At 61.7% G+C, this 55,721-nt stretch carries 59 protein-coding genes and 1 other RNA gene (1 of these 60 running past the window's edge); 35 read left to right on the forward strand and 25 right to left on the reverse strand.

The features are described 5' to 3' along the window. Nucleotides 1-15 precede the first annotated feature (15 nt). The 5 genes from GMO_RS09625 to GMO_RS09640 form a co-directional block, all read right to left on the reverse strand. Nucleotides 16-831 (reverse strand): TIGR00282 family metallophosphoesterase, encoded by an 816-nt coding sequence (locus tag GMO_RS09625; RefSeq protein WP_040509072.1) that lies wholly within the window; start codon nt 829-831, stop codon nt 16-18. Between the two features lie 3 nt (nt 832-834). Continuing rightward, entirely contained in the window at nt 835-1,416 is a 582-nt protein-coding gene (locus tag GMO_RS09630) for a 5-formyltetrahydrofolate cyclo-ligase (protein WP_008852197.1), read from the reverse strand. Then, nucleotides 1,403-1,559: non-coding RNA, 6S RNA (gene ssrS / locus GMO_RS13950), on the reverse strand. Before ssrS ends, GMO_RS09630 begins: the two co-directional genes overlap by 14 nt. A 50-nt stretch (nt 1,560-1,609) precedes the next feature. After that, nucleotides 1,610-1,954, reverse strand: a complete 345-nt coding sequence (locus GMO_RS09635; protein ID WP_008852198.1) for a cell division protein ZapA — start codon at nt 1,952-1,954, stop codon at nt 1,610-1,612. 2 nt (nt 1,955-1,956) lie between these two features. Next, entirely contained in the window at nt 1,957-2,223 is a 267-nt protein-coding gene (locus tag GMO_RS09640) for a hypothetical protein (RefSeq protein ID WP_008852200.1), read from the reverse strand. 106 nt (nt 2,224-2,329) lie between these two features. Here GMO_RS09640 and GMO_RS13585 point away from each other — a divergent pair, with 106 nt between their 5' ends. Further along, complete coding sequence (locus GMO_RS13585) at nt 2,330-2,659, forward strand: hypothetical protein (RefSeq protein WP_139064431.1); 330 nt, start codon at nt 2,330-2,332, stop codon at nt 2,657-2,659. Beyond that, on the forward strand, nt 2,656-3,240 hold the full coding sequence (locus GMO_RS09650) for a thiamine phosphate synthase (protein WP_008852201.1): 585 nt from the start codon (nt 2,656-2,658) through the stop codon (nt 3,238-3,240). Before GMO_RS13585 ends, GMO_RS09650 begins: the two co-directional genes overlap by 4 nt. On the opposite strand, the gene GMO_RS09655 is transcribed toward GMO_RS09650, so the two are convergent. From GMO_RS09655 to epmA, 3 genes are all read right to left on the reverse strand, one after another. Beyond that, entirely contained in the window at nt 3,229-4,017 is a 789-nt protein-coding gene (locus GMO_RS09655; RefSeq protein WP_008852202.1) for a fasciclin domain-containing protein, read from the reverse strand. The genes GMO_RS09650 and GMO_RS09655 overlap by 12 nt on opposite strands. 56 nt (nt 4,018-4,073) lie before the next feature. Next, complete coding sequence (locus tag GMO_RS14430) at nt 4,074-4,499, reverse strand: hypothetical protein (RefSeq protein WP_245528472.1); 426 nt, start codon at nt 4,497-4,499, stop codon at nt 4,074-4,076. 101 nt (nt 4,500-4,600) lie between these two features. Next, nucleotides 4,601-5,587 carry an EF-P lysine aminoacylase EpmA gene (gene epmA / locus GMO_RS09665; RefSeq protein WP_008852204.1) on the reverse strand — a complete coding sequence of 329 codons (987 nt, stop codon included), beginning with the start codon at nt 5,585-5,587 and terminating at the stop codon, nt 4,601-4,603. A gap of 52 nt (nt 5,588-5,639) precedes the next feature. On the opposite strand from epmA, the gene GMO_RS09670 reads away from it, so the two are divergent. Both GMO_RS09670 and GMO_RS09675 read left to right on the forward strand, forming a co-directional pair. Further along, nucleotides 5,640-6,686, forward strand: coding sequence for a lysine-2,3-aminomutase-like protein (locus GMO_RS09670; RefSeq protein ID WP_008852205.1), 1,047 nt, complete (start codon nt 5,640-5,642; stop codon nt 6,684-6,686). A 100-nt stretch (nt 6,687-6,786) separates the two neighbouring features. Continuing rightward, nucleotides 6,787-9,132 carry a putative bifunctional diguanylate cyclase/phosphodiesterase gene (locus GMO_RS09675; RefSeq protein WP_008852206.1) on the forward strand — a complete coding sequence of 782 codons (2,346 nt, stop codon included), beginning with the start codon at nt 6,787-6,789 and terminating at the stop codon, nt 9,130-9,132. A 21-nt stretch (nt 9,133-9,153) separates the two neighbouring features. On the opposite strand, the gene GMO_RS09680 is transcribed toward GMO_RS09675, so the two are convergent. Then, nucleotides 9,154-9,468: a carboxymuconolactone decarboxylase family protein gene (locus GMO_RS09680; RefSeq protein WP_008852207.1), complete on the reverse strand. Its 315-nt coding sequence runs from the start codon at nt 9,466-9,468 to the stop codon at nt 9,154-9,156. A gap of 214 nt (nt 9,469-9,682) precedes the next feature. On the opposite strand from GMO_RS09680, the gene efp reads away from it, so the two are divergent. The 7 genes from efp (at nt 9,683) to GMO_RS09715 (ending at nt 17,464) form a co-directional block, all read left to right on the forward strand. Continuing rightward, the gene (gene efp / locus GMO_RS09685; RefSeq protein WP_008852208.1) at nt 9,683-10,249 is read left to right on the forward strand and encodes an elongation factor P; all 567 of its coding nucleotides are present in this window, start codon (nt 9,683-9,685) and stop codon (nt 10,247-10,249) included. Between the two features lie 4 nt (nt 10,250-10,253). After that, a complete protein-coding gene (locus GMO_RS09690) occupies nt 10,254-11,081 on the forward strand; it encodes an inositol monophosphatase family protein (protein WP_008852209.1) in 828 nt (275 codons plus the stop codon). Nucleotides 11,082-11,151: 70 nt separating this feature from the next. After that, nucleotides 11,152-11,964 carry a hypothetical protein gene (locus GMO_RS09695; RefSeq protein WP_008852210.1) on the forward strand — a complete coding sequence of 271 codons (813 nt, stop codon included), beginning with the start codon at nt 11,152-11,154 and terminating at the stop codon, nt 11,962-11,964. Between the two features lie 24 nt (nt 11,965-11,988). Further along, the gene (locus GMO_RS09700) at nt 11,989-13,146 is read left to right on the forward strand and encodes a hypothetical protein (protein WP_040509075.1); all 1,158 of its coding nucleotides are present in this window, start codon (nt 11,989-11,991) and stop codon (nt 13,144-13,146) included. A gap of 5 nt (nt 13,147-13,151) precedes the next feature. Further along, nucleotides 13,152-14,156: a peptidoglycan -binding protein gene (locus GMO_RS09705; RefSeq protein ID WP_040509078.1), complete on the forward strand. Its 1,005-nt coding sequence runs from the start codon at nt 13,152-13,154 to the stop codon at nt 14,154-14,156. 85 nt (nt 14,157-14,241) lie between these two features. Continuing rightward, nucleotides 14,242-16,044 (forward strand): translation elongation factor 4, encoded by a 1,803-nt coding sequence (gene lepA, locus GMO_RS09710; RefSeq protein WP_008852213.1) that lies wholly within the window; start codon nt 14,242-14,244, stop codon nt 16,042-16,044. A 10-nt stretch (nt 16,045-16,054) separates the two neighbouring features. Further along, complete coding sequence (locus GMO_RS09715; protein WP_008852214.1) at nt 16,055-17,464, forward strand: glycosyltransferase family 2 protein; 1,410 nt, start codon at nt 16,055-16,057, stop codon at nt 17,462-17,464. Here GMO_RS09715 and GMO_RS09720 read toward each other — a convergent pair. Then, on the reverse strand, nt 17,455-18,012 hold the full coding sequence (locus tag GMO_RS09720; protein WP_008852215.1) for a biliverdin-producing heme oxygenase: 558 nt from the start codon (nt 18,010-18,012) through the stop codon (nt 17,455-17,457). The two genes, GMO_RS09715 and GMO_RS09720, sit on opposite strands and share 10 nt — an antisense overlap. A gap of 98 nt (nt 18,013-18,110) precedes the next feature. On the opposite strand from GMO_RS09720, the gene GMO_RS09725 reads away from it, so the two are divergent. The 3 genes from GMO_RS09725 to GMO_RS09735 all read left to right on the forward strand — a co-directional run bounded on the left by GMO_RS09725 (nt 18,111) and on the right by GMO_RS09735 (nt 22,465). Further along, on the forward strand, nt 18,111-20,258 hold the full coding sequence (locus GMO_RS09725) for an AsmA family protein (protein ID WP_008852216.1): 2,148 nt from the start codon (nt 18,111-18,113) through the stop codon (nt 20,256-20,258). 71 nt (nt 20,259-20,329) lie between these two features. Further along, nucleotides 20,330-21,661 carry an NCS2 family permease gene (locus GMO_RS09730; RefSeq protein ID WP_040509120.1) on the forward strand — a complete coding sequence of 444 codons (1,332 nt, stop codon included), beginning with the start codon at nt 20,330-20,332 and terminating at the stop codon, nt 21,659-21,661. A gap of 42 nt (nt 21,662-21,703) precedes the next feature. Then, nucleotides 21,704-22,465: a hypothetical protein gene (locus GMO_RS09735; protein WP_008852218.1), complete on the forward strand. Its 762-nt coding sequence runs from the start codon at nt 21,704-21,706 to the stop codon at nt 22,463-22,465. A 120-nt stretch (nt 22,466-22,585) separates the two neighbouring features. On the opposite strand, the gene GMO_RS09740 is transcribed toward GMO_RS09735, so the two are convergent. From GMO_RS09740 to GMO_RS14720, 3 genes are read right to left on the reverse strand one after another with little or no spacing between them, the layout of a single operon-like run. Further along, nucleotides 22,586-23,065 carry a hypothetical protein gene (locus GMO_RS09740; RefSeq protein ID WP_040509081.1) on the reverse strand — a complete coding sequence of 160 codons (480 nt, stop codon included), beginning with the start codon at nt 23,063-23,065 and terminating at the stop codon, nt 22,586-22,588. 14 nt (nt 23,066-23,079) lie between these two features. Then, a complete protein-coding gene (locus GMO_RS14715; RefSeq protein ID WP_008852220.1) occupies nt 23,080-23,244 on the reverse strand; it encodes a hypothetical protein in 165 nt (54 codons plus the stop codon). After that, nucleotides 23,231-23,440 (reverse strand): hypothetical protein, encoded by a 210-nt coding sequence (locus GMO_RS14720; protein WP_245528474.1) that lies wholly within the window; start codon nt 23,438-23,440, stop codon nt 23,231-23,233. The genes GMO_RS14715 and GMO_RS14720 overlap by 14 nt, the downstream gene beginning before the upstream one ends. 138 nt (nt 23,441-23,578) lie before the next feature. On the opposite strand from GMO_RS14720, the gene GMO_RS09750 reads away from it, so the two are divergent. The 8 genes from GMO_RS09750 (at nt 23,579) to GMO_RS09785 (ending at nt 30,947) form a co-directional block, all read left to right on the forward strand. Further along, nucleotides 23,579-23,833 carry a sulfurtransferase TusA family protein gene (locus GMO_RS09750; protein WP_008852222.1) on the forward strand — a complete coding sequence of 85 codons (255 nt, stop codon included), beginning with the start codon at nt 23,579-23,581 and terminating at the stop codon, nt 23,831-23,833. 99 nt (nt 23,834-23,932) lie between these two features. Continuing rightward, on the forward strand, nt 23,933-24,184 hold the full coding sequence (locus tag GMO_RS09755; protein ID WP_008852223.1) for an exodeoxyribonuclease VII small subunit: 252 nt from the start codon (nt 23,933-23,935) through the stop codon (nt 24,182-24,184). Continuing rightward, entirely contained in the window at nt 24,181-25,086 is a 906-nt protein-coding gene (locus GMO_RS09760) for a polyprenyl synthetase family protein (protein ID WP_008852224.1), read from the forward strand. The genes GMO_RS09755 and GMO_RS09760 overlap by 4 nt, the downstream gene beginning before the upstream one ends. Before the next feature lie 4 nt (nt 25,087-25,090). After that, entirely contained in the window at nt 25,091-27,073 is a 1,983-nt protein-coding gene (gene dxs / locus GMO_RS09765; protein ID WP_008852225.1) for a 1-deoxy-D-xylulose-5-phosphate synthase, read from the forward strand. Between the two features lie 3 nt (nt 27,074-27,076). Next, nucleotides 27,077-27,832 (forward strand): TlyA family RNA methyltransferase, encoded by a 756-nt coding sequence (locus GMO_RS09770; RefSeq protein WP_008852226.1) that lies wholly within the window; start codon nt 27,077-27,079, stop codon nt 27,830-27,832. Nucleotides 27,833-27,906: 74 nt separating this feature from the next. Beyond that, nucleotides 27,907-29,118, forward strand: coding sequence for a 23S rRNA (adenine(2503)-C(2))-methyltransferase RlmN (gene rlmN, locus GMO_RS09775; RefSeq protein ID WP_008852227.1), 1,212 nt, complete (start codon nt 27,907-27,909; stop codon nt 29,116-29,118). Between the two features lie 75 nt (nt 29,119-29,193). Beyond that, nucleotides 29,194-30,426, forward strand: a complete 1,233-nt coding sequence (locus GMO_RS09780; protein WP_008852228.1) for an argininosuccinate synthase — start codon at nt 29,194-29,196, stop codon at nt 30,424-30,426. A gap of 23 nt (nt 30,427-30,449) precedes the next feature. Next, nucleotides 30,450-30,947 carry an FKBP-type peptidyl-prolyl cis-trans isomerase gene (locus GMO_RS09785; RefSeq protein ID WP_008852229.1) on the forward strand — a complete coding sequence of 166 codons (498 nt, stop codon included), beginning with the start codon at nt 30,450-30,452 and terminating at the stop codon, nt 30,945-30,947. A 31-nt stretch (nt 30,948-30,978) separates the two neighbouring features. On the opposite strand, the gene GMO_RS09790 is transcribed toward GMO_RS09785, so the two are convergent. Next, entirely contained in the window at nt 30,979-31,521 is a 543-nt protein-coding gene (locus GMO_RS09790; RefSeq protein WP_008852230.1) for a thymidine kinase, read from the reverse strand. 96 nt (nt 31,522-31,617) lie between these two features. Between GMO_RS09790 and GMO_RS09795 the strand changes: the two genes are divergently transcribed. Genes GMO_RS09795 through trpS form a run of 3 tightly spaced genes read left to right on the forward strand, consistent with a single transcriptional unit; the run spans nt 31,618 to nt 33,582 of the window. Next, nucleotides 31,618-32,103: a c-type cytochrome gene (locus GMO_RS09795; protein WP_040509123.1), complete on the forward strand. Its 486-nt coding sequence runs from the start codon at nt 31,618-31,620 to the stop codon at nt 32,101-32,103. An 8-nt stretch (nt 32,104-32,111) separates the two neighbouring features. Further along, complete coding sequence (locus tag GMO_RS09800; RefSeq protein WP_245528475.1) at nt 32,112-32,549, forward strand: c-type cytochrome; 438 nt, start codon at nt 32,112-32,114, stop codon at nt 32,547-32,549. A gap of 43 nt (nt 32,550-32,592) precedes the next feature. Then, nucleotides 32,593-33,582 carry a tryptophan--tRNA ligase gene (gene trpS / locus GMO_RS09805; protein WP_040509126.1) on the forward strand — a complete coding sequence of 330 codons (990 nt, stop codon included), beginning with the start codon at nt 32,593-32,595 and terminating at the stop codon, nt 33,580-33,582. Between the two features lie 7 nt (nt 33,583-33,589). On the opposite strand, the gene lpxB is transcribed toward trpS, so the two are convergent. From lpxB to rpmI, 5 genes are all read right to left on the reverse strand, one after another. Continuing rightward, the gene (lpxB, locus tag GMO_RS09810; RefSeq protein WP_008852234.1) at nt 33,590-34,840 is read right to left on the reverse strand and encodes a lipid-A-disaccharide synthase; all 1,251 of its coding nucleotides are present in this window, start codon (nt 34,838-34,840) and stop codon (nt 33,590-33,592) included. Next, nucleotides 34,837-37,305 carry a phenylalanine--tRNA ligase subunit beta gene (pheT, locus tag GMO_RS09815; RefSeq protein WP_008852235.1) on the reverse strand — a complete coding sequence of 823 codons (2,469 nt, stop codon included), beginning with the start codon at nt 37,303-37,305 and terminating at the stop codon, nt 34,837-34,839. Before pheT ends, lpxB begins: the two co-directional genes overlap by 4 nt. A gap of 1 nt (nt 37,306) precedes the next feature. After that, nucleotides 37,307-38,380 (reverse strand): phenylalanine--tRNA ligase subunit alpha, encoded by a 1,074-nt coding sequence (pheS, locus tag GMO_RS09820; RefSeq protein ID WP_040509129.1) that lies wholly within the window; start codon nt 38,378-38,380, stop codon nt 37,307-37,309. Nucleotides 38,381-38,479: 99 nt separating this feature from the next. After that, nucleotides 38,480-38,836 (reverse strand): 50S ribosomal protein L20, encoded by a 357-nt coding sequence (rplT, locus tag GMO_RS09825; RefSeq protein ID WP_008852237.1) that lies wholly within the window; start codon nt 38,834-38,836, stop codon nt 38,480-38,482. 14 nt (nt 38,837-38,850) lie between these two features. Further along, entirely contained in the window at nt 38,851-39,054 is a 204-nt protein-coding gene (gene rpmI / locus GMO_RS09830) for a 50S ribosomal protein L35 (RefSeq protein ID WP_008852238.1), read from the reverse strand. Between the two features lie 309 nt (nt 39,055-39,363). Between rpmI and GMO_RS09835 the strand changes: the two genes are divergently transcribed. From GMO_RS09835 to GMO_RS09845, 3 genes are all read left to right on the forward strand, one after another. Next, complete coding sequence (locus GMO_RS09835; protein ID WP_008852239.1) at nt 39,364-41,790, forward strand: glucose/quinate/shikimate family membrane-bound PQQ-dependent dehydrogenase; 2,427 nt, start codon at nt 39,364-39,366, stop codon at nt 41,788-41,790. Between the two features lie 129 nt (nt 41,791-41,919). Then, nucleotides 41,920-42,564: an energy transducer TonB gene (locus GMO_RS09840; RefSeq protein WP_139064432.1), complete on the forward strand. Its 645-nt coding sequence runs from the start codon at nt 41,920-41,922 to the stop codon at nt 42,562-42,564. 74 nt (nt 42,565-42,638) lie between these two features. Next, the gene (locus GMO_RS09845; RefSeq protein ID WP_008852242.1) at nt 42,639-42,923 is read left to right on the forward strand and encodes a hypothetical protein; all 285 of its coding nucleotides are present in this window, start codon (nt 42,639-42,641) and stop codon (nt 42,921-42,923) included. Nucleotides 42,924-42,988: 65 nt separating this feature from the next. Here the strand turns inward: GMO_RS09845 and GMO_RS09850 are convergent, their stop codons facing one another. The 5 genes from GMO_RS09850 to GMO_RS09870 are packed head-to-tail and all read right to left on the reverse strand — an operon-like array spanning nt 42,989 to nt 49,153. Beyond that, nucleotides 42,989-43,423 carry a SufE family protein gene (locus GMO_RS09850; protein ID WP_008852243.1) on the reverse strand — a complete coding sequence of 145 codons (435 nt, stop codon included), beginning with the start codon at nt 43,421-43,423 and terminating at the stop codon, nt 42,989-42,991. 17 nt (nt 43,424-43,440) lie between these two features. Continuing rightward, complete coding sequence (hslU, locus tag GMO_RS09855; RefSeq protein WP_008852244.1) at nt 43,441-44,757, reverse strand: ATP-dependent protease ATPase subunit HslU; 1,317 nt, start codon at nt 44,755-44,757, stop codon at nt 43,441-43,443. After that, nucleotides 44,757-45,335 carry an ATP-dependent protease subunit HslV gene (hslV, locus tag GMO_RS09860; protein ID WP_008852245.1) on the reverse strand — a complete coding sequence of 193 codons (579 nt, stop codon included), beginning with the start codon at nt 45,333-45,335 and terminating at the stop codon, nt 44,757-44,759. The genes hslU and hslV overlap by 1 nt, the downstream gene beginning before the upstream one ends. Nucleotides 45,336-45,383: 48 nt before the next feature. Beyond that, nucleotides 45,384-47,336 carry an ATP-binding response regulator gene (locus GMO_RS09865; RefSeq protein WP_008852246.1) on the reverse strand — a complete coding sequence of 651 codons (1,953 nt, stop codon included), beginning with the start codon at nt 47,334-47,336 and terminating at the stop codon, nt 45,384-45,386. Then, nucleotides 47,333-49,153 carry an ATP-binding protein gene (locus tag GMO_RS09870; protein WP_008852247.1) on the reverse strand — a complete coding sequence of 607 codons (1,821 nt, stop codon included), beginning with the start codon at nt 49,151-49,153 and terminating at the stop codon, nt 47,333-47,335. Before GMO_RS09870 ends, GMO_RS09865 begins: the two co-directional genes overlap by 4 nt. Nucleotides 49,154-49,272: 119 nt before the next feature. Between GMO_RS09870 and GMO_RS09875 the strand changes: the two genes are divergently transcribed. Further along, nucleotides 49,273-49,683, forward strand: a complete 411-nt coding sequence (locus GMO_RS09875; RefSeq protein ID WP_008852248.1) for a hypothetical protein — start codon at nt 49,273-49,275, stop codon at nt 49,681-49,683. 6 nt (nt 49,684-49,689) lie between these two features. Here GMO_RS09875 and GMO_RS09880 read toward each other — a convergent pair whose 3' ends face one another. Further along, complete coding sequence (locus GMO_RS09880; protein WP_008852249.1) at nt 49,690-50,187, reverse strand: zinc-ribbon domain-containing protein; 498 nt, start codon at nt 50,185-50,187, stop codon at nt 49,690-49,692. Nucleotides 50,188-50,309: 122 nt separating this feature from the next. Here GMO_RS09880 and GMO_RS09885 point away from each other — a divergent pair, with 122 nt between their 5' ends. The 6 genes from GMO_RS09885 to GMO_RS09915 form a co-directional block, all read left to right on the forward strand. Continuing rightward, on the forward strand, nt 50,310-50,996 hold the full coding sequence (locus GMO_RS09885; protein ID WP_040509084.1) for a cell division ATP-binding protein FtsE: 687 nt from the start codon (nt 50,310-50,312) through the stop codon (nt 50,994-50,996). Beyond that, nucleotides 50,993-51,901: a cell division protein FtsX gene (locus GMO_RS09890; protein ID WP_008852251.1), complete on the forward strand. Its 909-nt coding sequence runs from the start codon at nt 50,993-50,995 to the stop codon at nt 51,899-51,901. The genes GMO_RS09885 and GMO_RS09890 overlap by 4 nt, the downstream gene beginning before the upstream one ends. Then, nucleotides 51,898-52,491, forward strand: a complete 594-nt coding sequence (locus tag GMO_RS09895; protein ID WP_008852252.1) for a YdcF family protein — start codon at nt 51,898-51,900, stop codon at nt 52,489-52,491. The genes GMO_RS09890 and GMO_RS09895 overlap by 4 nt, the downstream gene beginning before the upstream one ends. 56 nt (nt 52,492-52,547) lie before the next feature. Next, the gene (locus GMO_RS09900) at nt 52,548-53,297 is read left to right on the forward strand and encodes a lysophospholipid acyltransferase family protein (protein WP_040509087.1); all 750 of its coding nucleotides are present in this window, start codon (nt 52,548-52,550) and stop codon (nt 53,295-53,297) included. Between the two features lie 259 nt (nt 53,298-53,556). Next, nucleotides 53,557-54,639 carry a DUF2125 domain-containing protein gene (locus GMO_RS09910; protein ID WP_040509093.1) on the forward strand — a complete coding sequence of 361 codons (1,083 nt, stop codon included), beginning with the start codon at nt 53,557-53,559 and terminating at the stop codon, nt 54,637-54,639. Nucleotides 54,640-54,854: 215 nt separating this feature from the next. Further along, nucleotides 54,855-55,721: the 5' portion of a cytochrome ubiquinol oxidase subunit I gene (locus GMO_RS09915; protein ID WP_008852256.1), read on the forward strand. The gene runs 564 nt beyond the window's last position; only the first 867 of its 1,431 coding nucleotides appear in the window; its start codon is at nt 54,855-54,857; its stop codon lies off the right edge, out of view.

The following is a 55,721-nucleotide window of genomic DNA, read 5'->3' on the forward strand; positions in this document are numbered from 1 at the left end:
TTTTTTCTCCGCCCCTCAGAAATCCGGCCAGTTCGGCGCCAGATGTTCCCCCATTCTCAAAGGCGCCACCCGGACAGCCAGACCAGTGGAGTCATCCGTTTCAACCATCAATCCGCACACCGTTGCCTCACCTTCCGCAGGCTGGGGACGTTCCCCAGGTATTTTCCGAACCAGACGATGAAGCGAGGCCGCCTTCCCCATCCCGATAACGCTGTCATAATTTCCGCACATGCCGGCATCCGTCTGATAAGCCGTCCCTCCTGGCAAAATCCGGTGATCTGCTGTCGGTACATGCGTATGCGTTCCAACGACCAGTGAAACGCGACCGTCAAAAAATGCGCCCATCCCCATTTTCTCGCTCGTTGCTTCGGCGTGAACATCCAGAACGATGGCATGAACCGTCACACCCAGACGATGACGGGCGAGCAGTTCTCCAACTGTGCGGAAAGGATCATCCAGCGGGTCCATGAAAATCCGCCCCATCACGTTGATGACGAGCGCCCGGCGATCCCTCTCAAGCTCGACAATATAACTCCCCTGCCCCGGCGTTCCGGCAGGATAGTTGATAGGCCGCACGATACGGGGAGTCTGATTGATATGGCTGATCATATCCCGCCGGTCCCAGGCATGGTTTCCCAGCGTGATGACATCCACACCCGCATTGAGCAGATTTTTCGCTATGTCAGGTGAAAGCCCATAACCATGGGAAGCGTTTTCCCCGTTGACCACCACCAGATCCAAGGCAAGTTTCTGCCGCCAGCCTGGCAGATTCCGGATAATCGCCTCCCGACCACTTCGCCCTATAACATCCCCCAGAAACAGTAATCTCAACAGTCAGTCTTTCATTTTTTCGTGTTTTATACGTATGGTTTCCTGCTCGGTAACAATAACCGATAATGGAACATCATAAGAACCAACAGGAATTTCTTTCACTTCCTGACCTGAATATCCAAACCCGATTGCCGGAACATGCAGTTGCGCCAGTGTGCGGTCATAATAGCCACCGCCATATCCCAGCCGGAACCCCTGACGATCAAATGCCAGAAACGGAACCAGAACAAGATCCGGCTTTATCAGCCCACCATCCGGATACTGCGTTCCAAAGCGCCCCTCAAACAGGATGGTCTCCGGGGTCCATTGCCTGAAAATCAGCGGATTGCCACGCGGAGGCGTTTCCGGAAGCGCGACCTGCCGTCCCGAAGCATGAAGCCGATGGCAGAATGGCCGCAGATCCACCTCTCCGGGCAGAGGCCAGACCGCGGCAATAACCTGATATTTTGTCTGAAGAACAGCATCCAGAAGCCGACCGCTCAGCCGCTCCTGCTCGTCAGGCGTCAGCCTGTGACGCTCCTGTGCGAAACGTCGCCGGAGGTCTTTTTTCTGCTGATCGAGAGGGGAAATCTGTGGAGCCGCCAAAGCCGTTGGTCTTTTCAGCCCTCCTAGACCTGCAAGTGCAGGTGGGCACCGGTTAACGTGACCAGGGCCACGACAGAGCCAGTTCCCTTAGGAATGCTTATCGGCCCGGGGGGTGATTTGCCTGACGCACCAGGCAGCTCCGACCTTCAATATGAGCCTGGACACCGTAATCTTCAATAATTCCTTTGACGGATCACTCACTTCTTTCCAGATCGCCGGCCAGAGCCTCCACCCGTTCTGTCAGGGAGGCCAGACGCTTCTGGCGCAGGGCATCCGCCCGGATGAGCGCTTTGGCCTGTTCCACCGTCTGGGTCATATCGTCCGGAAGAGGCCGCTTCCGCAGTTCGTAAATCTCATCGGCCATCAGCAGGGCCGCCATCATCAGCGTTTTGGACTCACTGGCCGTCCCGCCCAGACTGCGTGCCCGGTGAATCCAGCCTTCAACCTGCCGCACCATGGCATGAAGATGGGCTTCTTCCCCATCCTGGCAGCCAACATTGTAGACATATCCGTTCAGGCGGATGGAAACCTGTGCCATGTCTAGCCCTCCCCCCGTTCCAGAATGCCCCTGATCCTGACACAGAGCGCATCGATATTGCCCGCGACCGCTTCAAGGTCAGGTCCGGACCGCAAAGCGTCTTCAAGCCGCTGCCGGGCACGCTCCTGCCGGTCCGCAGCAGCCGTAACACGTGTTATCGCTTCCTCAAGACGGTCAAGCGTCCTATCGTCCTGAAGAGATCCTGTCTGCCCTGTCAAAGCCGCGCTCTTCCCGTTCATGCATTTTTCAGGCCATTCAATGCCCGACATGTGTCTTCCGTTTCAGTCTTCTCAGGAAAGCCCTGTTCCTTCCACAACGTCAAGCATCTCTCCGTTTCAGGACTGGCCTGTCTATGACATTTCCTCATGTCAGGACATGCACCTTCTGACTGCCGCCGCTTCATGCGGAAACTGGCTTGCACTTTCTCCCGCCGGCGCAGGCAACAGTGTGGGAATTCCCTGGTGGATCGCCGTCACGGGCTCACGTTCCGGATTGTCCATTCTGGATTGCGGCGCCTCGCCCGCCATTGCACGCAACGCCCTTGAGGCCGGAATCGGATGGGTCGTCTGCCGGGGCGCCCAGGCACAGATCAGAGCCCTGCAAACCGTTCCCGCCTACAGGGAACGCATTCTTCCCTGCCCTCCGCCCTCACGTCCTGTTTCCTTCTGGCGCCTGAACGGCCAATCTGCGAAACTTGCGCCATGACATCGACATCCTGCGATCTTTATCCCGTTCTTCCCGCCAGTTTCGATAATGACGACATGCTGGCGACCCTGCCGATCATCCTGGCGCATCCCGAAGTCACGGCGCTTCGCATTCCCGGCGATCACCGGCTGAACGAAACCGAACTCAACACATTGCTGAAATTCCTGCACGAGAGCGAAGTCGCCCTGATCGTGGATGTGGGAACAGACCTGTCCACCGCCGTCCCAGAACTGCTGGGCGAATCCGACGGCCTGCATGCCCCGGACCCACTCCAGCTCACGGCATTACGCAAGCAGCTTGAAGGCGATATCCAGATCGGCTGCCGTTGCCAGACACGTGATGACGCCATGAAGGCCGGAGAAACGGGCGCCGATTACGTGGCTTTCACCCCAACGGAACTGGATATCCTGCGCTGGTGGGTTTCCGTCATGGAACTGCCCGCCGTGGCCGAAGAGATCACGACACCGGAAGCCGCTGTCAGCGCCCGCAAGGCAGGCGCCGATTTCCTCGCCATTCCGCTTCTGCTTGATGACAGCGATGAAGCCCGCTTCACCGCCATCCTCGGCGCCCTAGCCGCCTGAATGTTGGTAGCTGGGATGATATCCCGGCGCCTTCCCGACCGGCAGTAGTGCGCCCTGCGTGAAATACAGGACACCGTTGGACTGTGGAAAGGACTGTCCCCAGAGCCGGTTGGTCTGACCGACCTGATTGCTCAGGAGCAGTTCTCCCGTTCCAGACGCCGCACTGACCGTCAGAATATCACCATACAGCGTTATAAGCCTGACCGGCTGCCCATGCTGGCGGCTGATTTTCCGCCAGAGACGGGCTTCGTCCCATTTCCCGAAGGCAATGGTGTAGCCCAGAATATGGGTCAGCTGCTCACGATAGGCCGGCGCCATCAGACCGCCATGCCACTTGGCCGCCATCTGCTCCATCGCAGCATTGGGGATGGCAAAGACCGTATAAGGCCCCGGACCCGAGATCCACGGGATCAGACCGGTTGCACGGATCGCCACGAGATAGTCGGTCAGTTCCTGCGAAGCGGCAATATTCTCGTCCAGCGGACGATCATCATAGGATGGAGAAGGCGGCGCGTGATAGGCAAGAACACTGTTCGGAGCGCCATCCTTCGGCGGCACATACGATTTGGACAGCGTGGAAGGCATGAAAGCCATCTTCGTGCTGCTCGGCGTCTCGAAACTGTCCTGATAGTTGTGGGACCAGTGCGTATCATGCAGGTCATTCGGCTCATGACAGGCTGAAAGACTCAGTCCCAGCGCCAGTCCGCTTCCCAGTTTCAGGACGGTTTTCAGGTCAGGAGCCCTGAAGGAAAGGGGAAAGACGAATCGCTCATGCATGCCTGGTTTTACCATCCTGTGAAACGGAAGGCAGAGCATAGAGCAAGTCAGGTCTTTCAGCACCCGTCTCCGCGCATGGTCCAGCCCACGACATGTCCGCTGACAAGTTCAAACGTCGTCTGGCAGGTCGTGTTGTAATAGGAGGGCGGAAAGCCGCCCCAGTCGCCACCCCAGCCGCCCCAGCCGGGACCACCCCAGCCCCAGCCACCGCCCCAGCCTCCCCAGCCACCCCCCCAACCGCCTCCCCAGCCACCCATGGTGCCAGGAGAGTACTGGGTTTCATTGTCGATATAGGCGAGGAAAGAATGACCGGCCGCGTCATAGCTGCGGGTCGGCACACCGAACTGACGCACGACATCCACTTCACTTTTCCCAACCATCGAGTCGAGAACTTTCCGCTGCTGGAGGGTCGGGACATCACAGGCTGACAGTGTCAGGAGCGCCGCAACCGAAAGCAGTCTGAATGTGGTTTTCATGGTCATGGTCGGCTCCAGTACTGGAAAAGGCATGTTTCTTTTGCGTCACGTTCTAGCGTTTTAGAAGCAAAGGAAAGATTAAAAACTCTTCCAGGTTTCAGAAAAGGTCACAATGACCACAAAATGTCACGGATCGCCGGAGCCGCCGTTGCCAGCATGACCAGCCGGTCGAAACCCAGCGCAATTCCGGAACAGGGCGGCAGCTCCGCCAGTGCGGACAGGAACGCCTCATCCAGCGGCCAGTCCTGATCCGGCGCAATCTGAAGACGCCGGCTCCGATCAGCCTCGAACCGCTGACGCTGTTCAACAGGGTCCGTCAGTTCCTCGAAAGCATTCGCCAGTTCAATCCCGCCGAGATACAGCTCGAACCGCAGCGCCACCCGCCCGTCCCGCGGATCACGCCGCGCCAGAGCAGCCTGTTCCGCCGGCCAGTGCGTCAGGAAAGTCGGACGTTCCCGCCCGATAACAGGCTCCACCCGCTCAAGAAGAAGCCGGAAAAACAGGTCCTCCCAGTTCTCCCCCTCACGCAGTACGGCCCCGGCCTGCCGCGCCAGAGCCTCCGCGTCTCCCGCCGTTCCCAGAAGATCAGCCCCGACATACCGCATGAAAGCTTCGGCCATGGTGAGACGTTCGAACGGACCGGCAAGACTGATGACGTCTCCGTTCCGATGAATGTCCGTCGGCAGGAGAGCGCGAACAAAATCCTCCGTTTCATCCATGAGCGAGGACAGGTCAGCCCCCGGCCGGTACCATTCCAGCATCGTGAACTCCGGGGCATGCGTCCAGCTCGCCTCCCCGTTCCGCCAGACCCGCGCCAGCTGGAAAACAGGGAGCTTCGTGACAGCCACAATGCGTTTCATCGCGAATTCAGGGCTGGTATGCAGGAAACGCGCCTCCCGGCTGCCGTCCGGCCGCTCGAGCTCCGTCCGGAAGCAGCGCAGATGGACTTCCTCCCCGGGAACCGGCACCGCATAAGGCGTCTCCACTTCCAGATATCCGCGCTCTTCAAAGAAACGACGCGCCATCTGCGTCATTTTCACCCTCTGCCGCAGAAGGGGCAGACGATCGGCAATACGGTCAGGATCAGCAGGCATGAGCGATCGGTTCCTGTTGCAAGAGACGGAAAGACAGCGTTAGAGCCAACAGATGCACGATATGGTCAAGACATCCAGCAGACGCCGCGTCCTGCGCACGCCTTCAGACCTGATCCAGGCCGGACTGGCCACGGAAGCGGACCGCCCCGCGCTGGAAGACGTGGCAAAAACCTTTGCAACCGCCATCCCCCCGGCTCTGCTCTCCCTGATCGACACACCCGATGACCCCATCGGACGTCAGGTCATTCCGGACGCCCGAGAACTGGAGACCCGGCCTTACGAACTGCTCGACCCCATCGGCGACGATGCCCTCTCGCCCATTCCCGGCATCGTCCACCGCTATGAAGACCGTGCGCTCCTCAAGCCGCTGCTGGTCTGCCCCCTTTACTGCCGGTTCTGCTTCCGGCGCGAACATGTAGGCCCTTCCGGCGGCCTGCTCAGCGACGCCGAACTGGAACAGGCCCTGGGATGGATCAGGGAACGCCCGGCGATCCGGGAAATCATCCTGACGGGCGGAGACCCGCTGATGCTCGCCCCACGGCGGCTGCGGCACATCGTCCAGTCTCTCTCCGCCATGCCTCATATCGAAACCATCCGCATCCATTCCCGCATTCCCGTCGCCGATCCGGTACGCCTGACCCCGGAACTGCTGGATGCCCTAGAAACGGACCGCGCCATGTGGCTCGTCATCCATGCCAACCATGCCCGGGAAATCACCGAAGATGCCCGGAAAGCCATTCGCTCCGTTCTGGCGCGCGCCATTCCGGTCCTGTCGCAATCCGTCCTGCTCCGCGGCGTCAACGACACGGAAGCCGCGCTGGAAGCCCTGCTCCGGGCCCTCGTGACGGCCCGGGTCAAACCCTATTACCTGCATCATCTGGATGCCGCGGCAGGAACAGGCCATTTCCATGTCCCGGTGGAGGAAGGCCGGAAACTTCTGGCCTCTCTCCGCGGACGGGTGACCGGCCTGGCCTGGCCCACCTATGTCATCGACATCCCCGGCGGAAAGGGAAAGGTTCCGGTCGGACCGGATTACCTGCTCCCTGACGACAAGGGCGCCGTTCGCGCTCCGGACGGAACAGTCTGTACTTTCACCTGACGAAAAATCCTGCATATGACCCGGGACCCTGTCGCGCTCGTCGCTTCCTGACCTTTCTGCTACAGACTCCCCTGACCCGCCCCGGCGAGGAGACGCGAAGTTGAACGATGTCATCGGGCACCTGTTTCATGGCAATGAAGGACTTTACCTGTTCATCACAGGGATTTCCGCGACATCCGGCCTCGGGGTCGCACTTGCTTTCGCCAGCCGCCTGAGACAGCCTTCGCTCTGGATCGAATCCGGAACATTCTGGCAGACGGCCAGCGCCGTCGTATTCTCCGTCGCCTTCACGACGGCATGCGCGGACGTTGCTCCCTTCTGGCAGTCCGAGACACCTCCCGGAATGCTGCTCTGCCTTGCCCTCGCATCTGCCTTCCTGTGTGCCGGCTTTTTCGAAGCCCTCTCTGTCTGCCGGCGCCCGTCCCCCTATTTCAGAAACATCCTTTTCGGGAGCATCCTGCTCTGGGTGGTCCTTTTTCTGGGCCGCAGCCTCCTGTGGAACGGCCTCACCGAACCCAGCAGGTTCCTGGGGCCGTTTTCAATCGCCCTGCTCCCCGTCTGTTTTCTGGACTGCCTGCTGCTGGCCCGGTTTTTCCAGCGCCCCTCCCGTTCCACGACGCTTTTATGCCTCGCCGGACTGACCTGTCTGCTCTGGTGCGTCCTGCTTCAGGGCGCCGCATTTCCCCTGCCCCTGTTCGGCAGAACACGGCACATGATGTTCCCATGGGGCGCGCTCTGGCTCGTCGCTCCCCTGCTGCTCAATCTCGCCCTGCTGGTTTACGGCACATCCTTCCTGCTGATCGACCGTAACATCAGCCGGCTGGCCCAGGTGGAAACCCTGCGCCTGCAACACCTGACCTCCATGACGACGGAAGCGCTTCTGGTCATTCAGGACGGACGGATCGTGGAAACGAACGGCATGTTCTGCCGGGAACTGAACCTTCCCATAAGCCGCCTCATCGGACAGCCCCTCCAGACCACCTTCCCCGCCGTCTCCGTCAGCATGCTGACCTCACGGATGCAGGACACAAGGGCCATGACCGGCCCGTTCGAGGTGGACGCCGTCTCCGCGGCCGGAACGGTGCTGCCTTTCGAAGCCGTTCTGAGCAGAACCGATTACAAGGGACGGACCGCCCATCTCCTGGCCATGCGCAGTCTCGCACGTCTGCGGCAGCAGGAAGCCCATATCCGTCACATGGCGCATCACGACAGCCTCACCGGTCTGCCCAACCGCACCCTTCTGCACCAGCGCATGGAGAAAGCCCTTCTCCACGCCCGGCAGACCAGCACCCGCTTCGCCATCCTGTATCTGGATCTCGACCGGTTCAAACAGATCAACGATGCCCTGGGCCATGCCGCCGGTGATCTTCTCCTGCAACGGATTTCCGAACGCATACAGGCCTGCGCGGGTAGCCAGACCACACTCTCCAGGATCGGAGGCGACGAATTCGTCCTGCTCATGGACCCTCCCGTCGACCGGGAGACCGTCGCAAAGACGGCCCGCAAGATTCTTACCGCCCTGAGTACGCCCTACGACATCGAAGGACGACTGGCGGAAACCGGCGTCTCCATCGGGATCGCCCTTTTCCCGGAAGACGGACTGACGGAAAAAGCCCTTCTGGCAAACGCCGACGCCGCGCTGCTTCAGGCCAAGACCCACGGCCGGAACCGATGGCTGTTCTTCACATCCGCCATGCATGAGAAGCTGGAAGAAAACCAGCACACGGCAAAAAGCCTCACGGAAGCCATCGAAAACGGAACCCTGTCCCTCAGCTACGAGCCCGTTCTGGACTGTCTGACAGGGAAACTGTGGGGATATGATACTCTGGTGGAATGGGAACACACCCCGGGAAGCCTCCTGAAGCGGGACCGGTTGCAGGCCTTCGCCGAAACGGCCGGTCTGAGCCGCCTTCTGGGACTGTCCATTCTCGAAAACGCCTGCAGGATGGCCGTATCATGGCCCGCTCCCCTGAAAATCAACGTCAGCCTCAATGCCAGCCTGTTCCGGCAGGACAGTTTCCCGGAAGCCGTGGCCGCCATCCTGAAGAAAACTGGACTCCCGCCTTCCCGGCTGGAACTGGGCATGAGCGATCACATCTTTCAGGCGCCCCGAAAAAAAGTCATCCCTCTGCTCCATCGCCTGAAACTGCTGGGGCTTCACCTCGCCCTGAACGATTTCGGGGTGGGTCATCTCTGCCTCGACTGCGTGCAGGCCCATGATTTCGACCGCGCCAGGGTTCCAGTCTCCCTGCTGACCCGACTGGACGACCCGACATCCCGGCAGATCATGAAAGGCATCATCAATCTCGGACACGGCCTCCGGCTCTCCGTCACCGCAACAGGCGTACACAGCCGCGCCCGGCTCGATCTCCTTACCAGGCTAGGCTGCGATCAGGTTCAGGGTCTCCTGCCCGCGGAACAGACCCCGCTTCCAGAAAAGACCTGAAACCGGAGACCGGGGACCGGGTTATTTTTCCGAAGACGCAAACATGTGCGTTGCATGCGTGATGGCTCCGCCAGCACGGATAGCGGCCGCCACAAGAGCAATTTCCGAAAGCTGCGCATCTGTGGCCCCGGCGTCACGGGCGGCCTTGGTATGCAGTTCGATACAGTAGGGGCACTGGGTCGTCAGGGCGACGGCCACCGCGGCAAGTTGCTTGGTCAGGGCGCTGACCTCGCCCTCGGCGAAAGCGACATGATCGAACGCCCAGAAGGCTTTCATCCCCTCGGATGCATTCGCTTCAAGATGAGGCAGACGGGAGAGGTTTTTCATATCGTACATGAAGACGCTCCTGAAACCTGCCCCGGAACTGGGGCAGTACACATAACGACATGGACTGAACCGCAACGACACCCAAGCCATCCCCGCTTCACAGTTTGCTGAGCAGTTCCGGCCTCCAGAACGGTCTTGCGCCTTGCCTCTCTCCCCGCTGCGGCGCTAGAAGCCCACGAGACGTGACAGAAATCCCCTTCCACAGGGTCAGGACATCCAAAGCATGAAACAGCAAGCCAACCTTATCCGTGCCGGACAGGTCATCGAGCATGACGGTCGCCGGTGGACGGTCCTCAAGCAGCAGATCATCACCCCCGGCAAGGGCGGCGCCTTCATCCAGGTCGAAATGCGCGACCTCAACACGGGCAACAAGACCAACGAACGCTGGCGGACCGCTGATTCCGTGGAACGTCTGCTGACGGAAGACAAGGACTACATCTATTCCTACATGGACGGTGACAACGTCGTCCTGATGGACCCCGAGACCTTCGAGCAGCTTATCCTGCCCAAAGACATCTTCGGCGACCAGTTCGCATTCCTCCAGGACAACATGCCCCTGAACGTCAAGCTGGTCGAAGGCGACCCGGTAGGCGTCGAACTCCCGCCACACGTCACGCTCGAGATCACGGAAGCCGATCCGGTGGTCAAGGGCCAGACAGCCAGTTCCTCCTACAAGCCGGCCGTCCTGTCCAACGGCGTCAAGACGCTGGTTCCTCCCTTCATCGAATCTGGCGAGCGGGTTGTCGTCCGCACGGAAGACGGCTCCTACGTCGAACGCGCCAAGGACTGATTTCATGCGTCTTTCCCCGCACATGGCCGTCATGCAGAACGCGGCGCAGAAGGCCGCCCGCCGCCTGCTCCGTGACTTCACGGAGGTCGAGCAACTTCAGGTCAGCATCAAGGGCCCGGGAGATTTTGTCTCCCAGGCTGACATGCGCGCAGAAACCACCATCCGCGAGGAACTCGCCCGTGCACGCCCGGGCTACGCCTTCCTGATGGAAGAGACCGGCGCTTCGGGCGGGGACAACTGGACGTGGCGCTGGATCGTCGATCCGCTGGACGGAACGACCAACTTCCTGCACGGCATCCCGCACTGGGCCATTTCCATCGGCCTCCAGCGGCGCCTGCCGGACGGTTCGGTCGAACTGGCCGCCGGCATCGTTTACAATCCTGCCGCGAACGAGATGTTCTGGGCCGAAAAAGGCACCGGAGCGTTCCTGAACGAACGCCGCCTGCGTGTCTCCGGCCGCCGGAACATGCACGAAGCCCTCTTCGCCACAGGCATTCCGTTCGCCAAGGTCCCCAGCAGCCAGCGCCTGCCATTCGCACGGGTCCTCGGCGCGCTGATGCCACAGGTCGCGGGCATCCGCCGCTTCGGCGCCGCCGCGCTGGACCTCGCCTGGGTCGCAGCCGGCCGGTATGATGGATACTGGGAATTCGGCATCAAACCGTGGGACTGCGCAGCCGGCCTCCTGATCGTGCGTGAAGCTGGCGGTTACGCCACGGACCCGGACGGAAAAGAACTTCAGGATCTGGACGATAACGTCAACGTCGTGGCGGGAAACCCCCAGCTTCACGGTCCGCTTCGCGCCATTGTGCATGAAGCCCTGAACCGCCCCTGAGAAAACTGTACTCACGCTTCACTGGCCCCATTGCCGGGGGTGTGAAGCGTCGTCTAGGATCGGCCCCGTCATGTACAGGCCGATCCTTTCTTTCCTTCCGCTGGCGGCCGTTCTGGCCTGCTTCCCGCTCTCTGACTCATCCGCGCAGGTCACCAGCAATCTGGATGACCTTCCCCAGAGCAAACCGGCCTCCCCTGCTCCGGCGCACAAGACAGCGCAGCATGCCGCGCCTGCCAGACATGCCAGCAGCAAAACCAGACAACCGGCCCCGGCCCATCCCACCCACACGGCCAGTGGACAGAATACATCGGCCTCTCCAGCCGCGTCCCCATTCGGCACAACCACCGCGGCACGTCCCCAGCCGGCACGCACCACCGTCCCGGCCGTTCCGGCTGCACCGCCGCCGCCAGTCGTTCTCCCGCCCCCCTTCGTGCCGATCCAGACGCATGCACCCGTCCCTCCCATGGCAGTGCCAGCCGTCCCCGACGCCAAAAGCAGCACGGCCCCCCTGCCGGATGATGGACTGCGCGTCCTGTTCGCCCCCAATGACTCCTCCCTGAACGAAGCGAGCCTCAAGGCCATCAGCGCTTATGGCGTCCGGCTGGCCGCCCGGCCCGATACGCGTGTCATCCTACGCGCATACGCAACGCTGCCGGGTGATGACATTTCAATGCCACGGCGCATTTCCCTCGCCCGCGTACTGGCCATCCGGTCCGTTCTCATTCATGCTGACGTCGCAACGACACGCATCTATCCACGCGCGCTGGGCCGCCCCGACAAGGGCGACACCGCCCCGGGCGACCGCCTCGACATTACACTTGAAACCAACCCGGCTCCGACCGCCGCACCGGCTTCCGCCACCCCAGCAAACGGCATGCCATAACGCCAGGAAGAGGAAAGACACGCCGTGACACGCCCTACGACATACCTGCTGCGGATGGGGATTTTCCTCGCAGCCGTCGTTCTTCTCGCCGCCTCGATGACCACGACCCTGCTCCAGGCCTTCACGGCGAATCCCAAGCTGGACGCAGTCATCCTGGCCGTATTGCTGATGGGGATCGTCTGGAACGTGCAGGTTGTCCTTCGGCTCATGCCGGAAGTCCGCTGGGTCGAGGCGATCCGCCAGTCCCGCGCCAGCCTGTCGGCTCCCAATCCTCCCCGCCTGCTCGCCCCCATGGCCAGCATGCTGGCGCGCAGCCGGACCGATCGCCTCTCGCTCTCCACCCAGACCACACAGGCCATGCTCGACAGCCTGTCCTCTCGTCTGGATGAAAGCCGGGAAATCTCCCGGTACATGACCCAGCTTCTGATCTTCCTGGGCCTGCTGGGAACATTCTACGGCCTGCTGCTGACCGTCAGTTCCATTGCATCCGTCATCGGTGGCATGTCCACCGGCAACGGAGATCTGGACGTGATGTTCAACCAGCTCAAGACCGGGCTGGCCGGACCGCTGGCGGGCATGTCCACGGCGTTTTCCGGTTCCATGTTCGGTCTGGCCGGCGCCCTCGTCCTCGGCTTCCTCGACCTGACCGCCGGACAGGCCCAGACGCGCTTTTTCAACGATCTGGAAGAATGGCTTGCCGGCCAGACCCGCCTCGGTGGCAGCATGTCGCTCGATCATGATGGCGGCGCGCCCGTGCCGGCCTATGTGCAGGCTCTTCTGGAACAGACGGCCGAAAACCTCGAAACCCTCCAGAACGCCGTCTCCCGGACGGAAGAAGGGCGCGTCCGCGAGATCCAGCTTCTCGACACCCTTCAGGAACGCCTGCGCGGCATTACCGAACTGCTGAAAGTCAACCAGCAGGTCATGACCCGCACGGCGGAAACGCAGAGCGCCCTCCTTCCCGTCCTGCGTCATCTGAACGAGGATGGACAGCCAGGCTCCCAGGGAACGCCCCTGCTGCGGATCGAAAGCCATCTCAGCCGCCTGATCGAGGACCTGCACCAGAGCCGGGCCTATACGGTAGGTGAAATCCGCAATGACCTGCGCGTCCTGGCACGCACCATCGCCGCCGCCTCCGGACAGACGCATGGCGGATCGCCCTCCAGCGGCGCGCAGGGCTAACCCTCATGGCTCGGCGCAGACGCAGCTCCCAGAGCAGCCTCAACGCATGGCCCGGCTACGTGGACGCCCTGTCCACGCTGCTGATGGTCGTGACCTTCGTTCTGCTCGTCTTCGTGGTGGGACAGCAGTTCCTCTCCATTTCCCTGACACGTCGGGAACACACACTGGACGCCCTCCAGAAGCAGCTGGCCGAACTTTCGCACATGCTGTCCCTGACGCAGGATAAAAACCGCACCCTGACAGCGTCAGTGGCAACCCTGTCCGACGAAAAACAGAAAAATACTGCCCAGCTTCAGTCGCTCTCTACCCAGATCGCAACCCTGACAGGCCAGCTTCAGAGCCGGGATCAGGCTCTCGCTGCGGCCGATACCTCCGGCAAGGAACAGACCAGCCGGATTTCCGATCTTCAGACCCAGATCGAGGAACTGACGCGCCAGCTTCAGGCCATCAGCAACGCCCTCGACCTCGAGAAGCAAAACGAGCAGACCAAGGACGCCCAGATCAAGGATCTCGGCACCAAGCTGAATCTTGCCCTGGCCGACAAGGTCAACCAGCTCAGACAGTACCGCTCGGAATTCTTCGGACGGCTCAGAACGGTCCTGAAAGACCAGAAAGGCGTGGAAATCGTCGGAGACCGCTTCGTTTTCCAGTCCGAGGTCCTGTTCCCGCCCGGCAGTGCAGACCTGACACCGGAAGGCGTCCACGAGATCAGGACGCTGGCCCGCACGTTCCGTCAGGTTGCAGGCAATATTCCCGCCGACCTGCCGTGGATCCTGCGCGTGGATGGCCATGCGGACAAACAGCCCATCCATGACAGCGCCTTCCACAGCAACTGGGAACTCTCGTCCGAGCGCGCCATTACAGTGGTCAAGCTGCTGATCGCCGAAGGCATCAGCCCCCGTCACCTTGCGGCGACAGGCTTTGCGGATTACCAGCCGCTGGACATGGGCAACACGGCTTCGGCCTACGCCCGCAACCGGCGGATCGAGTTTCGTCTGACGGACCGCTGATCCCTCTCCCGCCTGTTTCCCGAAAGGGAGCGGGCAACCCCGCCGCTCTGCTGACAGGGCCGCGATAATCCCGTATGTAGCGACCATGACCGACACCCCGCTCTCCCTTATCCGCAATTTCTCGATCATCGCGCATATCGATCACGGCAAATCGACGCTGGCCGATCGCCTGATCCAGGCCTGTGGCGCCCTCACGGAACGTGAGATGAAGGCGCAGGTGCTCGATTCGATGGAACTCGAACAGGAGCGCGGCATCACCATCAAGGCGCAGACCGTCCGCCTGACCTATCCTGCCAAGGACGGGAAGATGTACGTCCTGAACCTGATGGACACGCCGGGCCACGTGGACTTCGCCTATGAAGTCAGCCGCTCGCTGGCAGCCTGTGAAGGTTCGCTTCTGGTCGTTGACGCCTCACAGGGCGTAGAAGCCCAGACGCTCGCGAACGTCTATCAGGCCATTGATGCGAATCACGAGATCGTCCCGGTCCTGAACAAGATCGATCTCCCCGCCGCCGAACCCGAGCGTGTCCGCGCCCAGATCGAGGACGTGGTGGGAATCCCCGCGGATGACGCCGTGGAAATCAGCGCCAAGACCGGCCTGAACATCGAAGGCGTTCTGGAAGCCCTTGTGCAGCGTCTTCCCGCACCAAAGGGCGACCGTGACGCCCCGCTTCAGGCCCTGCTGGTCGATAGCTGGTATGACCCGTATCTGGGTGTCATCATCCTGATCCGCGTCATGAACGGGACCGTCAAACGCGGCGACAAGATCCGCATGATGCAGGCCGGCTCCGTCTATCACGTCGATCAGGTCGGTGTTTTCCTGCCGAAAATGACGAATGTGGATGAACTTGGCCCGGGCGAGATGGGATACATCAACGCCGCCATCAAGACTGTCGCTGACGTCGCGGTCGGAGACACCGTCACGCTGGATCGCCGCCCGGCGGAGAAAGCGCTCGCAGGCTTCAAGCCGTCCATTCCGGTTGTCTGGTGCGGCCTGTTCCCGATCGACGCGGATGATTTCGAGAAACTGCGCGACAGTCTCGGCAAGCTGCGCCTGAACGATGCCTCCTTCCATTTCGAAGCCGAGAGTTCTGCGGCGCTGGGCTTCGGCTTCCGCTGCGGCTTCCTGGGGCTTCTGCATCTGGAAATCATTCAGGAACGTCTCTCGCGTGAGTTCAACCTGGACCTGATCGCCACTGCCCCGTCGGTCGTCTATCACATGACGCTGACCAACGGAGAGAAGCAGGAACTCCACAACCCGGCCGACATGCCGGATCCGGCCGAAATCGCCACGATCGAGGAACCCTGGATCAAGGCCACCATCATGGTGCAGGACGAATATCTCGGCGCCGTCCTGACGCTCTGCTCCGAACGGCGTGGCATTCAGGTGGACCTCACCTATGTCGGCAACCGCGCCATGGCCGTCTATCGCCTGCCGCTGAACGAAGTGGTGTTCGATTTCTACGACCGCCTGAAATCCCTCACCCGCGGCTATGCCTCCTTCGACTATCAAGTGGACGGCTACGAAGAGAGCGACCTTGTGCGCATCTCCATCCTCGTCAATCACGAACCCGTGGACGCCCTTGCTTTCGTGGCGCATCGCAGCGTCGCGGAGACACGCGGCCGCGCCATCTGCGCCAAGCTGAAGGACCTGATCCCCAAGCAGCTTTTCAAAATCGCAATCCAAGCTGCCATCGGTTCGAAGGTCATCGCCCGTGAGACAATCGGCGCCCTGTCCAAGGATGTGACGGCAAAATGCTATGGCGGTGACATTTCCCGTAAACGCAAGCTGCTGGACAAGCAGAAAGAAGGCAAAAAGCGCATGCGGCAGTTCGGCAAGGTCGAAATTCCGCAGAGCGCCTTCCTCGCCGCCCTGAAAATGGACTGACGGTCAGCTTATGCTCAAGACCGCCGCCGTCCTGTTCGTTCATGATGAGGCTGACACGATAGGCTGGTGGCTGGCCCACCACGCCGCTCTCGGCTTTTCCACCCTCGTCGTGTGCGATGACGGATCGACGGATGGCACCACGACCGTCCTGTCAAACGCCTCGTCTTTTTATGACGTCCGGATCAGGCGAGCGGATCCGTCCCTTGCGAACAGGCTGGACCGCCAGACCCGGTTTCAGGAAACCTTCCTGAAATCGGAAGCCGCGGAATTTGACTGGGTCATGTTTCTGGCGGCCGATGAGTACCTGCATCTGGAAAGCGCGCCATCCCTTCCGGATTTTCTGGAGACCGCCACCGCGGATGACATCCGGTTCAACTGGTGCCTGTTCGGTTCCAGCGGCCGTAAAACACCTTCTCCCTTCTCCCCGGTCGAGACCTATACCCGCCACGCCCTGATCAGCATGACGGATCATCGCGTCGTCCGTTCCATCATGCGGCCGCGACAGGCCGACACACCCCGCCCCCTGCCCGATCCGTTCTGCGCCATCGGCCAGAACGCAGACTGGCAATACGGGCGCATCCTGCATTTCGCGGCATCCGATCCGGAGACGTTCAACCGCCGTCAGTCCAGCGCAACCCCACAGGCCGCATGGCGACATTTTGACCGGAATGACGCCGTCTATACTGGAGCGGCGCGCTGGCTGACGGAAACAAAGAACATTGCCGCCTCCATCCAGCAGGCAGGACTGATCGACCTGTACTGGCAACTCAGAGGCGCCGTCGTCCATTCGGACAGGACCATCCTTGAACGGCTCGGTCTCTCCACGCAGGATCTGACCACACCCCCCGCAACCCGGAACCCGGCCCGCTTCCGGTTTTTCCGCCTGAACGGCGCACAGAAACCGGTTCTGGACACCAGCACGGGACAGATCCTGACCATTCCATCCGGCTCGCCCGAGCCTGAACGCTACGTCTCACTCGTCCTCGCCGTCGAAACGACGCAGCAGGGCACAGCTTTTGCCTGCCTGTTCCCGGAAGTGCCGGTTCAGGGGAAATTTTTCGCCCTGCCCGGATCACCCGTCCTGCTTGCCGCCACTCCACTGCGGCTCTCTCCCGGTCATGCCTCTGCGCTCTGCGCCGTGACGGGCTCACGGATAAACCTCGCCCTGTCAGCAGGATCCCTGGAAGAACTCGACGCCACATTCTCGCTCCGTGACCGCCTGACAGCGCTCATGGTGCTGACGGCAGAAGGTCACACCCTGCCAGCCCTGCTGCGTGGCATCGACCGCCTTCCCGCACCGGACGCCACGGCGCTTGGCTGCGCGATCGCGGCTCTGCCCCCTGCGGACGCTGACCGGGTGGCCCGGGCTTTTCCGGGTCTCGTTCCCCTCAGCATACGACCGGCCGCGTCTTACGTCTGATCCCCGGCGGCACTCTCGCGAAACAGTTCGAACGTCTTGACCACGCCTTCCATGGCGGACTGTCGCCCCTGCGGCGATTCCGCCTTCAGCCGCGCCTGAAGTTCCCCCAGAAACGCCGGCCAGCTTCCCTTCTCATGCCCGGCGGACAGATAGGCATGGGGAAGACCAGCCTCCACCTGCCTGCTGAGAACGCGCCCACCCAGCCGCGAACCCTCCAGAACATAAAGCGCACCAAGCGCCGCAGCATCACCCTGCGGGAGCTGAACCGGAAGACTGTCCGGGACAGACAGGCCAAGCTGTTCAAGATCTGCAAGCAGAAGCGGCCCGCGCGGAGACCAGGAAGGCAGCGTGTCATACCTCAGCAGCACATGCTCCACAGCGGGCAGAACCCGCGCATGAGCCTGAAGGAAGCGGCCATATGAGTTCCGCTCTCCAAGATCGAACCGCCCGAAAGCCTGATCAACGTCCTCATGGATGCGCCGGCTGACTGTCCGCAGCTCTGAAAGCGGATCATCCTGATGGGCCGAAATCCCAGCCGCCAAATTCATTTTCGTCTGTCCTCATGAAGCAAAGGCGAAACCGCCTCTTTTGCCATTCGTAAAGATATACACTTTTGCGGCCCGAACATGGTCCGTCATATTGTATCATGAAGGAACTGTCTGTGAGCGATACTCCGTCCCATCCTGCCGCAGCCCGGCCAGCGCGACCCTCACACCCGGTCCTGAAAACCATCGGGGGACTGGCTGGTGCACTGGTCGCCGCGATTATCGTGCTGATCTTGATCTGGCAATGGGACTGGTTCGTACCGTACATCAACCGTCACGCCTCGGCCGCCCTTCACCGGCCGGTCAGCATCACCCACCTTCATGTGCATCCCGGCTTCAAAACCACCGTCACGGTGGATGACCTGAAGGTTGGACAGCCGGATGACTTCAAGACCGAAAAAGCCGACTTCGCCTCCGCCCACGCCATCACCGTCACGGTCGATGTCTGGCGTTACATCATGGGGCGCGGCCTCGCCGTCCCGTTCATTCATCTCGATACGCCACAAGGCGACATCGTCTCGCTGCTCAACGGGCGCAACAACTATACCTTCACGTCCCAGGACACATCGAAAACGTCCTCTTCATCCTCGACGCCCATCCCCGAACTCGGACAGATCCACATCAATGACGGAGACATCCGCGTCGCCCTCGCGCGCCTGAAGACAGACATGCACGTCCTGATCCACACCACCCCCGGTGAAAACGGGAAGGAAGGAACGCTGGTGGTGGATCTCAGGGGACGGTACGCACAGGCCCCCATCAAGGGTCACATCGTAGGCGGCGCGCTCCTGACCCTGACGGACCGCACCCATTCCTACCCGATCGATGGCCGCCTCGAGAACGGCCCCACCTACGCCACCCTGCGCGGCACCGTCGACGATCCGCTGCATTTCCAGGGAACGAACCTGAGCCTGCACTTCGCCGGCCCGGACATGGCTCTGCTCTACGGGCTCACCGGCGTGCCAATCCCTCATACGCCCGCCTATAACATTACGGGAAACCTGGCTTATTCAGCCCGCGCCATCCGCTTCCAGAACTTTGAAGGCCGGATGGGAACGTCCGATATCGGCGGCGACATCAATGTCGATCCCCATCAGAAACCAATCTTCGTGGAAGCCACCCTGCACTCACGCTCCGTCAACCTAGAAGACCTCGGCGGCTTCATCGGCGCCCGTACGGGAGAAGCGAAAAAGACCGCCCCTCCCAGCCGCAGCGTCCTGCCAGACCAGAAAATCAACGTTCCCAAACTCAATGCCGTCAATGCGCATGTCACGTATCATGGCGACCATATCCGTAACAAAGACTGGCCCCTGGACAACATCGATACCGAATTCTTCGTTCAGGACGGCGCCATTGACCTGAAGCACCTCACCTTCGCAACAGGCACGGGCCACATTTCCGTCGCCGCGAAGCTGCAGCCCACGGAAAAAGACCTGTTCCGGACCAATTTCCGTCTGGACGTCTCGCGCCTCCCCCTGTCCCGCATCATGACATCGTCATCCACATTCAAGGGCGATGGCACCATCGGCGGTCACGCCACGCTGATCTCGACAGGAAATTCCGTGGCGTCCTTCGTCGCGAACGGCAATGGCGGGATCACGCTGGTGCTTGACCGTGGTGGAGACGTTTCCGCCCTGCTTCCGGATATTCTGGGGCTGAAGCTTGGATCGGCCATCCTCTCCGCACTGGGTATTCCCGACCGCTCGAAGCTGGAATGCCTCGTGACGGACATGCCCCTGCGCGATGGCATCCTGCACACCAACTCCCTCCTCCTCCAGACAGGAACAAGCCGCACAACCGGAACAGGAACCGTCAATTTCCACAAGGATACGCTGGACTACGCCATCACGACCCGTTCCGTCGGGCCGCAGATCCTGTCCCTGCCCGGCGCCGTCCATATTTTTGGTGACCTGAACGGTCCCACCATCCTGCCTGGTGCGGAAATCGCCGGCCGTCTGGCCGCTTCCATCGGACTGGGCGTGCTGTTCCCGCCCGCCGCCCTGATCCCGACCATCCAGCTGGGCGTCGGCGAAGGATCCGCCTGTGAGAAGGCCGTCCGGGAGGCCAATACGCAGCCCGCAGCGGGAATCGCTCCGGGCCGTACAACTGGCAGCGGTGCGAGCAGCGTTCCCCATCCGGAAACCGGCAAAAACCGGAAAGCAGCGACCCGCAATTCTCCGCAGAGCCGCAGGGACATTCACCGCGCCTGGGAGAAGAAACTGAACCCGAAACAAAAAGCAGCGCATTAAGCCCATGGCGGGAGAGGCATTTTTGACTATAGCTGCCTGAAGATGTCCTTTCCCGCCGGAGTAGCCGCTTGCTGCAGTCCAGACTTGACCGCTGGTTCCAGATCTCTGCCCGCGGTTCCACGATCCCCCGTGAAATCATTGCAGGCCTGACTGTTTTCGGGGCAATGGCCTACATCGTGGCGGTCAACCCAGCCATACTGTCCTCCGCCGGCCTCGACCGCCATGACATGGTGATGACCACCATCGCCGGCGCCGTGGCCGGAACGCTGCTGATGGCGCTCTGGGCCAAACTGCCGATCGCACTTGCCCCGGCCATGAGCAGCAACGTCCTGTTTGCGCAGGTTGTCGTCCAGCAGGCCCATGTCAGTCCCCGGACCGCATTCACCGTCGTCCTGTTCAGCGGCCTGTGCTTCACAGCCCTGTCCCTGAGCCAGATCCGCCAGCGCATCATCCGCGGCTTTCCCCCCTCCATCGTGCTCGGCATCCAGATCGCCCTTGGCGCCTTCATCGCACGCATCGGCCTGACGACCGGCGGCCTGGCCGTCCCATCAGCGGAAGGCCTCTCCTTCGGCGCGCTCAGCAGTCCATCCGTCCTCCTCAGCATGGCCGGCATCCTGCTCTGTGGCGTTCTGGTGGTCCTGCGCGTGCCGGCCGGCCTCCTGCTCGCCATTCTTATCATCTCGATCGCCGGCCTTTTCATCCCGGAAGATCACGGCCCCATCACGCATCTTCCCACCCACCTGATGGACTGGCCCCACTACCCGACGACCCTCTTCCTGCCTTTTGATTTCCATGAATATTTTTCCCATCTCGGCCTCCTCGTTCCCATCACGCTCTATTTCCTGCTGAGTGACTTCTTCGACGCCACCGCAACCATGATGAGTGTCGCCCATCGGGCCGGACTGGATGGAACAGCCGAAAAACCGGCCCTGGATCACCGCGCCTTCGGCTCTGATGGCGCCGCCAGCATCATCGGCGCCTCCCTGGGCACCTGTACCGTTTCCGCCTACGTGGAAAGTCTCGCCGGCGTCGAAGCGGGCGGACGCACAGGCCTGAGCGCACTGGTCGTCGCGGTCCTGTTCGCCGTATCTTCCGTTTTCTGGCCCCTGATCACCGCCATTCCCGCAATCGCCACCGCCCCTGTCCTGGTCCTGGTCGGACTGAACATGCTCGGAAGCCTGAGCCGGGTCGCCGAGACACCCGCCGACGCCATGCCTCCCCTGACCATGCTCCTGATCGCCGGCGTGACGGGCAATTTCATGCTGAGCCTGTCCTGCGGACTTCTGCTTTACACTGGACTGGCCATCGCCCTGCGGGATTTCCAGCGCCTGACCCCGATTGTCCTCGGACTGGACGCCGCCTTCGTATTCTACATGGTCCTTCAGGCCCATATGGGCGCCTGATATTAGGATTTTCTTCATTTTTATGGGGCACCTTCAGGCCCCATGACGTCCAGTCCGCATCTTTTCATCGCCACCCCCTGCTTCGGGGGAACCGTCACCGTGAACTACATGCAGTCCCTTCTGGCCTGCATGGGCGGAGCCCCTCTCCATGACCTGCACCTGACCCTATCCACCATCGGGAACGACGCCCTGGTCACCCGGGCCCGCAACACCCTGCTCCATCAGTTCATGAGCGCCACGGATGCCAGCCACCTCCTGTTCGTGGACAGTGACATCAGCTTCACTCTGCATGACATCCTTGCTCTCCTTGAGGCTGACAAACCCCTGATCGGCGGGGCCTACCCCCTCAAATCCCATTACTGGGACAGCGAGACCGACCATTTCCTGCGCAATGGCGAATCCCCGGCCACGGCCAGCCTTCGTTATGTCGGTGACTGCGCCGCTCTCCGGGAAAATCCGGCCCTCATGGCGCAGGTCAGTTATATCGGAACGGGCTTCATGCTGATGACCCGCGACATGGTTCGCCAGATGATCGCGGCCTACCCCGAAACCCGTTACAGCCGCATTGACGCCCTTCAGACAGGAACCATCCCCGACACGTCAGACGCCTACGCCCTGTTTGACAGCATGATCGACCCGCAGACCCGGACCTACCTCTCGGAAGATTTCGCCTTCTGCCGTCGCTGGACACAGATCGGCGGCGAGGTCTGGCTCCATCGCGGACTGAACCTCACCCATACCGGCGCCACGGATTTCAGGGGGAACATGCAGGCGCGTTTCCGGCCTGCAATGACATTTCCGTAAAAATCACGAAAACCCGCTTTTCTTTGAAACAGGCCACTATTCCGTCATAAAGACCTGTCTTAACCTGAAACTGCGGTATCGGGAGCGTGATGCATAACATTCCCCGGTACCGCTCCCCCTTCATGCAAGAACAGCCTGCTGGAAAAACGGAATATTACTTTCCGCATCAGCCGCACCGGCAGCCGTATTGTAATAAAGCTTGTGGTAATGGCTCAACGCCCCTGCATCCCGTATGGAGGGCAGCGGCGCTCCAACCCGATAGAACCGGATTCTCGCCATGCCACAGGCATAACGCAGGTTGGTCATCATCTGCACACTGTGCGGCAGGTCATGCGCCATCATGCCTTCCAGTATGCTGCCAAAGGGCCTGCCCACCGGATAGCGGAGAAAATTCTCCCAGCAGTCGTCATGGGTCGCCGGTTCCATCTGCCATAATCCAAGCGCCGGGCCACCCCCCAGCTGCTGCACATACCGCCCCCGGCTCTCAGCCAGCGCCGTCCCTGTCAGCAGATTGGCCGCCGCTTCTCCCCCAAGGCCCAGCGCCGCCAGCGCCGGCTCCACCACCAGATGCTTGAGCTGCCCGACATCCAGTCCCGTCATGACCGCCCCGCTCCTCATCGCGCACCAAGGGACAGCACGACATGCACCATGCCCGTTCCCAGAATGGAGGCCGCAAGCGTGATCAACCCGGTAATGACGGCCCGTCCCCCGATCAGCCTGTCCAGCTTGCCATTCACTATCCGGTTGCCGTCATCAACCTTGCTTTCAAGGTTCTTCATCTGATCCCGCAGGGAACAGGATCTCATGCCGCATCTCCGTCCGAAGCGTCTCGTAACGGTCCGACAACCCACCTGCGACCGTCTCGAGCCGCAGAACACGATCTTCCAGCATCCTGAGCGTATAGGCCCTGTTCTCATGCTGCTGCTTTTCATGCTGCCGCCCTGAAACGTCCATCCGGTCCTCAACTTCCCCCATGCCTTCCCCCAAACAGAAAAAGCGCCCTCGAAGGAGCGCTTTTCATGGCATTGAGCCACAAATATAAGAAAAACTCCCCTTTCTGGCAAGTCCGTTCCTCTCTTGGCGCGATGCGGGGAGAAGCGCATACTGCACCCCATGACTGAGACCCCATCGGAGACCCTGCTCGATCTGCGCGGACTGGCCTGCCCCCTGCCAGTCCTGAAGGCAAACCGCGCCCTGCGTGACCTTCCTGCAGGAGCGCGCCTGCGAATCCTCGCGACCGACCGTGCCTCCGTCGCGGATTTCCAGTCCTACTGCCGCGAAACCGGCCATGCGCTCATCGCCTTCACGGATGCCGCCGGCGTTCTGTCTTTCCTGATCCGCAGGCGTGCAGAAACGACACCGTCCTGAAGAAACTCAGTCGTTCCCGCGCTCAGGGCTGGCAAAACACGTCTTCAGCCTGTAATCCCCTCGCTACCTGAGTTCCAAAGCGTGTTTTGAGGCTTTATCATGCCTGATCCCATTGATGCCATGTCCTTCGAGGATGCCCTCTCCGAGCTGGAGCGGATCGTCCGTGGCCTTGAAGGCGGTCAGATGAAGCTGGAAGACGCGATTTCCGCCTATGAACGCGGTGCGGCCCTGCGCCGTCACTGCGATGCAAAGCTGGGAGAGGCAGAAATGCGTGTGCGGGCCATTGTCCAGAATGACGACGGCAGCACAGGCACCGAACCTCTCACCGATACCGGAGAGACCGGCCGATGAGCGCCACGACCACGTCCACCTCCCTCAAGGAGGCGCTTTCCCGCGCCTGCATCGACATCGAAAGCACCATCGACATCCTTCTGCCGATGGTGACGGGTGACGATGCGATCCTGCTGGAAGCCATGCGTTACGCCGCCCTCGGCGGCGGCAAGAGACTGCGCGGATTCCTGACAGTCGAGGTGGCCGCCCTGTTCGGCGCGAACCGCAGCGCCGCCCTGCGTGTCGCCGCTTCCGTCGAAATGCTGCACGCCTATTCGCTCGTTCATGACGACCTTCCGTCCATGGATGACGATGATCTCCGCCGCGGGCGGCCGTCCACGCACCGCCAGTTCGATGAAGCCATCGCCATCCTCGCGGGTGATGCGCTCCAGACACGCGCTTTCGAGATCCTCGTCGAACCGGCCACCAGCCACGACGCGGCCATCCGCGCGGATCTGGCCCTGGCCCTGGCCCGCGCCTCCGGTTCCGCCGGCATGGTCGGCGGTCAGGTCATCGACATCCGCGGCGAAGGCCGTGCCCTGCCGCTTGAGGAAGTGCGCCACCTGCACGCCATGAAGACAGGCGCCCTGATCCGCTATGCCGCGGAAGCGGGCGCCATCCTCGCAGGCGTGAACGATGACCGCCGCGCAGCCATCGTGGCCTATGGCCGCGATCTCGGAACGGCTTTCCAGGTTGCGGATGACGTTCTGGATTCCACCGCAACCGCCGAGGAACTCGGCAAGACCGCCGGCAAAGACGAAGCCAGCGGCAAATCGACCTATGTCTCCCTGCTTGGCATTGACGGTGCCCATGCTGAGGCTCGCCGCCTGAGCGATCAGGCCCGGGAGGCTCTTTCATCCTTCGGTGCACAGGCCGACGCCCTCCGGGCACTTGCGGACTATGTCGTCGAGCGCAGGAACTGATCCCATGAGCAAACCGACTTCCACGATTCCCACCTATGGCCGCTATCCGGAACTGGACCGCGTCCGTCTTCCGTCCGACATGCGGAACCTGTCCGTTGACCAGCTCAAGCAGCTGGCCGAGGAGCTGCGCTCCGAAACGGTGGACGCCGTCTCCACGACAGGCGGCCATCTCGGCGCGTCCCTCGGCGTGGTCGAACTGACCGTCGCCCTTCATGCCGTCTTCAACACTCCCGATGACCGGATCATCTGGGATGTCGGGCATCAGGCCTATCCGCACAAGATCCTGACCGGCCGCCGCGACCGCATCCGCACCCTGCGTCAGCCAAACGGCCTGTCCGGCTTCACCCGCCGCGTGGAGAGCGAATACGATCCGTTCGGCGCAGCCCACTCCTCCACCTCCATTTCCGCCGGCCTCGGCATGGCGGTGGCGCATCACCTGCGCGCCGAGGAAGACCCGAGCTATCACGAGCGCAACGTAATCGCCGTCATCGGCGATGGTTCCATTTCCGCAGGCATGGCCTATGAGGCCATGAACAACGCGGCCGTTGCCGGTCCGGGCGCGAACCGCCTGATCGTGGTCCTCAATGACAACGAAATGTCGATCGCACCTCCGGTCGGCTCGATGTCGGACTACCTGTCCCGCCTGATGTCCTCGCGTCAGTTCTTCAGCCTTCGTGATCTGGCCGGAAAGGTCGCCAAGCGTCTACCAGGCAAGATCGAGCGCACCGCCAAGCGCGCCGAGGAATACGCCCGCGGCATGATCACGGGCGGCACGCTGTTCGAGGAACTCGGCTTCTATTATGTCGGTCCGGTCAACGGCCACGACATGAGCCAGCTCGTCCCCATCCTGCGCAACCTGCGCGATGCCGACGATCAGGGACCGATCCTGCTGCACGTCATCACCGAGAAAGGCCGCGGCTACAAACCGGCCGAAGCAGCGGGCGACAAATACCACGCCGTCAGCAAGTTCAATGTCGTGACCGGCGAGCAGAAAAAGGCCCCTGCCGGCCCGCCGAGCTATACATCCGTTTTCAGCCGTGAACTCATGCGCCGCGCCGAAACCGATGACAAGCTGATCACCATCACCGCCGCCATGCCCTCCGGCACCGGCCTCGGCGCTTTCGCCAAGGCCCATCCGGACCGTTTCTTCGATGTCGGCATTGCGGAACAGCACGCCGTCACATTCGCGGCGGGTATCGCCTCCGAAGGGCTGCGTCCGTTCTGCGCGATCTATTCCACCTTCCTCCAGCGCGCATATGACCAGGTCGTTCATGACGTCGCGCTCCAGAACCTTCCGGTCCGCTTCGCCATCGACCGCGCCGGGCTCGTCGGTGCCGATGGTGCAACCCATGCAGGATCGTTCGACCTGAACTACCTGTGCTGCCTGCCGAACATGGTGGTCATGGCGCCGTCCGATGAAGTCGAGCTTCTGCACGCCACCGCCACGGCCTGTGAACATGACTCCGGCCCGATCGCCTTCCGTTATCCGCGCGGCAGCGGCATCGGTCTCGACCTGCCGGAAAAGGGTGAAGTCCTCGAAATCGGCAAGGGCCGGATCGTGCGTGAAGCCCGCCAGGCGCCTGGCGAACGTGGCGGCGTCGCCATCCTTTCGCTTGGCCCGCGTCTGCACGAATCCCTGAAGGCTGCGGACCAGCTTGCTGCGCAGGGCATCCCCGTCACCGTAGCGGACGCGCGTTTCGCCAAGCCGATCGATCACAAGCTGGTCGATGACCTCGCCAGAAAGCATGAAGTTTTCATCACGCTGGAAGAAGGCGCCGCTGGCGGTTTCAGCAGCCAGGTCGTCAGTCACCTTGCCAAGAACGGTCTGCTCGATACGGTCAAGTTCCGCCCCATGGCCTTCCCTGACCGGTACATCGACCACAACACGCAGGACGCCCAGTATGACGAGGCCGGACTGACCGCTCCGCACATCGTTCATACGGCCGCCAGCGCACTGGGCGTCAAGGTCGCCCAGCAATCCGCCTGATCCATGGCGAAACGCCGCGCCGACCAGCTCCTCGTTGACCGGGGACTGGTCGAAAGCCGCACGAAGGCCCAGTCCCTCATCATGGCGGGCCTTGCCTATACGGGTGATCGCCGGATCGCGAAGGCGGGAGACCAGCTCCCCGAGGACGCGCCTCTGTCCCTCAAGGGGCAGGAGCATCCCTGGGTGTCCCGGGGCGGTCTCAAGCTGATCCATGCCCTTGAACATTTCGGGCTGGACCCGAAAGGCCGCGTCGCACTGGATGTCGGGGCTTCGACAGGCGGCTTCACGGACGTCCTGCTGACCCACGGCGCCAGCAGGGTCTACGCCGTGGATGTCGGTCACGGACAGCTCGCATGGAAGATTCGCTCCGATGACCGGGTAGTCGTCATGGAAAAGACAAATGCCCGCCATCTGACCTCTGATGACATTCCCGAGCTGGTCGGCATCGTGGTCTGTGACGCCAGCTTCATCGGCCTGCGCACCGTCCTGCCCGCGGCCCTCAGTCTGACCACGCCCGATGCCTGGGCCGTTGCACTCATCAAACCGCAGTTCGAAGCAGGACGGGCGGAAATCGGCGCCAAGGGCGTCGTGCGCGATCCCTCCGTACATGCCCGCGTCTGTGAGGAAATCCGTGAATGGTTTGCCGCCTTTCCCGGATGGGATGTCATCGGCATTGAAGCCAGCCCGATCACCGGCCCCGAAGGCAATCGTGAATTCCTGATCGCCGCACGGCGCAACGGCGGCCCCGAAGCCGGATAATCCGCTTTCGCCGGACCCTGACGGCGCTTTTCCCTTGGAACTGCGCGCCCCGTCCGTGCTATGGGTCCGCCGCCATGACCGCCCTCACCCATCCCGACATCCGCCCGCGCATCAATTCCCTGGCTTCCGACGAGCTCAACCAGCTCGAACGAGACCGCATCCATGCGAAATCCGCCCTCTTCGCCCCTCCCGAAGCGCGGCTGGAAGATGGACGGCGTGACCTTGTGGGGCTGAACCGCGAAGAGCTCGCGGCCCTCATGACGGAAATCGGCGAAAAGCCCTTCCGTGCCAAGCAGCTCTGGCACTGGATCTATCACCAGGGTGCGACCGATTTTTCAAAGATGAGCACCATTGCCAAACCTATGCAGGCAAAGCTGGCCGAGCATTTCATCGTCGGGCGCCCCACCACCTCCACGCAACAGACCTCCGTGGACGAAACCCGGAAATTCCTTTTCCGCTTCCGTGACGGGCAGGAAGCCGAGACCGTTTATATTCCCGACCGCCGGGAAGACCGGGGCGCCGTATGCATTTCCTCGCAAGTCGGTTGCACCCTGTCCTGCACGTTCTGCCATACCGGAACGCAGAAACTCGTCCGCAATCTCGGCCCCGCCGAGATCGTAGGACAGTTCATGGCGGCACGTGACAGTTATGGTGAATGGCCCAGCCCGACCGGAGATACGCCCCGCCTGCTCTCCACCATCGTCCTGATGGGCATGGGTGAGCCACTTTACAATTACGAGAATGTCGCTAAGGCCATGAAGATCGTCATGGATGGCGACGGCATCGCCCTCTCCCGCCGCCGCATCACCCTGTCCACCTCCGGCGTCGTCCCGATGATGGACCGCTGCGGAGACGAACTCGGTGTCAATCTGGCCATTTCCCTCCATGCCGTCACGAACGAACTGCGCGACCAGATCGTCCCGCTGAACCGCAAATACCCGATCGAGGAGCTGATGGCGGCCTGCAAACGCTACCCCGCCGCATCCAACTCCCGCCGCATCACCTTCGAATACATCATGCTCCGGGGCATCAATGACAGCGAAGCCGATGCAAGGGAACTGGTGCGCCTGATCCGGGATCTGCCCGCAAAGGTGAACCTCATTCCCTTCAATCCGTGGCCGGGTTCGGATTTCCGCCCCTCCACGAAGGAACAGCTCAACAAATTCGCCAACATTGTCATGGATGCAGGCTTCTCCTCCCCCATCCGCACCCCCCGTGGCCGGGATATTCTCGCGGCCTGCGGACAGCTCAAGACAGAAAGCGAACGCCAGCGGAAAAGCGGCTGAATCCGCAAGGTTTCCGAACCACGCGCAGGATGCTAGAAACGCAGGCCTAACGAACACCACAAGGACCACGCAGTTATGAGCGCCCATCAGGACGTCAAGAAAGTCGTTCTCGCCTATTCCGGCGGGCTGGATACCTCGGTTATTCTCCGCTGGCTCCAGAAGACCTATAACTGTGAGGTTGTCACCTTTACCGCCGACCTCGGACAGGGCGAGGAACTGGAACCGGCCCGCAAAAAGGCCGAAATGTTCGGCGTGAAGGAAATCTTCGTCGAGGATCTGCGCGAGACCTTCGTGAAGGACTTCGTGTTCCCGATGTTCCGCGCCAACACGCTCTATGAAGGCCAGTATCTCCTGGGCACCTCCATTGCGCGCCCGCTGATCTCCCAGCGCCAGATCGAAATCGCAGAGGCCGTCGGCGCTGACGCCGTGGCCCACGGCGCTACCGGCAAGGGCAACGATCAGGTCCGCTTCGAACTGAGCTATTACGCCCTGAAGCCGGATGTGAAGGTCATCGCGCCCTGGCGTGAATGGGACCTGACGTCCCGGTCGAAGCTGCTGGCCTTCGCCGAGGAAAACCAGATCCCCGTTACGAAGGACAAGCGCGGCGAAGCCCCCTTCTCCGTGGATGCCAACCTCCTGCACTCGTCTTCCGAAGGCAAGATGCTCGAAGATCCCGCCATCCCGCCGGAAGAGATGGTGTTCCAGCGCACGATCGCGCCTGAAGACGCTCCCGACAAGGCAACCGAGATCAGCATCGATTTCGTGGAAGGGGACCCGGTCGCCATCAATGGCGTGGCAATGAGCCCCGCCACCCTTCTGACGCGCCTGAACGAACTGGGACGCGAAAACGGCATCGGCCGTCTGGACATCGTGGAAAACCGCTTCGTCGGCATGAAGTCCCGCGGCATTTACGAAACGCCGGGTGGCACCATCCTCCTTGCCGCCCACCGCGCCATGGAAAGCATCACGCTCGACCGTGAAGCAGCCCACCTCAAGGACAGCATCATGCCGCGCTACGCGGAGCTGATCTATAACGGCTTCTGGTTCTCGCCGGAACGCCGGATGCTTCAGGCCCTGATCGACACCAGCCAGCATTCCGTGACTGGCCGTGTGCGCATGAAGCTTTATAAGGGAAATGTCGTCTGCGTCGGCCGTGAAAGCCCAAACAGCCTGTATGATGCCCGTGTCGTGACTTTCGAGGACGACGAAGGTGCCTATAATCAGCAGGATGCCCAGGGTTTCATCAAGCTGAACGCCCTGCGCCTACGCCTTGGTAGCCAGATCGGCCGCCGTGGCGGTGCGCTCTGATCCAGAAGACCTGCCGGGGGACCATGACCAGTCTGATTCGCCTTACCTCTGCTCTTGCCCTGTGCGGTGCATTCCTCCTTTCGGGATGCGCCGGCCACCATCACGAAGATGATTCCGACCTGACGCCTGAACAGTTCATGGCCAAGGTCAAGGCGGAGCCGGGGGTCAAGACCCTTCCTGACGGCCTGTCCTACAAGGTCCTGAAATCAGGCCCGAAGGACGGGGACAGCCCACACCGCGGCTCGACCATCATGGTGATCTATGAAGGACGCCTCCCGGATGGCGGCATCTTCGACAGCTCCGACCAGCACGGCAGCGGCGCCTACATGGAAATGCCGCTCGATGGCCTGGTCGATGGCTGGCTCGAAGCCCTGCCCATGATGCATGTGGGTGACGAATGGATGCTCTACCTGCCGCCGAAACTCGGCTACGGCAAGCGCTCCATGGGCATCATCCCGCCGAACAGCCCGCTGATCTTCAAGATCCAGCTGCTCGGCGTCAACAACGGCGGCGGCCAGTAAAAGGCCCCCGCACCCTGCCGGAAGGACGCTCCTATGATCCTTCCGGCAGGCTCCAGTGTGCATCGCAGCGCGCCTCGTAAAGTTCTCCGTCACCTGTTTCCAGAAGACGTCCCGTCTCGTGGATCTTGGCCGTCCACCGCGCGGGCTGACCACAGACATGACAGCGCGCAGAAAGCGTGATCACTTCATCCGCCCGCGCCATCAGCCGCGCCGTGACATGAAACGGCTGCTGGCGGTAATCCGTATCAAGCCCACCAACAGTGATGTCCGCACCGCGCGCCCGTGCCTCCAGCAACTGCGCAACGATATCGCCGTCATAATGGGGCGCGATCATGAACTGCGCCTCATCCAGAACAATATGCTGCGCCAGATCCGCTTCCGCTGGCCAAGACCAGACCGACCGTGCCGCCAGATGGGACCCGTCACGACTGACGAGCTCCGCTCCATCCCGGGTGTCGAATCCCGGTTTCAGCGCCAGAACGTCCCTGCAGCCACGCGCCGCCGCGATCAGATGTGAGGATTTTCCTGCGAACATCGGCCCCACATAAAGGATAAGGCGTCCTGTGGCGGTCATGTCGTCTCCTTTGCACTTACCGTCATCAGCCCTATCGCAGCGCTTTTGCCAACCCCGCTCTTGCTGAATGCGGACCGAAAATGCGACAAAAGCAGCGTGATCAGAATAGACCCCGCAATCCGGCTTCCACTCTTCCTCGCGATCTTCATGGTGATCGTGTTCGTGATCGGACATGCGTGGGAAAACCGGGAGCGTGCCGCCCGGGAATATTCCAATGAATGCAGCATCTGCCATCACGGCGGCCACGGACAGGTTTCCGAAGTTGCGCCCATCTTCGGGCGTGTCGGCCCCATCGCCCTGACGCCTGAAGGACATCATTACATCATCGACGTGCTGCTCAACGGACTCGACGGTCCCATCACCGCGAACGGTGCCCGATACGACAGTTCCATGCCGTCCTTCCACAGACTGCCGAACGACGAAATCGCCCGTATCCTAACCTTCGTCGCCCGTCAGGAAATGACAGCCGGCGGCCCTGTCTTCACCGCCAGTGAAATAGCACAGGCGCGCAAACACCCCCTCTCTCCTCACGAAGTCCTTCAGGAGCGGCAGAGGCTGGAACATCAGATTTCCATTCCATGAAACGGGTCATGCTTCCCGCGTTTCTGGCGCTTTCCTGCTGCGGCCCCAAACCGGCAGGCAAGGTCGTCTATGGTCCCCATTGCGGAATCTGCCACCATGGCGGCGGTGGAATGCCGGGCGAAATCCCCCCTCTTGTAGGACGCCTCGACCTGATTGCCAGCACACCGGAAGGGCGGCATTACCTCGTGGACGTCATCCTTGACGGACTGCGCGGCCCTTTCGTGACCCAGGGGTACAGATACGATTTCTCAATGCCCCCGTTCCGCAGACTTCTTGACGACCAGCAGGTCGCCGATGTCCTGAACTGGCTGATCGAACGTGGAGACTCCCGTCCCGCCCCCAGAATCACGCCCCAGGAGGTCGCACGCGCCAGAGCGCAACCCGGCCACCCGGCCGCCACCTACCACGAACGCCAGATCCTCGATGGGAAGTATCCGCTTCCCTGACCGACCGCTTTCTTTTGCCACACACAAGTCGAAGACAGACATCATGCAGCGTGTATTTTCCGGCATCCAGCCGACCGGTATCCCCCATCTTGGCAACTATCTCGGCGCCATCCGCAACTGGGTCACGCTCCAGGCGGATCATGACTGCGTGTTCTGTCTGGTGGACCTGCATTCCATCACCATGCCCTGGACCCCTGCGACACTGCGTGAGCAGACCCTCGGCTCGGCAGCCTGCCTTCTGGCCGCAGGCATCGAACCGACGCGGCTTTACAACCAGTCCGCCCTCAGCGCCCACGCCCGCCTGGGATGGATCTTCAACTGCGTCGCCCGTCTGGGATGGCTCAACCGCATGACCCAGTTCAAGGACAAGGCCGGCAAGAACCGGGAGAACCACTCGGCAGGCCTCTACGTCTATCCGAACCTCATGGCCGCGGACATTCTCGCCTTCCACGCGACCCGCGTTCCCGTCGGAGATGACCAGCGCCAGCATATCGAACTGGCCAATGACATCGCCCAGAAATTCAACCACGACATGGGCGTGGACTTCTTTCCGGAAATCGAGGCCTTCATCCCCCCGGCCGCCGCACGGGTCATGAGCCTGCGTGACGGCAGCAAAAAGATGTCCAAATCCGATCCGTCCGATCAGAGCCGCATCGTGCTGACGGACACCGCAGACGAAATCGCCCTGAAAATCCGTCGCGCCAAAACGGATTCAGAGCCGCTGCCCAGCGAATGGGCCGGTCTCTCCGAGCGCCCGGAAGCGCGTAACCTCGTCTCGATCTACGCAGCCATGGCGGACGAAACGCCGGAAACCGTTCTCTCCAGATTCGGCGGTCAGGGCTTCGGCCCCTTCAAGACGGCGCTGGCAGACCTTCTGGTCACGAAACTTGCGCCCGTCGCCACGGAAACCAACCGCCTGCTCCAGGACGAAGCTCACCTGCTCTCCGTCCTGCGCGCCGGCGCAGACCGCGCCAACAGCATTTCCGAACCCATCGTGCAGGAAGCCGAACGGCTGGTCGGCTTCCTGCGCTAGGGCAGGATCAGATCTTTCTGGGCGACCGGGAAACCGGCTCGTTCAGAAGGTCCAGGATTTCCTCCGCAGCGGCATCGGACGGTGTTCCATTGTCCGGCGCCAACCTGTGCAGCACGTCGTCAAACGCCATGCGCTGCTTCTCCACCGCCACCGGATCGCTCAGAAGCCGCGACACGACTGCCGCAAGTTTCTGGGGCGTGCAGTTTTCCTGCAGCAGCTCCGGAACAACCTCCCGGCCCGCCAGCAGATTGACCATCGCCACATAGGGAACCTTGATGAGACGCCGCGCAATCGTCGCCGTCACCGGGTTGACCCTGTAGGTCACGGCCATGGGAACACCCCCCATCGCCAGTTCAAGCGTCGATGTCCCTGACTTGGTCAGCGCAGCCTGCGCCGCCGCAAAGGCATCATGCTTGTCGTGAATGTCCGTCACGATATGCGGCTGGATCGGCCATTTCCGGATCATGTTGCGGATCGTGGGCGCAATGACCGGAGCGATGGGAATAACCGGCGAAATATTCGGATAATCCTTGCGCAGGATATCCAGCATCCGGCGGAAAATCGGCAGCAGCCTCGGCGCTTCGGAACGGCGGCTCCCCGGCATCAGGATCAGGACCGGAGCATCCGCAGGAATGTTGTGACGCTTGCGGAAACGCTCGGCATTGCCATGCCGCACACCCGACTGAAGAACCGGATGCCCCACGAACCGCCCTTCCAGTCCGCGCTCTGCGAACCATTCAGGCTCGAACGGAAGCAGACACAGCAGCCGGTCCCAGAGCCCGGGAAATTCCTTGACCCGGTTTTCCTTCCAGGCCCAGACCTGCGGCGCAACGTAATGGACACGCTTGATCCCGGAACGCTCGATCTTCTGGAGAAGACGCAGGGCAAAACCCGGACTGTCGATCGTGACGACCAAGTCGGGCTTGCGCAGTTCGATGTCCTGAACCGCCTCCAGCAGCCTCTGGGACAGCTTGCGCACACGCGGCAGGACTTCCACCAGCCCCATGACCGCCAGATCGCTCATCGGAAACAGGCTGTGCAGCCCAAGCGCCTCCATGCGCCCGCCACCCACTCCGGCAAACACCAGCGAAGGGTCACGCGCATGAAGCGCCTGCATCAGCCGGGCACCAATCACATCCCCGCTGGCCTCACCCGCCAGAATCCAGATCACGCGCCCATATCGGGGCATGGCTCCCGCTTTCGCAGGAACCTTTCCAACATCCTGACCGCCCGATCCGGCTTCCGACAGAGAATTCATCGACGCAACTCGGCTCCTGTTGCCTTGAGAACCGCAGCTTCCACCGATTTGGAAACGGCTTCAAGCTGCGCATCCGTCAAACTCTCCGTCTGCGGCTGGAGAATGACCTCGATCCCGAGAGAACGATACCCTTCCGGCAGGCTCTTGCCCTCGAAAACATCAAAGAGCCGGACATCCTGCACAAGGTTGCGGTCAGCCATCCTGGCAGCCTTCAGAACGGCCTGCGCCTCCACGTCCGGGCCCGCCAGAAACGCGAAATCCCGGCGGACCGGCTGAAGCGCGGACAACACGGGAGGCGCCTTCCGTTTGGCCTTCGGCATCGGAATCCGATCCAGATACAGTTCGAACGCCACAACCGTTCCGGTCAGCCCGAGCGCCCGCGTGACACGCGGATGCAACTCGCCAAAACTGCCCAAAACAAGCTTCGGTCCCTGCCGCATCTGCCCGGACCGCCCCGGATGATAGAAACCCGGTGCGTCAGCGGTGACGGAAACAGACGCCTCGGGCACACCCAGAGCCATAAGCGCTGCAGTCAGATCCGCCTTGGCATCCCACAGGGTCATCTCCCGGGCGGCAACATGGGGCTCACGGGCAGTCTGCCCGCCCCGCAACCCGGCCAGCCGCAGATGCTGCCCTGTTTCATCGAAACACGGTCCAACCTCGAACAACGCGCCCTCACCATAGACGCCGAGCCCACGCGCCATGTTCCGCCCAAGCGCGCGCGCCAGATTGATCAGAGGCGTAGGCCGCAGCTGGTCCAGATCCGTGGCGATCGGATTGAGAAGACGCTGCGTTTCAGGCACCTCACCAAACAGGACCGCATCCTCATGCGCCATGAAGGAGAAGCTCACGGTCTCCATCATGCCACGGACCGCACAGACACGCCGCAGAAGCGCGGCACGCGCCTGCCGGGGCGTCACGGCCGGAGCCGCAATGACGGTCGTCTGCGGCAGCGCTACAGGCTCCACATGATCAAGGCCATAGATGCGCAGAACCTCTTCAAGAAGGTCACACTCCGCTTCCATCTCCTTGACACGGGCTGCAGCGCGCTCTGCCATGGCGTCTTCAAGGGTCGCAGCCTGCGCAAGAACCTGCCCGGACGCCACATCGTTCCGCCAGGACGGCACCAGGAATGTCGCCCGATCCTCGGTCTGCTCCGTCACCTCGAAGCCCAGATGCTCCAGCGTCCGGACAGCCTCCTCGGCAGGAATATCCACACCCCCGAGCGTCTCCAGCCTTTCAAAGCGCAGGGTCGCCGTCCGCTTCCAGTCAGGGAGCGCGCCGGCTTCGGTGATTTCGCTGGCCTCACCACCACACAGATCACGGATCATGACCGTCGCAGCTTCAAGACCGCTCAGAACCAGCGCAGGGTCAATGCCCCGCTCGAAACGCTGACGGGCATCCGTGTGAATTCCAAGACGGCGTCCCGTCAGGGCAATCTGAACCGCATCAAAGAGAGCGGATTCCACAAAAACATCCGTCGTCTGCTCGTCAACGCCACTCGCTTCCCCGCCGATCAGCCCGGCCAAGGACTGCACACCCGCTGCATCCACGATCACCATGTCATCGGTGCCGAGGACATAATCCTTGCCATCCAGCGCCCGCATGCTCTCCCGGGCCGCATGGGTCACCGTCAGGACTGGCCCTTTTAATTTCGTAACATCAAAGACATGCAGCGGACGCCCAAGATCGTATGTGAAGTAGTTCGTGACATCGACCAGAGCCGAAATCGGCTTGACGCCCACGGCCTGCAGGCGCCGCTGCAACCAGTCCGGGCTGGGACCATTCTTCACCCCGCGAATGACGCGCCCGACAATATAGGGACAGGCCGGGTGTTCCGTCTTCCAGCTGATCGGGGAAGGAAAATTCCCCTCAACCGCTTCCGTCAGCCAGGGCTTGAGATGGCCGATCCCGGCTGCGGACAGGTCGCGTGCAATGCCACGAATGGCAAGGGCGTCACCCCGGTTGGGCGTAATAGCAATCTCGACAACCGGATCATCCAGTTTGGCATAGGTCGCATACGCTTCCCCGATCGGCGTGGTCTCGGGCAGTTCAGCAATGCCACTGCTCTCTTCACCAAGCCCCAGTTCCTTCAGGGAACAGAGCATCCCGCCGCTTTCCTGCCCGCGGATCTTGCCCTTTTTGATGGTGATGTCGAGGCCCGGAATATACGTCCCCGGCGGCGCGAAAATCACATGCAGCCCGACCCGCGCATTGGGCGCACCGCACACAACCTGCACATCCTCGAAACCGCCTCCCGCCGCCACGCGGCAGACCTGAAGGCGATCGGCATCCGGATGACGATGAGCTTCGAGAATTTTGGCGGTCCGGAACCCTTTCAGTCGGTCGGCCGGATTATCCACGCCTTCAACTTCAAGCCCGATCCCGTTCAGCCGATTGCAGATTTCTTCAAGAGAAGCTGTAAAATCAATATGTTCGCGCAGCCAGGAGAGAGAGAACTTCATGTCACACGCCCTCCGTCAGCGTGGCGGGAGAAAAAGCTGAGAACCCGTAATGGCGCAGCCACCGCAGGTCACTTTCATAAAAAGACCGCAGATCGGGAATGCCGTTTTTCAGCATGGCCAGACGTTCAATCCCCATCCCGAACGCAAAACCCTGCCACTCGGACGGATCAAGCCCGCAATTGGCCAGAACGCGCGGATGCACCATGCCGGACCCCAGAACCTCCAGCCAGTCCGATCCGCCCCCGATCTCGCCGCTCGCCTTCGACCAGCCGATATCCACTTCCATGGAAGGCTCGGTAAACGGAAAGTATGACGCCCGGAACCGGACAGGCAGGTTCGGCTTGTCGAAGAAAACCCGCAGGAACTCGATCAGACAGCCCTTGAGATGCCCGAGAGTAATGTTGCGGTCCACAACCAGCCCCTCGCACTGATGAAACATGGGGGAATGGGTCGCATCATGATCCGCGCGATAGGTCCGCCCCGGCGCAATGATCCGCAGCGGCGGCTCCTGCGTCAGCATGGTCCGGATCTGCACACCGGACGTCTGGGTCCGCAGCACGCGCGGCTCACCACCGTCCCCGCCCTTTGCAGGCAGATAGAACGTGTCATGCTCGGTCCGCGCAGGATGATGGTCCGGTGTGTTGAGAGCGGAGAAATTGTGCCACTGGCTCTCGATGTCCGGCCCTTCAGCCACAGCAAAACCCATCGCCCCGAAAATGGCCGTCATTTCCTCGATGGTCCGGCTGATGGGATGGATCGCGCCCGTGACCGGCAGAGGCGCCGGCATCGTCACGTCAACACGCTCGGATGTCAGACGGGCCTGAAGCGCCTCTTCTTCCAGCTCACGGCCCCGCGCCTCGATGGCAACGGTCAGCTCATCCCGCAGACGGTTCAGGGCCTGTCCGCGCTCCCTGCGCTCCTGCGGGTCCAACTTGCCAAGCTGCTTCAGAAGTCCCGTCAGCGCACCGGACTTGCCAAGCGTTCCGACCCGAACCGAATCCCACGCTCCCTGATCAGTCGCCGCAGCCAGCGCAGTCAGCGTGTCATTCTTCAAAGTCTCGAGATCGTCAGCCATACCGCCCATCCCTTGCAGCACAAAACAAAACGGGCCGCCCTGATAACAGGACGGCCCGCCAAAGTCACCAGACCCCCAAAAGGGTCAGGCCGGAAAACCTCAGCCCAGAGCGGCCTGGGCCTTCTTCACGATCTCACCGAAAGCGGCGGCATCGTCATAGGCGATGGCAGCAAGAACCTTACGGTCGATCTCGATGCCGGCCTTGTCCAGACCATTGATGAACTTGCTGTACGTCAGACCATGCTCACGGACGGCAGCGTTGATGCGCTGGATCCACAGGGCGCGGAAATCACGCTTCTTGTTGCGACGGTCACGATACGCATAGCGCAGCGCCTTCTCGACGCGCTCCAGAGCGATACGGTAGTTTGTAGAGGAACGGCCGCGATAACCCTTGGCGAGCTCGAGAACCTTCTTGTGACGGGCGTGCGACGTTACGCCCCGCTTGACACGTGCCATGTTGCCTTATCTCCTTACGACAGCCCGTAGGGCGCCCACTGCTTGACGGTTTTCGCGTCCATTTCCGTCATGGTCTGCGGACCACGGTTGGTGCGCTTCATCTTCTGCGGACGGTTGATAAGGCCATGGCGCTTGTTGCCAGGACCGCACATCACCTTGCCGGTCGCGGTGATCTTGAACCGCTTCTTGACCGACGACTTGGTCTTCATCTTGGGCATTTCGGTCTCCCTCGCCGTAAACGATTGGCCACACCGGAGTGCGGCACTACACGGCCGGGCATGCCACCAAGAGCCCGGACGCGTGCGTGGAGCGGCGTCCTTATCGCACCCGCCCCCTTTCTACAAGCGCTTTATTTTCTTGAACGCGCAAGCAGAAGACCGCCCTTTGCTCAAGTCACGAGGACGTGAATCACCTCACAGTGACGTGAGCAAAGTGAACCTTCGGACATCTTGACCCCCCGTAGTCTTCGGGTGCTTTCTCCATGAGGTCAAAAATGCTGCACCTGAAACAACAGCTCTAGGAAAACAATGAGCATTCTATCCCGGCCAGGGCTATGGTCCCTGATAACGGCCGCGGTCTTCGCGCTCTGCGGCGCGATCCTGACCATCGGAGGCGCATGGGCCGCCTCTGTAGGCGGCCCTCTGTATTATGTCATCCTGGGTCTGGCGCTTCTCGCCACCGCCTTCCTGTCCTGGCGGCAGAACCCAGCGGCATTCCAGCTCTTCGCAGTCGTGGTGTTCGGAACCGTCATCTGGGAACTGACAACCGTCGGTCTGGATGTCTGGAGCCTGATCCCCCGCTCCGACATTGTCATCATCCTCGGCATCTGGCTGCTGCTGCCTTTCGTGGCACGTCAGATCGGTGGCAACCGTCCGGCAACACTGCCCCTGGCCGGCTCCGTCGGCATCGCCATCCTGACGCTGCTCGTGTCCCTCTTCATGGACCCGCACGACATCAGCGGCAAACTGCCGACCCAGATCGTCAATGCCGCTCCCGCCGATGGTGACAACGTCCCTCCCGGCGAATGGCATTCCTATGGTCGCACACAGGCCGGCGACCGCTGGTCCCCCCTGACCCAGATCAACTCGTCCAACGTTCATAATCTCAAGGTGGCATGGCACATCCACACGCGGGATCTGATGACGACGAACGATCCGGGCGAGACGACCAACGAAGCCACCCCGATCGAGTTCGACAACACCCTTTACCTCTGCTCCCTGCACCAGAAGCTGTTCGCAGTCGACGGCGAGACGGGCAAGGTCAAGTGGACGTTCGATCCGCATCTCCAGATCAACCCGGGCTTCCAGCATCTGACCTGCCGCGGCGTCAGCTATCATGAGACGGCAGCCGGCGCGACGGACACTGACGGCAACCCGGCTCCGACGGACTGCGCCAAGCGCATCATCCTTCCGGTCAATGACGGACGCCTGGTGGAAGTCGATGCAGCAACGGGCCTGAAGTGCAAGGGCTTCGGCAACGACGGTGAAATCGACCTCCGCGTTCCGAACCAGCCTTACACGACGCTTGGCCAGTACGAGCCGACCTCCCCGCCGGTCGTCACGGACAGGCTGATCATCGCCAATGGCGCGGTGACGGATAACGGTTCCATCAAGCAGGCTTCCGGCGCAACGCAGGCCTTCGACGTCTACACCGGCAAGCGCGTCTGGGTGTTCGATGCCTCCAACCCGGACCCGAACCAGCTTCCGGATGACCAGCACCCGGTCTTCCATCCGAACTCCCCCAATTCCTGGATCGTCTCGTCCTACGACAAGAACCTGAACCTCGTTTACATCCCGATGGGTGTGGGAACGCCGGATCAGTGGGGCGGAGACCGGACGAAGGAATCCGAGCGCTATGCTCCGGGCGTGATCGCCCTGAACGCAGACACAGGCAAGCTCGCCTGGTTCTACCAGACTGTTCATCATGACCTGTGGGACATGGATCTGGCCTCCCAGGTCAGCCTGGTGGACATCAAGACCAAGGATGGCACGACCGTTCCGGCGCTGTATGCTCCGGCCAAGACGGGTGACATCTTCGTTCTCGACCGCCGCACGGGTGAACCTGTCGTTCCGGCTCCCGAAACGCCTGTTCCGGGTGGCGCAGCACCGGGTGACCACACCAGCCCGACCCAGCCGATGTCGCAGCTGACCCTGCGTCCGAAGAACCCGCTGAACGACTCCGACATCTGGGGCGGCACGATCTTCGACCAGATGTTCTGCAGCATCTACTTCCATTCCCTGCGCTATGAAGGCCCCTTCACGCCGCCGTCCCTCAAGGGCACGCTGGTGTTCCCGGGCGATCTGGGCATGTTCGAATGGGGTGGACTGGCCGTCGATCCGCAGCGTCAGGTGGCATTTGCCAACCCGATCTCCCTGCCGTTCGTCTCCCGTCTGGTTCCGCGCGGACCGAACAACCCGCTGTGGCCGTCCAAGGACGCAAAGGGCTCTGGTGGCGAAACCGGTCTGCAGCATAACTACGGCATCCCCTACGGCATCGACCTGCATCCGTTCCTAGACCCGGTCCTGCTGCCGTTCGGCATCAAGATGCCCTGCCGTACGCCGCCCTGGGGCTATGTCGCCGGCATCGACCTGCGCAGCAACAAGGTCGTCTGGCAGCATCGTAACGGTACGCTGCGTGACTCCATGTACGGAAGCTCCCTGCCGATCCCGCTGCCGCCGATCAAGATCGGTGTCCCCAGCCTCGGTGGCCCGCTCTCCACGGCAGGCAACCTGGCGTTCCTGACGGCATCCATGGATTACTACATCCGTGCGTATGACCTGACCTCGGGCAAGGTCCTGTGGCAGGACCGTCTGCCAGCCGGTGCACAGGCAACGCCAATGACCTATGCGGTCAACGGCAAGCAGTACATCGTCACCTATGCAGGCGGACACAACTCCTTCCCGACCCGTCTGGGCGACGACCTCATCGCCTATGCCCTGCCGGATCAGAAATGATCTGACAGTCCTGTTGGTGCAGTAAGGGAAAAGGGATGCTCTCGGGCATCCCTTTTTTCGTTTCCGCTTTACAGGCCTCATCCGTTACTGAAAGTTACATTTCCTTCTGCGCATTCCGGAGACCCGCCCATGAAAAGGCACCTGCTTCTCATCATGACCGCCTTTTCGTTTCTGCCCGTCCCGTCCCGGAGCGCGGATCAGTCCCTCGGCGCCATGATGGACCCCCATCACTCCCGCGCCGCGATCTATCCCCCTGCGGAAATGGTCCAGCGCCGGAGTGGAGAAGCAAAGATCGGCTGCACAATTACGGAAACGGTCGATGCCGAAAACTGCCGCGTTCTGAGCGCAACCGCACCGGACTTCGGCCTGGCAGGTCTTTATGCGGTGCTGGCGTCAAAATTCCTGCCTGCTTACAGGAACGGCCAGCCGGTCAGCATCCCGTGGGAAAAGACCTTCAGCTTCCACGTCTCCCCGCACACAGACGTCCCGGTTCTCGACAAAAATCACACCCGTCTGCCCATCTATCCAGCCAGTATCGAAAAAGGGAACATTCAGGGCAAGATCAACGTTACATGCGAGATCGATCAGACGGGGGTTGCTCATGACTGTACAAGTCAGGATGTCCCTGAACCCCTGCGGGTCGTCGCTATCGCCTACTTTACACAGGCCCGGTACTACCCGGCCCTTCGGAACGGGAGTCCCGTTACAGCCCCTTTCCACGGCTCCATCAACTGGAGCGCAGCCCATCCCGATGATCAGGATGGCTTCCGCTGAACCTCATACGGAAGACAGTCAGCCCTGGCAGTCTCCCGCCCGGACCTGTCCTACTACTTCATGGAGAAGACATCATGACATTGCGTAAAGCCGCCATTGCCACGCTTGCACTGCTCGCTGTCGGCGGGCAGGTCGCTCACGCCAGATCAACGCCCTGCCGCGACAGCCACGGACGTTACACGAGCTGCACGGCCCCGCAGAAAAACAAACCCTGCCGTGACCGGGAAGGCAAGTTCACCAAATGCCCGCCGCCCGTTTCCGGCCAGCCCCCTGCCGAGGGACCGCCGCCGTCCGCCGCTCCTCCGGTCGGCATGACGACAGGCACCATCCCGAACCCGCCCAAGTCGAACCCGAACTGACATAAAAAAACCCCCGCCAGACTGTCTGGCGGGGGTTTTTGCTGCAGGGTCCGTGCAACCGTTATTCAGATCGAAGCCCGCTTGCGGATCGCCTGCGCCATAGCCTCGACGCCATTGCCCCGATTGGTGGACAGAGCCTTGACCAGCCCCATGTCATGCAGAAAAGACGGGCTGGTCTGAAGAATTTCCTCTCTGGACCGCCCGGAATAAACCCGCAGCAGAAGCCCCACCAGCCCCTGGACAATGGCGGCATCGGATGCGCCGGCAAAGAACAGCTTCCCGTCCCGTTCCTCCGCTTCGAGCCACACCTGACTCTGGCATCCGGGAACACGGTGAACGTCGTCCTGCCACTCTTCGGGAAAGGACGGCAGTTTGCGCCCCATCTCGATAATGTACTGATACCGCTCCATCCAGTCGTCAAACAGACCCAGTTCCGCCTCGATTTCCTCAATGGCGGCCGCAGCCGTATCCTCCTGGGGAACAGAAAAGGCATCATTCACAGTAAAGGGACCTCCGGTTACAGGATAAAGCGGCTCAGATCGCCCTTGCGGGCCAGTGGCGCCACCCTGTCACGAACGTCCTCCGCCGTCACCCGCACCGTCTCACCTTTCCGCTCCGAAGCGGAAAAAGACGTATCTTCCAGCAACCGCTCCAGCACTGTCGCCAGACGCCGCGCCCCGATATTCTCGACACGCTCGTTGATGTCCGCCGCAAGCTCCGCCAGAGCGTCCACCGCATCATCGCTGAATTCCAGCGTGACCCCCTCGGTTTCCATCAGGCTGGCATACTGCTTGAGAAGGGAATGTTCCGGCTCAAGCAGGATACGCCTGAGATCATCGCGGGTCAGTCCGGAAAGCTCCACCCTGATCGGCAGCCGCCCCTGAAGTTCGGGAAGAAGATCGGACGGCTTGGCGATATGGAAAGCACCGGACGCAATGAAGAGAATATGATCCGTTTTCACCGGACCATATTTCGTACTGACGGTCGTTCCTTCGATCAGGGGCAGCAGATCGCGCTGAACACCCTCACGGGACACATCCCCGCTGCGCATCCCCTGCTCCGACGTCGCACAGACCTTGTCGATCTCGTCAAGGAAAACGATGCCATGATCCTGCGTATGCCGGATGGCCTCCTGCTTGATGGATTCATCATCCAGGAACCTGTCCGCCTCTTCCCGGATCAGCAGCTCACGGGCAACCGCAACCGTCAGCTTCCTGCGGCTGGGACCACGGTTCATAAAGCCCTTCATCATTTCACTGAAATTGATGACCTGCCCGGGCTGCATTCCCGGCATATCACCCGCCCCGCGCGAAGCCTGCGGATCAGGCGCGATCTGGATTTCAATTTCCTTGTCTTCCAGCTTCCCTTCCCGAAGCATCTGGCGGAACTTCGTCTTCGTATCAGCCGAAGACGTCTCACCGGCCAGAGCATCCACCAGACGGTTTTCCGCGGCCTCTTCCGCTTTTTCCTGAACATCCTTGCGCTTCGTATCGCGCAGCATGGTCAGCGAGACCTCGACCAGATCCCGCACGATACTGTCCACATCCCGGCCGACATAACCGACCTCGGTAAACTTGGTCGCCTCGACCTTCAGGAACGGAGACTGCGCCAGTCTGGCCAGACGACGCGCAATCTCCGTTTTGCCGCAGCCCGTGGGGCCAATCATGAGAATGTTCTTGGGAACCACTTCCTCACGCATGGCATCCGGAAGCCGGGACCGGCGCCAGCGGTTGCGCATCGCAATGGCCACCGCCCGCTTGGCGTCCGTCTGTCCGATGATGTAGCGATCCAGTTCCGCGACGATGTCGCGCGGAGAGAAATTGGGCACATCCATTAGTGGTCCTCCTCTCCTAGGGTTTCCAGCGTGACGGAATAGTTGGTGTAAACGCAGATATCGCCTGCGATCTTCATGGCCCGGCGTGCAATCTCCGCCGCGCTCAGCCCGTCCACGTCAATCAGGGCACGCGCCGCCGAAAGGGCGTAATTCCCACCTGAGCCAATGGCAACAAGACCATCCTCAGGCTCCAGAACGTCGCCATTCCCCGTCAGCGTGAAGGAACGGTGCTCATCCGCAACCGCCAGCATGGCTTCCAGGCGGCGCAGATAGCGGTCCGTACGCCAGTCCTTGGCAAGCTCTACACAGGCGCGTTCAAGCTGCCCGGGATAACGCTCGAGTTTGCTTTCAAGCCGTTCCAGCAGCGTGAAAGCATCCGCTGTCGCTCCGGCAAAGCCCGCCAGGATATTGTTGGACGGACCAATACGCCGGACCTTCCGCGCATTGCCCTTGATGACGGTCGGCCCAAGCGAGACCTGCCCGTCGCCCGCCATCGCGACCTGGGAGCCACGCCGCACACAGAGAATGGTCGTACCATGCCAGCCGACCGGATCATGAGGGTTCGTTTGGTAAGACATCCTGAGAAGATGGGAACGTCCCGCCGCACGACAAGAGGGCTTCCCCTCTCAGCCCGGTCTGAGGGAAGACTGTTTCGACAGTGTAGCGCCAATGGCGGAGCGGAGCCCCGCCTGCGTGAACGGCTTGGACAGCAGCAGCGCATTATCCGGCATCGTCACGTCTCCCGTATAACCGCTGATGAACAGGACTTTCAGTCCCGGCAGCCTTTCCCGAAGCGCCTGCGCACAGGCAACCCCGTCCTGACCCGGCATCCGCATGTCGATAATGGCCAGATCAAAGGTTTCCCCCGCCGCAACATAGGCCAGGGCCTTTTCAAGGGACTCAGCCGTCAGGACATGATGGCCGTCCTGCCTGAGAAAACCTTCCGTCACCAGACGGACAGACGCCTCATCGTCAATGACAAGGATTTTCAGAGGCCCGGCGGACACCGCAACATCGTGCGGCTGAACGGGTAGCCCGTCTGCCTGCACCTCCGCCTCCCTGAGCAGGACCGGCAGGATCAGGGTCATGCTCGTCCCCTTGCCCGGAACACTGTCCACTTCCACATTGCCGTAGCTGCGGCTCAGGAAGCCATAAACACTCGACAGCCCAAGCCCCGTCCCGCGTCCGACATCCTTCGTGGTGAAGAACGGATCAAAAATCCTGGCCAGAACTTCCGGGGACATCCCTTCCCCCGTATCGCGTACCTCAACCGCAACCGCGATATCTTCCGAACACTGGGACGGCAGTCTCGCCAGTGCCTGCGGCACCACACGCGCACTCACATGCACGCTTCCTCCCGCAGGCATGGCATCGCGGGCATTCACGCACAGGTTGAGAAGAGCCATCTCAAGCTGGTCAGGATCAGACCAGATCATCGGCAGGGTTTCAGGAACATCATCCAGAAAGAGCGTGCAGCCCGGCTCATGCGCCGCAGTGCTGCGCTTCTTGAGCCCCTGACGCAGCAGGTCTTTCAGCCCGGGCAGAAGTCGCTGAAGCGATACAGGCCCCAGCCTGGCTTCCCGGGGCCGTCCGAACTGAAGCAGCCGCCGCGTCAGAACCGCCCCACGCTGCGCGGACTCGGCCGCATTGCGCAGAAGCGCCAGACCCTGCCCGTCCAAATCCCCCAGATCTTCCAGCAGCTCGAGCGACCCCGAAATCGCCGCCAGCAGATTATTGAAATCATGCGCAATGCCACCGGCCAGCGTCCCGAGCGACTGGAGCTTGTCCGCCTGCCGCAACCGTCCTTCCATCATGACGCGGTTCGTCACGTCCCGGTCCATGCTGACCTGCCAGGCCTGCGCGGAAGAGGCTCCACGTGGCCACGCCAGCGCAAGACGACTGATCTCGTGCCAGCGCGTAACCGTGCCGCCCTTGCCATCCGGAAGCGTCTCGGCGATCAGGCGTTCCTCGCTGCCCCGCTTCCGGACATCCTCGCGCATGGCCGCCACATCATCACGCAGGGCGGCCGGGAAATGGGTCAGTTCGTCGGCTGCTTCCGGCGCGGATTCATCGAGAACATTGCTCCGGATGCAGCGCCCGTCCGCTGTGGAGAAGACAAGCCGGATCGGCAGCGCCTCCATCAGCCCGCGCAGAAGCGCCTGCTCCGTCTGAAGAGCGCGCTGTGCCAGACAGTGACTCGTCACTTCACCAACAAGAGACCGCAGGGCATCCGCATCCCACGGCTTGTGTACATAAGCCTGGACCTGCCCCTGATTGAGAGCCGAAACGACCGCATCCAGATCAGCATATCCCGTCAGCAGAATACTCCGGGCGTCGGAAATGGCCCGGGCCTTCGTCAGAAGCTGGTCACCCGTCAGACCCGGCATCCGCTGGTCAGAAATGATGGTGGCAACGTCAGGATACTCGCGCAGGAGGTCCAGCGCATGAAGCGGGTCCGTTGTGGACAGGATTTCGTACTGGTCCTCCAGCAGATCCGTCAGCGCAACAAGGATTTCCTCTTCATCGTCAACCAGCAGGATACGCGGGCGCTTCGGCCCCTTGGCACTCCAGAACGTCATGACGGACGCCCTATCGCCACCGGTCCATCCTCCGTCATGCGCACAGGCAACGACAGGCGGAAACAGGCCCCCACACCCCGTCCGTCCGGTAGGTTGGCGTCCGTAACCTCGACCATCCCGTCATGCGCTTCCATCACGCTATAGGCGATGGCCAGCCCGAGCCCCGTCCCGGTCCCGACAGGCTTGGTCGTGAAGAACGGATCGAAAATCCGGTTTCGCAGTTCCGGAGGCAGGCCCGGCCCGTCGTCACTGACCGTAATCTCATACCGGTTATCTTCCAGACGTGAGGCAATCACGATCTTTCCTTCTGCCGTCTTACCGTTATCAGACAGATCCGCCAGCGCATCGGCGGCATTCGAGATGATGTTCATGACCCCCTGGTTCATCAGGGCCGGCTGGCAGACCAGTTCCGCCGGAGCCTCAAGATGCCGCTCGATGGTAATGCCCGGCCCGATCTTGTGCGCCAGAAGCGCCAGCGCCGTATCCAGCGCAGCCGGAACATCCACCTTCTGGAATGAACTTTCGTCCAGCCGCGAGAATCGCCGCAGACTCAAAACAAGGTTCTGGATCCGCTGAAGCCCCAGCTTCATGGATTCCAGCCGAGACACACCCTTGTCCATAAGGGCCTCCGCCTCGGGCGGCCAGTCCAGGGATTTCAGATGACGCAGCGTCCGCCCCACCGTATCGGCATGACCGATCGTAAAGGCGAGCGGATTGTTGATCTCATGCGCGATCCCTGCCACCAGTTCACCAAGCGAAGCCATCTTGGCCGTCTGGACCAGCTTGGACTGCGCCTGAAGAAGCTGCTCGTTCGTGCGGGCCAGTTCCGTATTGGCCTGCGCCAGCGCTTCCGCCATCTCGGCCTTGGCACGGGCGGCTTCCAGCGTCAGGGCATTCTGCTGCCGCTCGATTTCCTGCTGGCGGAACTCGTCCTGCGCCATCCGTCTCTGCGCCAGCGTGCGGATGCGCAGGGCCAGTGCTTCAAGAGCGATGTCACTGGGCACCAGATCATCGATCCCCGCCTCGAAGAATTCCCCCGAAGACTGCCGCCGGAAACGCGACGCCTCAACGATTCCAAGGGTCCGGAACGGAATCCCGCCCGCCTCCAGGACAGCCTGCCGCCGCGCATCCAGCAGGCGGCAGAATTTCAGATCCTCTTCCTCGTTATGCAGCTCCAGAACCAGACAGTCGGGACCGTCCGCGCCACGCAGCCACCCCCCCTCGATCAGATCGTCTGACCGCTCGATGGACGTCACGGTATGGCCGTCCCGCCAGAGCAGTTCTCCCAGCGTCGTTTCCGGCACATCTTCCGGTGTGTCGTCCTCGTCCTCATCCTCGCGCGGGGAATTGACGATCACGATCCGCGCACGCCGCAGACGGGAGGCCTCGTCCACCTGAAGAAGCTCCGGCCCTTCCCGGAGCAGCGCCCGCATCCGCAGGACCATCAGGTCCGGATGGGCGGATTTGGAAATATAGGCGTCCGCGCCACTCTCCAGCCCCTCCCGCTCCAGACCGGGCGAGGCATCCTCCGTCAGCATCAGGATCGGGATCGTGCGCGTCAGGGCATCCAGCCTCAGACGCCGGGCAAGCTGCCCACCCGTCATTCCCGGCAGTTCGGAACAGACCACCACAAGATCGGGCATCGTCTCCTCGATCGTGCCCAGCGCGACCTCCCCGCTGACGGTACACGTCACCGCGAACCCTTCCTTCAGAAGGACCTCACAGATGCGCTGCGCATGTCCGTCTTCGGGTTCGACCAGCATCACACGAGGCGTTGCCGGCGCCGGAAGGGCAAATTCAGGATCAGGAAACGACATGATGATACAGGAAAGTTTGCATTGACGATCTCTTGCAGCTAGTCCCAAGCGTAATGTTCGTCCGATTTCCAAGAGGCGAAAACTAACTCCCGTTGCCGGACCACTGGAAGCCATATCTCATGGACATGCAGCCCCCTTCCCATATCACGGACCGCCTCCTGAATACCCGTGATGACGGTAAAATATCCTTTTCGACGGGAAACATGATCCGCGCGGCGATCTGGTCGGTCTGCTATTTCGCATTCTATTTTGCCCAGCAGGTCGCGGAACTCCTGGCTCCCCTCCTCCTGATCATCGGCATCGGCTGGGCATTGCTGCCCCATCTGGTGCAGGCTATCACGACCACCGCCGCCTCTGCCGATCCGCAGGCGCGTGACGTCATGAACCACGTCGCCGGCACCCTGCCCACACAGATCCAGATCGGCAGTCACCTCCTGACCCCGGGCTCCCTGATCTTCGACGGCTTCCTGCTCATGGCCGTCGCCGCGGCAGGCGCCACGCTCTCCGCGCTGGCCGCCCGCAACATGTAAATCCTTTCAGGGTGAGACCGTATGGCCGATCCCTGCAAAGAGCTGCACCAACACCGGCCCTTTCCAGTGCCAGAACGCAAGGCTTCCTCCGCCGACGAGAGCCAGACTCACGCCCCACGCCGCCATCCAGGCCGTCAGGGTGCCCAGAGGCCCGCTCCCGGAGGAAACCGCTCCCTTTTCCGCAGAATGTGAGTGCAGCAGCCCATGCCGCCGCCCCGTATCCCGCAGGGACATTGTCTTTGTCGCCTGCGAGACCGGAGAAGGACTGCCCTCAACCGGCTGTTCCATTTCCGGTGACGACGGCCCGTTCCCGACAGCCTCTTCAGGCTGGACCTCCGGAGCAGCGAAAACCGGATTTTCCGCCGCCTCCTCCCCTGCGGAACGGGGCACGGATTCCAGTGTCCAGCTATCCCCGCAATTGGCACAGCGCAGTCTGGTCGCCCGCTCCACCATCGCTTCCGGCACTTCGAAAACGGCATGGCAGTGAGGGCACTCGATACGCATTCAACCAATCCTTCGACAGACCGCCCTTATCCGGCATAGCCTGAGTTCGTATGATGGTCTGTATGGCTGCCATACCCTTAAAGAACGGTTAAAAATTCCAGAATGTTTTCGATGTGCCCTCCATGATCCGTCTTCGTGACGTCTCGATGATGCCAGCCGGTGTCGGGCAGCCCGTCCTCCGCGGCCTGACCCTGTCCGTACCACAGGGCGAATTCCGCTGGCTCTTGGGTCCTTCAGGTGCGGGGAAATCAAGTTTCCTGCGGCTTCTGACCCTCGGCACACGCCCGGCATCCGGCCAGATGGACATTCTCGGCATCCCCGTCACCGGCGCGCGACGCCGGACCCTGCGCGACCTGCGCCGGCGAATCGGTTTTGTCCCGCAGGACTACCGCCTGATCGGGGAATGGTCGGTCTTCAACAACGTCGCCCTTCCCCTGCGGCTGCGCGGTGTCGGAGAACGCGACGTGCGGCGTGAGACCTTCGCCGTTCTGGAATGGCTGGATGTCGGCCGCCTCGCCGATGCCCGTCCCGGCGCCCTCTCGGGCGGAGAACAGCAGCGCGTGGCCATCGCCCGTGCCCTGATCGGCCGGCCGGATCTGCTTCTGGCGGACGAACCGACCAACGCGCTGGAAGATTCACAGGCTAGACGCCTCCTCTCAACCTTTCAGGAACTCATCGAACTCGGCACCACCGTCATCGTCGCCACCCATAACGAGGTCCTGGTCCGGGATGCCCCCGCCCCGGCCATCAGACTGCGGGACGGCACCCTCGACAGGCAGAGTTTCGAAACCGCGCAGGCACCCGCATGAGCGGCCCCGTTTCTCCCGGCCTCCGCTCTGGCAGCCTGCCCGTTCTGGTCGCCCTGATGACCCTTCTTGCCGGTCTGGCCCTCGCCGGGCTGAACGGCGTCCAGACACTGACCCGCGGCTGGTCACAGGCCGCCCGCAGCGCAGCCACCATCGAAATCCCGGACGACACCCCCCAGCGTTCCGAACGCACTGCCAGGCTTGTCCAGCAGCTGCGCGCCCTGCCCGCCGTCCTGAAAGTGCAGCAGCTTTCCCCGGAGGATGTGCGGAAAATGCTTGCCCCCTGGCTGGGGCAGCCCGCCGATACCCGTCAGTCCCTGCCGGGCCTGACGCTTCCATCCGTCCTGATCGTCGCTCATCAGCCGGGGCTGGATCTCGGCAGGACCGTCCATGACGCACTGCCCGAAGCCAGCGTGGAGGAAGATCTCCGCTGGAGCAGACGGCTGGAGCGACTGGGCGCCAGTCTGGTCGGCTGCGCCTGGCTTTCCGTCTCCCTCATCGCCGCCATCGCCGTCCTGTCGATCGGCATGACCGTCCGCCGCTCCGTCTCCGCTCAGCGCAAGGCGGTCGAGATCGTCCATTCTCTTGGCGCCTCCGACGGCACGATCTCAGGACGCATTGCCCTGCGGGCCGCATGGCTGTCCTTCGCAGGCGGACTGGCCGGTCTGGTCCTCCTGACACCGGTCATCACCCTTCTGGCCAATACACTGGCGCCATTCACGACATTCACATCCACAGGGACATCACCCCCGCTGCTTCCCGTAACGCTCGCGGGCTGCCGCGCCAGCCTGAACGTCCTGCCGCAGTCCCTGCTGCACAATCTGGTCGCCCTGCCGGTCCTGGGTGCCTTTCTGGCCTGGATCACCGCACAGATGGTCGTGCTTGTCTGGCTCCGGCGGCTGCCATGAAACGCGGGCTTTCCGCCCTGATGATTGTGGGAGCCCTGTGGCTGGCAGGCTTCCTCTGGTTCACGCATGATGCCCGCCGCCCAGCCGACACGCCCGCCCTGTGCGACGGTATCGTCGCCCTGACGGGCGGCCTGTTCCGGATCGATACATCCATCAGCCTCCTGAAAGAGGGCTATGGCCGTCAGCTTCTGATTTCCGGCGTGGCCCCCCACGTCACCCTGAAACATCTCTCCCAGCACCAGCCGGACCCGCTCCCGCCCGAGCTGAAAAACCAGATCACACTGGGCAAGCGCGCCATCACCACCATCGGCAACGCCTACGAGACGGCGGACTGGGCACACACCAACCATTTCCGTCGCCTCCTGATCGTCACCGCCGGCTATCACATCCGCCGCGCCATGCTGGAACTTCACCGCATCGCCCCGGATCTGGTGCTGGTCCCCTATCCCGTCCTGCCTCCGGCCCTTCAGGCTCCCCTCTCACGTCAGACGCTGTTCCTGCTGTTCAAGGAATACAACAAACTCCTGGGTGCGGAACTCGCCACCCTGACGGGCCTGCCAGACGGACGCAGCGGCCTGACGTCCCCCTGACCACCCTGCGACAGCCCTTGTGCATCGCCCGGTTTTCTGGTGTGCAGAACCCCATGATGAGCATTCTGCGCGGCCTGCTGTTCAACCTGTACCTTCTCCTCCTGACCCTGATCATGGGGATCGGCGCCCTTCCGATCCGCCTGATGAAACGTCGGGCCCTCGCCCTCCGGTATGCGAAACTCTGGTCCCGCGCGGTCCTGGCCGGCTTCGAGCATCTCTGCGGCGTCCGGATCCGGATCAGCGGAACGGAGAACCTGCCTCCCGGCCCCTGCCTGATCGCCTCCCAGCACCAGTCGTTTTTTGATGGCTTTGTCTGGATGAACCTGGTGCCGCTGCCCGCCTACATCATCAAGACCGAACTGACGAAAATCCCGCTGGTCGGACCAATGCTCCTCCTCAGCGGCATGATCCCGGTCGAACGCAGCGCCGGCTCCAAAGCCCTGCGGAACATGATGAAAGCCACACAGGACGCCCATGCCGCAGGCCGCCAGATCATCATTTTCCCCGAAGGCACCCGCACCCTGCCGGGCGAACGCCAGTCCATCCAGCCGGGCATCATCGCACTGGCCCGTCAGGCCGGGGTGCCGGTTGTGCCGGTCGCCACCAATTCAGGCCTCTTCTGGGACCGCTCCCCCTGGCGCAAACATCCCGGTACGCTCGATGTAGTCATCGGCACGCCCCTACCCGCCGTAAAGGGCCGTGAAGGATTTACCAAAGCTCTGGACAAGGCGTGGGATGATCTGTGCGCAAGTCACAACCTTCCCCGTGACCCTGTGGATAACTCTGTGGACCCGGAAATCGGCTGAACATCATGTCAAGGGGGTATTTTCTCCGTTCACCCCTGCAGCGGAAAAGCACATCCTCCAGGAACTTCGCCCCTCCTGAACAGGAACGGCTGTTTTCTGCTGTTTTTCAGAAAAACCAGACCTCCGGAACGGCCCTTCCCCAGCGGAATATCTTTTCCCCAGCCCGCTTTTTCCACCGGAAAGATGTCTTATCCGCACTGGGGATAAAATACACAGCCTCTCGACCTGTCCCCAGATGGCGTCCGGAAAGTCCGCCCCAATGAAGCTTCCATCCTTTACTGTCCGTTACAGACGCATCCTGCCTGTAATCGGAACCAGCATTACAGTGCTCGCCATTCTGAATACCTTGTGCTGGCTTCTGATGGAACGCAGGCTGGAGCACACCCTGTCACAAGCCGAAGCCCTGGCCCGACAGAATGGCTGGACAACGACTCACGCCACACCACACCGCCGCGGCTGGCCGATCGGAGCATGGCTTGAGGTTTCAAACCCCACCCTCCTCCACCCCAAAAGCACGCAAGCCCCCTACGACGCAGGCTGGACAGGACAGACCCTTGTCCTCGGCGGAGGATGGTGGTCCTTCGCTGGACAGGCCCTCCTAGTCACGCTGGAAGGACGCCACGCCGCCAGACTCTCCGGCCCTGACGGACACGGAACCCTTCTAGGACAGAATATCCACCTTCGCCTTTCCCCCCACGGACTGTCCGGTTTCCGCGCCCCCGAACTCCGCATTGCCCTGTCCTTTCCGACGGTGGAACAGACCCTTCTGCTTCATGCCCTCTCCGGACAGGTTCTGGTCGCGCCCCACGCCAGAGCCGACGCCACCCGATTCGGCGTCACAGCGCATGCCCGGGACATGACCGGGCTGACATTCCCCTTCGGCTATGCGCCACCCCTCCATGAAATCTCGCTTGCCCTTGCCCTGTCCGGACCGGCAACAGCGAAAACAGACTCCTTTTTCCTGCCGAGCGGTTATTCCGATCTCCGGGTTCAGAACGCCGCCGCCTCTTTCTATTCCACGCCTGACAGCAGCCGGATCACCGTTTCAGGACGGCTGGCCCTTCCAGCCCTCACCGGCGATCTGACCGCCACACTCCAGCACTGGCATGAGCTGGGCCGTCAGCTTCTGTCCGTGCCGGCCATCCGCAGCCAGATCCCGCCTGCCATGCTGCCGGACCTCGAAAAGGCCACTCAGGACACGAAAGATAAAACCACGGGAAAAGGCCGGTCACTCACGGTGTCCTTCCCCGTCCTGAACGGACGTCCCGTGGTGGAAAACGCCCTTCTTTTCCCGTTGCTAACGCAGAAATTTTCCATCCCCACCCAGCCCGTTCCGCACTGACTGCTTTTTAGCCCATGTCAAAAAGCAGCCATATTTCCTAGAACTTTCACGGTCTGAAATCGTTACAGGCAAGTTGCAGGTGCCTCCACCGCAAGTCCGGTGTTCTGAATTTATGCCGGAACTTCCTTGCTTTCCTCATCCCTGAGGTGACCCGGAGTCATCCTCCGCAACCAGTCTGACCGTGCGTCCCGTCACCAGACAGAAGGCATTTTGAAATGTTTGGCCTTTCGGCTTTGTTTCTCGCGCGCTTCCAGTTCGCGTTTACGGTCGGGTTCCATATCGTGTTCCCGGCCTTCTCCATCGGACTGGCGGCATATCTGGCCGTCCTGGAAGGACTCTGGCTCAAAACGGGTCGCAGCGCCTATCTGGACCTCTTCAAGTACTGGCTGAAAGTGTTCTCCATCGTGTTCGCGATGGGCGTGGTTTCCGGCCTCGTCATGTCCTACGAATTCGGCACGAACTGGTCCGTCTTCGCCCAGAAGGCCGGACCGATCACCGGACCGATGCTGGCCTATGAGGTCATGACCGCCTTCTTCCTCGAAGCAGGCTTCCTCGGCGTCATGATGTTCGGCCTGAACCGAGTGGGACGGGGCCTTCATTTCGCGGCGACCTGCATGGTCTCCCTGGGCACCCTGATCTCCATGAGCTGGATCCTGGCGTCAAACTCATGGATGCAAACCCCCCGCGGCTACCGGATCGACCCCGCAACAGGCCGTTTCCTGCCCGATAACTGGTGGGCCATCGTCTTCAACCCGTCCTTCCCGTATCGCCTCGTCCATATGGGACTGGCGGCTTTCCTGTGCGTGGCGTTCGTGGTTGCCGGCGTGGGCGCATGGCACCTCCTGAAAGCCCGGCGCGAGGGTCGTCAGGCTTCCGAACAGGTCCGCCTGATGTTCTCGATGGCCATGTGGATGGCGGCGATCGTCGCCCCCGTCCAGATCCTCGCCGGTGACACGCAGGGCCTCAACACGCTGGAATACCAGCCCGCCAAAATCGCCGCCCTTGAAGGCGACTGGACATCCGAGAGCCGGGCGCCGGAACTGCTGTTCGGCATCCCCGACATGCAGAACGAAACCACACAT

The sequence above is a fragment of the Gluconobacter morbifer G707 genome, assembly GCF_000234355.1.
Lineage (GTDB): Bacteria > Pseudomonadota > Alphaproteobacteria > Acetobacterales > Acetobacteraceae > Gluconobacter > Gluconobacter morbifer.

Coding starts and splice junctions, on each gene's coding strand:
- GMO_RS09785 (WP_008852229.1), top strand. CDS start 30,450: ATGACCAGTCTGATTCGCCTTACCTCTGCTCTTGCCCTGTGCGGTGCA.
- GMO_RS09845 (WP_008852242.1), top strand. CDS start 42,639: ATGACATTGCGTAAAGCCGCCATTGCCACGCTTGCACTGCTCGCTGTC.
- GMO_RS09750 (WP_008852222.1), top strand. CDS start 23,579: ATGACTGAGACCCCATCGGAGACCCTGCTCGATCTGCGCGGACTGGCC.
- GMO_RS09760 (WP_008852224.1), top strand. CDS start 24,181: ATGAGCGCCACGACCACGTCCACCTCCCTCAAGGAGGCGCTTTCCCGC.
- GMO_RS09720 (WP_008852215.1), bottom strand. CDS start 18,012: ATGAATTTGGCGGCTGGGATTTCGGCCCATCAGGATGATCCGCTTTCA.
- GMO_RS09695 (WP_008852210.1), top strand. CDS start 11,152: ATGTACAGGCCGATCCTTTCTTTCCTTCCGCTGGCGGCCGTTCTGGCC.
- GMO_RS09800 (WP_245528475.1), top strand. CDS start 32,112: ATGCTTCCCGCGTTTCTGGCGCTTTCCTGCTGCGGCCCCAAACCGGCA.
- GMO_RS09770 (WP_008852226.1), top strand. CDS start 27,077: ATGGCGAAACGCCGCGCCGACCAGCTCCTCGTTGACCGGGGACTGGTC.
- GMO_RS09865 (WP_008852246.1), bottom strand. CDS start 47,336: ATGACGTTCTGGAGTGCCAAGGGGCCGAAGCGCCCGCGTATCCTGCTG.
- GMO_RS09835 (WP_008852239.1), top strand. CDS start 39,364: ATGAGCATTCTATCCCGGCCAGGGCTATGGTCCCTGATAACGGCCGCG.
- GMO_RS14715 (WP_008852220.1), bottom strand. CDS start 23,244: ATGAAGAACCTTGAAAGCAAGGTTGATGACGGCAACCGGATAGTGAAT.
- GMO_RS09640 (WP_008852200.1), bottom strand. CDS start 2,223: ATGTCGGGCATTGAATGGCCTGAAAAATGCATGAACGGGAAGAGCGCG.
- epmA (WP_008852204.1), bottom strand. CDS start 5,587: ATGCCTGCTGATCCTGACCGTATTGCCGATCGTCTGCCCCTTCTGCGG.
- GMO_RS09715 (WP_008852214.1), top strand. CDS start 16,055: ATGCTCAAGACCGCCGCCGTCCTGTTCGTTCATGATGAGGCTGACACG.
- GMO_RS09650 (WP_008852201.1), top strand. CDS start 2,656: ATGACATCGACATCCTGCGATCTTTATCCCGTTCTTCCCGCCAGTTTC.
- rlmN (WP_008852227.1), top strand. CDS start 27,907: ATGACCGCCCTCACCCATCCCGACATCCGCCCGCGCATCAATTCCCTG.
- GMO_RS09655 (WP_008852202.1), bottom strand. CDS start 4,017: ATGCATGAGCGATTCGTCTTTCCCCTTTCCTTCAGGGCTCCTGACCTG.
- GMO_RS09895 (WP_008852252.1), top strand. CDS start 51,898: ATGAAACGCGGGCTTTCCGCCCTGATGATTGTGGGAGCCCTGTGGCTG.
- rpmI (WP_008852238.1), bottom strand. CDS start 39,054: ATGCCCAAGATGAAGACCAAGTCGTCGGTCAAGAAGCGGTTCAAGATC.
- GMO_RS14430 (WP_245528472.1), bottom strand. CDS start 4,499: ATGACCATGAAAACCACATTCAGACTGCTTTCGGTTGCGGCGCTCCTG.
- GMO_RS14720 (WP_245528474.1), bottom strand. CDS start 23,440: ATGGGGGAAGTTGAGGACCGGATGGACGTTTCAGGGCGGCAGCATGAA.
- lpxB (WP_008852234.1), bottom strand. CDS start 34,840: ATGAATTCTCTGTCGGAAGCCGGATCGGGCGGTCAGGATGTTGGAAAG.
- GMO_RS09910 (WP_040509093.1), top strand. CDS start 53,557: ATGAAGCTTCCATCCTTTACTGTCCGTTACAGACGCATCCTGCCTGTA.
- GMO_RS09725 (WP_008852216.1), top strand. CDS start 18,111: ATGAAGGAACTGTCTGTGAGCGATACTCCGTCCCATCCTGCCGCAGCC.
- GMO_RS09635 (WP_008852198.1), bottom strand. CDS start 1,954: ATGGCACAGGTTTCCATCCGCCTGAACGGATATGTCTACAATGTTGGC.
- efp (WP_008852208.1), top strand. CDS start 9,683: ATGAAACAGCAAGCCAACCTTATCCGTGCCGGACAGGTCATCGAGCAT.
- GMO_RS09740 (WP_040509081.1), bottom strand. CDS start 23,065: ATGACGGGACTGGATGTCGGGCAGCTCAAGCATCTGGTGGTGGAGCCG.
- GMO_RS09690 (WP_008852209.1), top strand. CDS start 10,254: ATGCGTCTTTCCCCGCACATGGCCGTCATGCAGAACGCGGCGCAGAAG.
- dxs (WP_008852225.1), top strand. CDS start 25,091: ATGAGCAAACCGACTTCCACGATTCCCACCTATGGCCGCTATCCGGAA.
- hslU (WP_008852244.1), bottom strand. CDS start 44,757: ATGGATGTGCCCAATTTCTCTCCGCGCGACATCGTCGCGGAACTGGAT.
- GMO_RS09705 (WP_040509078.1), top strand. CDS start 13,152: ATGGCTCGGCGCAGACGCAGCTCCCAGAGCAGCCTCAACGCATGGCCC.
- lepA (WP_008852213.1), top strand. CDS start 14,242: ATGACCGACACCCCGCTCTCCCTTATCCGCAATTTCTCGATCATCGCG.
- GMO_RS09870 (WP_008852247.1), bottom strand. CDS start 49,153: ATGTCGTTTCCTGATCCTGAATTTGCCCTTCCGGCGCCGGCAACGCCT.
- pheT (WP_008852235.1), bottom strand. CDS start 37,305: ATGAAGTTCTCTCTCTCCTGGCTGCGCGAACATATTGATTTTACAGCT.
- GMO_RS09885 (WP_040509084.1), top strand. CDS start 50,310: ATGATCCGTCTTCGTGACGTCTCGATGATGCCAGCCGGTGTCGGGCAG.
- GMO_RS09875 (WP_008852248.1), top strand. CDS start 49,273: ATGGACATGCAGCCCCCTTCCCATATCACGGACCGCCTCCTGAATACC.
- GMO_RS13585 (WP_139064431.1), top strand. CDS start 2,330: ATGCACCTTCTGACTGCCGCCGCTTCATGCGGAAACTGGCTTGCACTT.
- rplT (WP_008852237.1), bottom strand. CDS start 38,836: ATGGCACGTGTCAAGCGGGGCGTAACGTCGCACGCCCGTCACAAGAAG.
- trpS (WP_040509126.1), top strand. CDS start 32,593: ATGCAGCGTGTATTTTCCGGCATCCAGCCGACCGGTATCCCCCATCTT.
- GMO_RS09755 (WP_008852223.1), top strand. CDS start 23,933: ATGCCTGATCCCATTGATGCCATGTCCTTCGAGGATGCCCTCTCCGAG.
- GMO_RS09670 (WP_008852205.1), top strand. CDS start 5,640: ATGCACGATATGGTCAAGACATCCAGCAGACGCCGCGTCCTGCGCACG.
- GMO_RS09840 (WP_139064432.1), top strand. CDS start 41,920: ATGAAAAGGCACCTGCTTCTCATCATGACCGCCTTTTCGTTTCTGCCC.
- GMO_RS09890 (WP_008852251.1), top strand. CDS start 50,993: ATGAGCGGCCCCGTTTCTCCCGGCCTCCGCTCTGGCAGCCTGCCCGTT.
- GMO_RS09790 (WP_008852230.1), bottom strand. CDS start 31,521: ATGACCGCCACAGGACGCCTTATCCTTTATGTGGGGCCGATGTTCGCA.
- GMO_RS09900 (WP_040509087.1), top strand. CDS start 52,548: ATGAGCATTCTGCGCGGCCTGCTGTTCAACCTGTACCTTCTCCTCCTG.
- GMO_RS09680 (WP_008852207.1), bottom strand. CDS start 9,468: ATGTACGATATGAAAAACCTCTCCCGTCTGCCTCATCTTGAAGCGAAT.
- pheS (WP_040509129.1), bottom strand. CDS start 38,380: ATGGCTGACGATCTCGAGACTTTGAAGAATGACACGCTGACTGCGCTG.
- GMO_RS09880 (WP_008852249.1), bottom strand. CDS start 50,187: ATGCGTATCGAGTGCCCTCACTGCCATGCCGTTTTCGAAGTGCCGGAA.
- hslV (WP_008852245.1), bottom strand. CDS start 45,335: ATGTCTTACCAAACGAACCCTCATGATCCGGTCGGCTGGCATGGTACG.
- GMO_RS09735 (WP_008852218.1), top strand. CDS start 21,704: ATGACGTCCAGTCCGCATCTTTTCATCGCCACCCCCTGCTTCGGGGGA.
- GMO_RS09780 (WP_008852228.1), top strand. CDS start 29,194: ATGAGCGCCCATCAGGACGTCAAGAAAGTCGTTCTCGCCTATTCCGGC.